Below are 53364 nucleotides of genomic sequence, written 5' to 3'. Positions count from 1 at the left end.
AGTTCTATTTTTAGACCATTAAACCTATTAATGACTCGAAAAGGTTCTTTTTTTGGTTTATAAAAAGGTCAAAAGTTCTTTTAAATAGTGAATTGAGTGAATATTGAATTACTATCCCTTCGGCATGCTTATGCCCGGGCGGCATGCGAACACTTCGAATTACCGCTACGGGTTTCAGGGGCAGGAGATGGACGATGAGATTAAAGGGGAGGGAAACTCTATCAACTACAAATACAGAATGCATGATCCTCGGGTGGGTAGGTTTTTTGCTGTGGATCCATTAGCTCATGATTATCCTTGGCTTTCGACGTATCAATTTAGTGGAAATCGTGTTATTGATGCTGTTGAATTGGAAGGATTAGAAACATATCTAATTCATGGCACAATTGGTTTTTCATCAGATCCAAATTATGATCCCAGCGGATATTTTAGCACACTTTATTCAGACTTTGGAAGGGAACGAACAGGTCTGCAAGATGTATATACCCAAAATTGGGGTGGAGCCTTTAATCCATATTCCCGAAAACGAGGCGGAAGGGAATTGGCAGAATTAATAATTGGAACTAATAAGTTTGAAGAAGGAGCGAATGTATTTAGCCCATTAAAACCAAAACCTATCTTAATGATTGGACATAGTCATGGCGGCAATGTTGGGATTGAGGCCGCCAATTTATTAGTAGATCATTATATATCTGAACTTGATAAAGGTAATATTAGTGAAATACCTAGAATAGATCTGATTATTATCAATACACCCGTTCAAGAGATCGTCGCTTATGATGAAGAAAGTGGAGGAATGAAAGATTATAGTGTTCATTCGCTATCAGAAAATGCACGAAAATATGTAAATTTCATCCAAGTAGATTCAAAATTTGATATTGTGTCCGGAGCAGACTCTCATCAATTGAACGAATTTTATAATGGTGCTTTTCAAATAGAATATAACGATACCTCAGACGAATTCTGGACTAAGCTTGGTAATCATACAGGTAATATGGATGAAAATGCAAAAAAAATAATTCCGAAACTAAAATCAGCTTTTCAGACCTTGAAAGCTACAAAAGAAATAGAAAATATTAGTAAGGAAAATCAACCACAACCCATAAAAGAAGAAAATGATGGGAAGGGCTAAAATAATATTTATTTGTATTTCTTTAGTTATTTTCGCAAGTACCATTGGATGTTCTGAACAGAGTAATACAGAAATAAATAGTACTTGGGATAAGCTTCCAATAGAAGTTCGGCAAGAATTTTACAGAATGCTTAAAGATACATCTGACGAATTTATACGTTGTAAAAATCTTAACAAAGGAGAATGTGATATAAAATCTGTATGGTATAAAAGAGGATCTTTGAATTTTAAAAATGGTAAAATAGAAATTACAAAAGATGTTACAGAAACGAGCCTTCGATTCTTTATATTTTATGGAGATACGCTATATATGCCTATAAAAAAATCTTCCTACCTTAAAAAGATGGGTAATTCTTTGGAAAAAATAATAAAATTGGATACACTGGAATTTAAAAAAATAATTAACAAGCACAAATAAGGGCATATTTTGGCGGATATTATTAACTAATGATCTCTTCAACCCTTGGAACATTATAAAAGGTTTAAGCACGTGTGCTTTCTTTTTTACAAACCTTCAGTTTATAAGCCTTGACAAGAATATCAAGAAGATAAAATGGAAGGCTCTTGTCTTCTCAAGCAGTTATTCAATATCATAGTAAAACATAAAATTACATTGTCATGGGTAAAGAGTTTTTATTTTAAAGCTTCAAGGTCACAAGATCAATATAAATATGGGAGTGATATAAAAATATAATCAGTTGTGTCAAATTCAAAAATCTTATTTTTAACCCACGTTCTTTCACATAAATATGCTATCCCTTCGGCATGTTACAGCCGGGGCGGCATGCGAACACATCTGGCTATCGTTATGGATTCCAAGGACAGGAGATGGATGACGAGATAAAAGGAGAGGGAAATTCCATTAATTATAAATTTAGAATGCACGACCCAAGGATAGGAAGGTTCTTTGCGGTTGATCCATTAGCCAGTAGGTTCTCATTTAATAGTCCTTATGCTTTTAGTGAAAATGTGGTTATCACAGCAGTCGAACTTGAAGGGCTTGAAGCTGAAATAAAGAAGATGACAGAAGGAGTATATTTAATAAAATTACAAAATGTAGATTGGAAATTTGTTATTAGAAATTCAGATGAAAGTTTAACAGATGCGATGAAATATATAGATACTAAAAAACAAGATTTTGCAATCAACACACAACTTTTTGATAGAAAAGTGTCTCATGCCAATTATCTTGCATCTTGGTTTCCACGCGATAATACCTTATTCCCTGGTCAAGGATATAATATCGAAAATGGTAAAATCTTATCCGGAAGGTCTTCTACAGGTACCTTTTACTTTGCTGGAGATCCGGCTGAAAGTTGTTCTTGGTTTACTGGAATGGGTGACCCTCCTGCTGATAGTCAATTTGCTATTGGAGGTGGTATTCCCTTAATTGTAGATGGTCTCAAATATGGTGAAACAAATATCTATTCAAATGGGGCTCCAAAAGGATTGGCGGCAAAAGGAGAAGTTAGCGAGGAAAATAAACAATATTTACTTCAAAAAAGCAGTAGCGGATTTAGTAACCAAAATAATAAAACTGTTGGAAAAACTATTTTAGGTTATAATTCAAATACAGGAAACTGGGCGATTGTATCTCAACAAGATGGCTCAATAGGATATACATTAGATGAAATTAGAGATGCGATGGCTAGTATGGGATATAACAATGTCCTGAGTTTTGATGGTTCAAATTCTGCAACATTGTTGATTGATTCAGAAGAAGTAACATCTCCTCATACTATTAAAGATAATACCATGCCAGCAGGAGTTAATTTATCAGTTCCAATAGAAGAATAAAAATGATGAAAAAATTTTTATTATTAGTTTGGTTTACGCTTGTTTGTTTTTCGTTTTTAGGATATGGGAAATTGGGCAAGATCTTTTACACTTCTGAAAGTGCCGAATATTTAACAGATGTTTCAAACATAAATTTTATTTACTGTAGTGCAGGGTTGATAGGTTTTATACTAGTCATTCTGTTTGCTAAAAGAAAATTATTGAAATACACTTTACTTCTGTCATTTTTTTCTATTTGGCTGCTGTCAACTAGAAAGATTGCAATAAGTTCATTTTACGATGGAAGATTGGGCATAGGGTGGAATTGTTTTTTAACTGAAGAATTTTTTTTATGTTATGAAAAATCGGATTGTGAAACTACATTAGCTTATAATACAACTATAGAAAAATTAGCTTTATGGCAAATTAAAATTAAAAATAAAGAACTAAGTAAAACCATATTTATAGGTCCCCTAGTATGGGCTGAAGTTATTGATGTTTTAGAAAAAAATATAGGTAATGGAACATATACAAAGTAAAATTAATCTACTTTAACGAGTAGCATTTTAGTCGTTTAGACCGGTACATTTTATCTAAAAACTGTTTAAACTTCGTTTAGGTAAGAATGGTTTCCATAACTTTAAGGATTAAAAATTTATCTTCCTTGTTCTTAGTAAATATTTCTGCTTAAAAAAATCTATCTTTAGCATAAGTTCTTTCACATAAAAATCCTATCCCTTCGGCATGTTGCAGCCGGGGCGGCATGCGAACACTTCTGATTACCGTTATGGGTTTCAAGGACAGGAGATGGATGATGAGATTAAAGGAGAGGGGAATAGTTTGAATTATACATACAGGATGCACGACCCGAGGGTGGGGAGATTCTTTGCGGTTGATCCGTTAGAGCGGAAATTCCCATTTTATTCACCCTACCAATTCAGTTCGAATAGTCCTATTTTTGATATTGAACTTGAAGGATTAGAATCTCGAACTTTATTAAACGATTCTGAAAAAGCAGAGTTTATAAAGGAAAATGGACCAGTTAAAGTTTGGCTTGTGGATAGAATGATAGATTTTCTTGATCTTACATTTAATGCAAATGAGATGTTAAATGGTCGTCCTCCACAGAAATATCCTGCCCTTAATAAGGATTATATTGAGAGAGCTTGGGAAGGAGAGAAATCTGTCATGTTGCTTACCTTGGAGGTCTACGGTATTAATTCAATGACACGAGGTAATATTAATTCCTCTCGAAGTTATAATTCAAAACCTCAGTTTTATGTTCCCACCAAAGCTGAAGTTGAAGCTTTAGCAATACGTCAGAATTCTACAACAAAAGTTTTCGTTAGACAAGTAATGGAAGGAGCGGATGATTGGGGTATGTTGATTACAAGTGATGGTCAATCATTAGGAACTGCTCAGGTATATCAAGGTGTTTTAGAATTGCATGTAGAAGTTCCAGCGGCTATGCGAAGACAGGGTTTATTGACTAAGTCAATTAAAGAAGCTATTACGAAATGGGATCCTATTGAAATTAAAGGTGTTTGGCAGAGGAACTTCAATAATACAAATGAATCTTCTACTAATTATATAAAATATAAGGAAGCATTAAAAAGCATGTCTCCAAGTAAAGCAGTTTTTGAAACTCCAACAGGTAAGGCTGCTAAAGAGGCAGGTTTTGGTGGAGAACCTATAATTCAAGAGGTGGGAGAAGATATTCATGTAATATTTACTAAAAAATCAGGGGGATAATGTACTATTTTTATTCAAATTTTTCGCAGAAATATTGTTCGTTTAGTGACAATAATGCCTCACTTTTAACCATTTTCGCAGTACTAGAAGAGTTGAATATTGATTATTCAACTCTTAAGAACAAGAAAAAAATTTTAATTTCTAACCCCAGGCAATTAAATGACATTAGAAAAAAATTTAAGGGATTATTGCTTCAAAATTTCCCCAAAAGATATATAAGTAAAGGAGTTATTTTTGATTTTAAGGAAATTGAAGTTGAGAGTCTGAAAATAATATTGAATATTCGAAATAATGTCGATAATTTAATTTATATTTTTTATTGTTTAATAGAAATTATTAAAAACTGCATAGAAATGAATGATCAATTAAAAATTGAATATGTGAGCAAAAATGATTTAGTTCCAGAAGATATTTTAAAAAAAATGTAAAATCATTTCGCTAATTGACAAAATAATTTTCTTAATCTAAGTTCTTTCACATAAATAAGCCATCCCTTCGGAATGCTTATGCCCGGGCGCCACGCCAACACCGCGGACTACCGTTATGGCTTCCAGGGGCAGGAGATGGATGATGAGATCAAGGGAGAAGGAAATTCCCTAAACTATACCTTTAGGATGCACGACCCGAGGGTGGGGAGGTTTTTTGCGGTGGATCCCTTAACAAAAAAATATCCTGATTATTCTCCATATAGTTTTGGTGGCAACAAGGTCATAGCCTATACTGAACTAGAAGGGGAAGAGGAAGTGTCTTATGTAGAAAAACTTGATTACAATGGTGATGCTTTTGATTATTTAATTGCTGTTCCAAATGCGGCTATAACAATAAATAATTCTGTGAATGTTATTTGGAACAGTGGGGTCGCAACAGTCAAGAAGATTTACCACGATGGGATTTTTGGTTATGGGAAAGCTGTTGCACAAGAAGCTGTAGCTACTGGAGAGGGTATTACTGATTCTACAAAAAAACTGTACGACTATACCGTAAACACACCTGCCAAACAACAATTGAAGAATTTAGGAGATAAAGTTTCCAGTCCTGAATTTTTTGAAGGCAGTTTAGCCTTTATAGCAGAAGCTTATGTGGGATCCAAATTTATCGGCCCAGAATTGCCAGTTAAGAACAAATCACCTAAGATTTCTTCAGTTGATGACATCCCTCAGATTATTAAAAATAAGTCTTCTGGTGATGTAGCCCGAGATAACATCGCTAAGAGATTTCCTGGAGCTAGAAAGGAGGTAACTGCAAATACTACAGATGGAATAAGATATATTGATGTTTTAACGTCAGAAGGTATTGCTATTGAATCTAAAGTTGGGAGAACAAGTTTAACCAAATCTATTAGAAGGCAACTTGACAAAGATGTAGAATTACTCAATGATCCTACTTCTGGTGTCAATTCTGTAAGATGGGAATTTAGCAGAAGCAGTACTACTGGAGAAATAGGTCCAACAGCCCCATTAAAAGCAGAATTAGAGAAAAATGGAATTGAAATTATCATTAATGAATAAGAAAAATTATATAATATTTGACCCTCAGGTAAATTCTCCGCTACATCTATTAGATAAAAAAGAGGCGAAAGAACATTTTCAACTTTTCATTTCTAATATTGATGAAAGAATAAAAATCTTGCAAGATTTGGTAAGTTTTTCAAATATCGAACTAGATTTAAGTTTAATATCCATTGAAAAATTGGATAATTGGTTTGTGCAATGTGTTAAGGAAAATGTTGTAAATGGAAAACCTGATTCCTTTATATTTTCCATTTGCAATGACTTGGCAATGTATTTTGGTAGAGTTGTCATAAGTAAATGTGAAAATGTATTTTGGAAATTAAATACTATTAGACCTTCTGATATTTCTTATAACAGACCTGTACTATCTGGATTTAATGTAAAAAATAAAAATTATTATGTTGACTTTGATCTTGTACTAGGCCAATATGCTCATCGTATAGCTAGGGAGAAAATAGAAGAAAACTTGTTAGTTAAAATGGTTGATTCTGCTATAAATAAATGTCATACTGGCTAAATATAATAAAGAAACAAAAGTGAAGGCTGATGGTATACTAATAATTGGATTAGGCTTTAGTCTAAAAAAGATATTTTGATAAGAATGTTGGATTTTCGGTATTTTGTCATCCTTTAGCGCGGGGGTAAGAACAAAATGCCTTAAACCACATCCTTAGATTATTATGGATAAAATAATTAAAAAAATTAAAAAGAGAGGATGTAACATAAAAAGGATGTGAAACTTTCCAAATAGAGGAAATCGAAAAGATTTATAGTGTTCAATTGTCAGAGAATTATAAGGTTTTTTAGGATAGATAATGGAAGTTTTATAAGAGGAGAAGATTATTTTTACAATAGAATTTTTGAATGAAAGGGATATGCTTCAGAACTGTTAAAAGAGGACAAAAGAGAATTTAAATTATAAGATAGTCATTTTGTTTTCTATAGCCATCAAGGGTATATTTTTGTATATTATGATACTTCGAAAAACAATAGTGATTCTTCAATTGATCATTATTTTGAATAAGTTATGATTCCGAGTAAAAAAATATGACAGCCTAAAATCTTTTTTTAAGGTAAGATTAGAAAAATAAATTCTTCATCAATTTTGATGTTAGAAAAAAACAAAGACGATTCTTCGGGAGGGTTTTTTTACCCCCTAAAGTGAAGCCACATTTTTATTGAAAGAGTCCTTAAACTTCTTTTTGGTCAGCATCGTATCGATGATTTTAAGGATGGTGGATTTATCTTCCTCCCTAAAACATTTTTTCTTTGTAAAATCTTATCTTTAGCCGAAGTTCTTTTACATAAAAATCCTATCCCTTCGGCATGCTGCTGCCCGGGCGGCATGCGAACACTTCTGATTACCGATACGGATTTCAGGGGCAGGAGATGGACGATGAAATTAAAGGAGAGGGAAATTCTCTGAACTATACCTTTAGGATGCACGACCCAAGGGTGGGTAGGTTCTTTGCTGTTGACCCTTTGACCAAAAAATACCCGCAATATTCACCATATAGTTTTTCAGGAAATAAAGTTATTGCATTTAGTGAACTTGAAGGGTTAGAAGAGACCCTTTCTACTATGGCACAATATGGTGATCAGAAAAGTTTCTTACAAGGAAAGATTACTGCTGAGGAATTAAAGGAAAGAGATAATGCACGTGCTTTCGGAACTATTATCGGGCTTGTAGGATTAATAGATGTTCATGTGACTAAAGGTTGGATGACAAGAGTAATAATGGGATCTGGGCTTCTTGAATCTCTAAATGAAAGTGAAAGAGGATATGAGGAACAAAGAAATGGTAATCAATTCGAAGCGCAAAAGCGATTCAAAAATGCCGGAGAAGCAAATAAAATTGTGGTTTTAGGATTACTGGGAGATGGCATAATTTATACCATTGGAAAAGTATCAAGAACTTTATCAGTTATAAAAAATCTTGAAGGTGCAAAATTTGCTCAAAAAACAATAAGGTCTGATGAAATTTTTTCTGTGGAAGGTCAACAAATATATTCTGCTAAAGCTAGTGCTGAGATAAAAGAAGTAAATGATCTCGTAGAAGCTTTAACAGGTCAAAAAATTTCTCCAAAAGATATACCATTGGATTATGTTATGAAAAATGGAGAAAAGGTAATTTTAAACAGTAGAACTTCTGTTGCTTTAGAAAGAGCTGGAATACCAATGAAAGATTGGTATGGAGTTAATAGAACAAATCAAACGGCCTATACAACAGCAGAAGAGGGAGCGGTAACATTTGATGAATTAGCAAAAAGACAGCTCAAGGGAGAAGCACCTTCTTCAACAACTCCTATTAATACTAAATCAAAAGAATAATAAAATGAAATGTAGTTCTCCTATTATAATTTTTAACACGGATCTTTTTTTTCCTTCGCATGGTGAGAATAAAATAGATTTATCGTATAATGATGGTAATTTGAATGTTAATATATATTATGATTCGAAAGAAAGTAATGAGGAATGCACTATAAATTTTTTATTTAAACATACATGTTTCCATAGACTTACAAATTTTCCAGGTGTGAGTGATTCATTAATTAATTTCGAAAAATATGAAAAAATAGATTCTTTAATTGAATTTAAGAATTCTGATTATAAACTTCAATGGGAAAAGCATTTTAATAATCTTTTTAAGTTTCGACATTTTAGAATTTTTTTTATCAATGCAAACCACTACCTTGAGGTAATTAGTGCGGATTTGATAATTAAGAAATAAAGCCTGCAGGAACAAAGTCAGTAAGCCAGACACCATTTTTCGAAAGATAAAATAGGTATCCTTCTTGATACATATTTAGAGTATTTACTTTAAGAATTATTGGCTTTCCATAACGTATACCAACATTTCTAGCGGTTTCTATATCATCACTTAAATGAACATAGTTTCTGCCTTGCTTAAGCAATCCTTTTACAAGAATTGAATCTATGTTTTTTTCTGCTGTACCGTGAAACAAAAACTTAGGTGGAATTACTGGATCAAGCTTTAAATCAACGTCGATAGAATGTCCTTGATTCGCTCTTATCTTCTTGAAATCATCAGAGAATGCGAAACGTTTTTTTTCATTGGTTTTAACGACCTCTTTTAAATCTTCAAAGCCAATAACCATTTTCTGTAATAGCTCATCTACATTAGCCCAACCATCATTATCTAAAACTAAATCTATTTCTTCGGGCTTATGCCTTAAAATCAAGCTCAAAAACTTACTGGTTTTGTTTTTTTCTTTAGGAGTCATTCTATCTTAGATTTTACACAAAGAAATAAAAATTCCGAGTAAAGAAAAGTTATTTACTAAGTTATTCTGTCCAAAACTATTCTACTCATTTTATCAACCTTGATTTACCTAAAAATCCCTACTATCGAGTTTATTTTGAAAAATAAGTCTTGTCAATTAAGAATTTTTATTTCAAAATTCTATCTTTAACCTTCGTTCTTTCACATAAAAATGCTATCCCTTCGGCATGCTTATGCCCGGACGCCATGCGAACACCGGAGATTATAGGTATGGCTTCCAGGGACAGGAGATGGATGATGTGATAAAGGGAGAAGGGAACTCACTGAATTACAAGTTTAGAATGCACGACCCAAGAGTGGGTAGATTTTTTACAACAGACCCATTAGAACCACGTTATCCGATGTTGACTCCTTATCAATTTGGTGCCAACACACCGATAATGGCGGTGGAATTAGAAGGACTTGAATCGAGTGATGACCCAAATTTAACTCAACAACCTTTAGATGGAAGTCAATCTGTGGAATTTGTTTCAATACCAGAGGGAGGTATTCCTCTAGAAGAGGTGACAATTTTTGCTGTAAAACGTGTTATATCTAATTATGATACTAGACAAGAAGATCAAAAACATTGGACATCAGAAGTAAATCAGAACGATGTTTCTATGACTTTTGAGCAATGGAAAGTAGTTTATGGAAGTCCAGGAGAAGATTATCAAACTGCTAAAAGTAGATACCAAAATGAAAATGGGTCATTTTGGAAATCAAAGAATAATGAATGGGATAAAAAAGCAAAGGAGGAAGTCTTAACACAAAAACTATGGTTTTTTACAGGCGCATTTAGCAGTATTGGACAAGTAGTTGCTCCAAGTGGGTTTGGAGGCCCAATAAATGGAATAAACTACAAAGGACCTACTCCCAGACAGTTTAGTCTTCAAAATGCTGTAATAAGAAATCTTTCGAATAGTTCTGATGAAATTACCTTGTTCAGAAATTTTGGCCCGAATGAGTATGCCTCTTTTAGAGCAAATGGCAATAAATTTTCTTTAAAATCAGAAGGATTTGGAAGAAAGCAATTTTGGCTTGAACAGGAAGGATTAGATTTTTGGAGAAGTAACCCTACATTTTCAAAAGAATTTACTATAAAAATTAGAGTGCCAAAATCTTTATTAAAATACGAAAGGACACTTGACGGCTACAGGGCAATAGATGTAGGCAAAACAGAATTACCATTGTTGAATCAAAATTTTAAAATAGATTGGATTGAAATTAGACCTGGAGGTTAACTTCTTATTATATAAATTAAATGATGGAAAAAACAAAAATTACAAAATATCCCTTTGAATTTTATTTCTATAACAAATATGCCTTTAACTTTGAAAAATATTTCGATAATAAAGACAGGATAACTATTTGGAGCGAAACAAATGAAAAATTTGCCTTTCCTGCTGAATTTTCTAATTATAAAGTTTTAGATGATAAAATATTGGGAACTTTAATTTTACTAACTAAAGAGGATAGAAATTTATATGATATTGAAAATAGAAAATATTTTATGAATCATCCTGATAATTTAGTTGGACATTTAATTCTTTTAGATAAAAATAGAGAAATATAATTTAATTTTTTATTTGTTCCTAAATCTAAGTTCTTTCACATAAAATCCTATCCCTTCGGAATGCTCCAGCCCGGGCGGCATGCGAACACTTCCGATTACCGCTATGGCTTCCAGGGACAGGAGATGGATGATGAAATAAAAGGCGAGGGCAATTCCCTAAATTACACTTTTAGAATGCATGACCCAAGAGTGGGTAGGTTCTTTGCGGTTGATCCCCTAACAATGCAATATGCTCACTATTCTCCTTACAGTTTTGGTGGAAATAAAGTTATTGAAAATAAAGAGCTTGAAGGACTGGAAGAATATCATTACACAGTAGAATTTGACGATAATGATGAACCAATCTTAAATCTTATAAGTGTTAATGATTTTGTCGATGTTAATAGCTTAACTAGCTTTCTTCATACTTTGACATTTGGTTTAACAGATGCTCCACCAGTAAATCCTTACGAAAGGCACATAGTCCATTCAGGAGAATCCATAAATTATTTTTTCGATGGTGGGCAGTATGGTGCTGGATTTCATGAAGAAGAAATAAACATACAATATTCTAGTAAAGCCGATTTAATTTCTGGATTAAGTACAATAAAAGAGGATTTAGCCAGTAGAAAGAATCTGATTGAAAAATCAATTACCATCGGTCAGGCATTGAGTACTGTTGCCTCGGAACAACAACATTATGGAACTGGTGCTAGAGTCAAATCAAATAAGTCAAATACATCCAGAAAAATAAATTCTCAAGGTAATAGCTTAAAGAACAGTCTTGTTCCCAAGGTCGGAGGTGGAGCGAAACTTGAGAATTTAGCTCAAGGGTATATAAATCGAATTCAAAAGGTTTCTAACAAATATGATTTAGAAATAACAGTTGTCGGGAGTAGAGCAAAAGGTACTGCTGATGATTATTCAGATTGGGATTATATTATTAAAGGAGGTAATTCTAAAACGAGAAGTTCAGCATTATATGCTTTGCCAAAGAATCCTAAAGCTGTAAAAGGAGGTGACACTAGAAAGGGTTCCGAAGAATTAAAAGGCGTGGAAGTTGATAGTAATGAACCTCATATCACATTTACACCAGAAGAAAATCCGAATTAATATGAAAGATAGTTTAATTGAGATCGACATTGAAAAATATTCAGAAATTAAAAGTCTTATTTTTTTAGATTCTGATCAGAAGTTTTTTGTGGGTAGTTTTACAGGGGGCTATAAATACGGCAGTCTAGGGAATAATGACGGTCTATATATATATTCAAAATTAGTTGCTGTTTATTTCCTTTATGACACTTTATCCGCATTGGTCCTGGATTTTAGAAATTTGGATTATTCTTTTGGGAATACATTACTAAAATCTTTGAACTTTTTTTATGAAACTTGCAGCGATGATGATGAAAAATTAAAAAAAATAGCTGTAATAGTTTCTCAAAAGAACAAAATTGCGATTGAAGAATTATTAAGACTTGTTAAAGAAAATAATTGTGTGATTTTTAATGATTATGACAAAGCATTGGCATTTGCATCATTAGAGGCTACAAAATACTTAACTAATGAGTAAATTAAATAACGAATATAGGTTTTATAATAAGAGATTTTTACCTCTGCTAACGCTCGTTCGTGACGAGTTCCTTTACGCGTAAGAAACCAAAAGTTAAAATAGTATTGATTGCAGCTTTTTGTAATTTTATATCCCGTTCTTTCACATAAAATGTTCATTCCTTCGGAATGCTCCAGCCCGGGCGGCATGCGAACACATCTGATTACCGTTACGGCTTCCAAGGGCAGGAGATGGATGATGAAATCAAGGGAGAGGGCAACAGTCTAAACTATACTTTTCGGATGCACGATCCGCGGGTTGGGCGGTTTTTTGCGAGAGATCAACTTGAAGCTAAGTACCCATATTTGACACCTTATCAGTTTAGCTCCAATCAACCGATTCATGCTTCTGAATTAGAAGGTCTTGAATCTAAGATGGAACTAAATGCAATGCAGGGCAGACCTATTTTAGAAGGAGTTCCTTTTATGAATGAGGAACAAAAAGAAGAATATAAAGCTGGAATTAAAGGAACAGCATTAGGTCTTTTAGATTTACTCAATCCAGTTAATTGGTGGGAAGCAGGGGAATACATGTTTAGGGATATGTGGGACTATGGCACTGGAAATGGTGATGTTTTTGATAGATCGGTTGCAGAAATGGATGCATTAATTAATGTTTTCAATAATTATGGACAACTTACTATAGAAGAAAGATCTAGGTTTGAAGCAAATTTTATGGCTTCTATCATTTTCTATAAAAAGATGCCTAAACTAAGAGTAAGTTTTATAAACTCTTCGGGATTAGCAAAAACGAGAGCTTATAGCTATGCAAAGTTATTACAGCAAACTCGCTCTATTAAGAAAACTCCTCGTTCTGTTACCGCGGTATATGATAAGTCTACTGGAAGGGTTTATCTAGGAGAAAGTGGAAAATTAAAATCAGGAGATAATATACATCCAGATTTAAAGAAAATTCTTCCAGAAAAGAGTAGTGAAAAATGGGATGTGGAGAACTGCTCTGAATGTGATGCATTAAATCAAGCTTTTAGTGACGGAGTTAAAGTTCAAAATATAGAAATACATACTGTAAAAATCGACAATAGAACTAAAGGAGGCGATATTATAGATTTTCCTGCCTGTGAGAATTGCAACACTACAACAAAAGACATGATAAATACTAGCAACGATGGAGGTTAATGATTTAGAAACAGAATTAAAGAAAATATCCATTAGAGGACGGGTAGCATATGGATTAAAATGTATTTACAATTATATTGAAGAAGATAACGTAACTCTTTTTAAGCCAGAAATAGAAAATATTCTAGCACAGATAAAGGAATTTTTAGTACTTGATAAGTTTAATGTATGGGAAAAAAAAATAAGGGAATATACGCCCTCTTCAATACTTGACACGCATCCGGACAATGATTTTAGGGATTATGAATACGTAAATGTTGAAGAGCTTAGACGAATTGAAAATGCTTATAGAAATCTGCCTAATTCATTGATTAGCATAATTGAGAATACAATAGCTATTGAAACAAACAACTTATATGGAGGAGTCATTGGATATAGTTCCGTTACATTAGACCCTTTAATGGAAATTATTTCTATTATGCTTGAAAAAAATATAAAGCTTCCTAATATTAATTTATTTAAACAATATAGCTTTTTGCAAGATAATGGATGGGGGGAGAAAATAGAAAATTTCAATGAAATTATAAGATAAAGTTCCTACCTTATCCGCTATAATATCTACGATAATTTACGATGCAATGTCACATTTATGGGATTATGCTGGAAGGGTAATGTTCCACACTAGGACATAGCCAATTACTAAGATGTAAATAATTTTAGATGGAGTTAGTGTATGAGTAGTTGAAATAGGAAATTAAACAAAACATCTATCATTAGTTTGATAGACTTTTCTATTTTTACACTACGTTCTTTTATATAAACAGTGAAAACTATATAGACTGTTAAGTCTTCGGAATGCTTATGCCGGGATGGCATGCAAACACTTGCGATTACCGCTATAGCTTCCAGGGGCAGGAGATGGATGATGAGATTAAAGGTGAGGGAAATTCTCTAAACTACACCTTCAGGATGCACGACCCTAGGGTGGGAAGGTTTTTTGCGGTGGATCCCCTTGCACACGAATCCTTGGTATAGCCCATATCAATTTAGCGGTAACAGACCAATTGATATGAAAGAGCTTGAAGGACTTGAGCCTACATCAGCAGGCAAAGAAGAAGGGCAACGACTAGTTGCAGGAGAGGATGGGTCTTTTGCCCAAAAACAAGAGGCGAAATCCCAAAACCTTGGATTTGGCACGATGGAGGGGTTAATCAACCCGATGGCACTACAACTTGTGCGAGTTGGTATGCAGAGGAAGGTTATGCCAATATGATACAGCCAATGGCAGTTCAATTTGCTGAAACTATGGGTTGGCAAAGAGGAACTACTTGGAACGAAGCAAAAGAACTGATAAGTAACCCAGGAAAACCAGATTTAAATAATATGTCTCAAGAAGAAATGGACTTCTTTTCTTCTAGAGAGTTTGCTTCTGGTTATGAAACATTCTTATATCAATATGGAGCAAGTACAATAAATTCAGAGAATAAAGCTAGGTATTATAGTGCTACAGGCCATATAGTTTCTGACGAATTTACTTCCCCATTCTTCATATTTGGAGGTGCTCTTAACAATTTATAACCCCTAAAAACTATATTTTCAGAGTTGTTAGACCAGATGAAAGTGTTAAGCTAGGTTTATTTGCTAAAAACCCAAGTGCTACTTATACAATAGAGGGGCACGTATTAAATGATTCTAGAACGAATTTTAGAAGTCAATTTATATCAACAACCAAAGATTTAAAAGTCGCTAAAATTTGGGCAGAAAAAACTTTTAATAGAATAGTAAAAATAAATATGAAATATATCAAAGGTAAAGTCTACGATATATCTCAAAGCAAGGTCAAAAAGTATATCTGAAGGGTAATACGGCAAAAAACTTTGCTGATAAATCGAAAGAAGTACTGATTGAAGGTTCAGTTCCAGCAAAAGGAGTTAAAACAGTTAAAAATTAGAAATTATGACAAAGTCAATTTATAAAGATATTGAAGAGTTATTGATTGGAAAACATTGGATTTTAATGGACTTAAGGTATGGAGATGGGTTGAAGAAAGATAAAGCTGATATGCTTCTCATTAAAGTCGAATTGTTGGAAAATACTGAGACTATTCCTAAATCTTTTTTTGACCTGATAATTGATTCTATTGTTGTAATAACATCATCTTTTGATACAAATGAAGATAAAACAGAATATTAAAATTTTTAGACACTTTTACTGATAAACTTAAAAGTAATCCAGGATAAAAATTATATTATTATTGACGGGGAAGCTACTGTGAAAAATAGCTTTTTAGTTGAGAAGCCTTCTCAGAATTTTAAATTCGAAAAAAGAAGAAAAAACACTAAATTATTTTATAAATTAGTTTAAAATGTTAAAAAGTCACCTATTCGGTGCGCATAAAAATTTGTCCTTTTGAAACCCCCTATATATAAGCGTTTCAACGATTAAGTTCTGTTCCCTCCGGCTCCACCTACGCCCTCCGTAGCTTTGCGTTTTTTAGCAAAGCGAAGGAGGGCTTTTTACATTTAGTACACTTAACATTGTTCCCGTTTGAGGGCTTCGGTGGATGCCGATCCACTTTTATTTAAAAAATAATGATCTATTAAACTTCAAACCTTTGCGTTTTTCCCTCGCTCTCCGAAGCTTCAGCGAAAGAGAACCCTCGCTCTCCGAAGCTTTACGCATTTCAGCAAAGCGAAGGGGGACGCTCTCCGAAGCTTAGCATAAAAAAATATTTTCCTTATATTTTATTATAAATTTCAAAAGTTATTTCTTAATTTTAAATAACTCCCCATAATTTTAAATCTACAAATTATGGAATTACCCTACGCAGTGTATATTCTTAAATGCGCCAATGGGAAATATTATACAGGATATACCACAAATATTAATAACCGACTTGTTGCCCATAATAAAGGTGAAGTTTCCTTTACTAAAGACAAACTTCCCGTAACACTTGCGCACCTCGCTCTTTTTATCAACAAACAAAAAGCTTACGATTTTGAGCGGTATTTAAAATCTGGTTCGGGCATTGCCTTCAAAAACAAAAGATTACTCTAAAATACCCCCGCCCTCCGTAGCTTTGCGTTTTCAGCAAAGTAAAGGAGGGCTTTTATATTAAAAAAACCCGTAAAACTGAATTTACGGGTTTTTACTTTACTAAGTATCTAGTTAATATTAAGGTTCCAGCGCAAAAGCCACTGTCCTACCATAGTCTTTGGCAACGCGCCATATACCGTCCGTAGCCGTAGAAATTATGTGCAATGTTTCAGCAAAGGCCGCTTTTCCAGCTCCATTCTCATAACATTCGCCCAGTAATTCCGAAGGATCAAAACTCTTGCTGTATATACCAGTTATGGTATCTAAAGTATAGCCAGAGGCACTGTCTATAACCATTCCTCTTGCATTGGCTATAGGTACTCCTCCACAGCTTCCTTTTACCACTCCAAAACTGAACTCAGCAAAATTGGTGGGATGGACTGCCTTAAAGGACAGCTCAAGTTTTGCCTCTACCTCATCTATTGTGTATTTTACAAATCCGCAACAGTTAGAGGATGCAGGCTCGCCATTTACTTTTACAGTGTAAATATCGCCTACGCACTGGCCATTGTCAATCCTTATGAGCATATTGAAGGCATCGGCATTCGTAGCTGTAGGATTTTCCAAAAGAACGTTGGGCGCATTCTCGCTATACCTGGCATCATCATGCCTTGGGGTTTTAAAGTTAGCTTTTGGAATGTTTTGTAGTAGATTTCCCGCTTGGTCAAACAGTTCCAGTTTCAACTCGTATAAACCATTTTCGAAATTCTCAACAGCAGTAGTGTCATACTGAATGGTATCCATATAATAGGTCTGTTGGTGCCAATGTGGATGGGAGGTCGCAGGCACATTAAAGGGTGCCATTGTTGGCTCTTCCGGTGGAATGATGTACAGGTTATCATTGGGACCTACGGTAAATGGTCCAAGTTTCTTACTCTCCGGTGCCCATTGCCAGTCGTCGTTGCTATCCTTATAGCGATAATCATATCCCTTTCTTACCTCACCTCCTTTAGGCGGCAAGGCCTTATAAGTATCGCCCACAGAGACCAAATCAGCATTCGCACGCTGTCTATAGCTCCAACGATAATAATAAACATTTGAGTTCGGCAGGGCTGGTCCAAAGCCCATTCTTAGGATCGGGCTTCCCCCAAAGGGTCTTTTGTAGTCATCTATCGTCGTAATTAGGAAACTGTCCCCAGCGGCGTCTGCATCAGTAAGCCCAATGCGGTCATAGGCTACACCCTGGCCTGGAGGCGCCAACAATTGATGCCCCTGTTTTATATGGGAAACGCTGGTATGGCCCACAGTGCGTATCCATACATCTTCGCCAATAAGCTCACAATCGCAGCAACAATCGCCAGCTACCCTAGGATGGGTTAAATGAATATTGATATCGGAACCACACACGTAGTTCCAACGGGTATTACATGGGATGGGTGGCTTGTAAACCGTAGTCCACACTCCGTCTATCATATATTCAACCCAAATATAAATATCAGGTTTATCGCCAAAGCAATTGTAGTAAATATTCTTTTCAAACCTACCAGCTGCATTGGTTTCTACTACTGCCAATTCCTGGCAACGGTAAAAATAGGGCCACCACCAAGGCCAAAAGCAGAACCATGGATGCAACAAAGCATAGTTTTTCACTATGGTATCTCTGATAACATTTAAGTTACCAGAGGCAAATTGTTGTTTTATTTCAGGACCCAATTCAGGTAATTTGGAAAAGGTTTCCTTCCGCATTTCCGGAAGCGATTGCGTCTTGAAAATATTCTCTTCACTTGGCCCAGCAATCATTGCAAAGCGCTCGATTCGCTGATAAGGGCCAGGGTCTGGAATGGGAATGGGCACTTTGAATTTAGGATTTAATATGGCATCCGGCACCTTGGCGATAATGTGATCCGGTATTTTATTAATCCAAAACAAAATAGGGTCAATTTCACATATATGAACACGCGCCCGGCATACAGGAAGGTCTTCCCAACCATTGCCAAAGTGGAACCATTTTGACACCTTTCCGCTTACGCGACATTTACACTTGATCCAGAAGATGGATAGTCTCTCTGGAATTGGTAAGATATTTATACCTTGGTTAGCGTCCAGCCTTAATATAGGCTCATAAGCTTTATAGTTTTGTAACTCTTGCGTAGTGCTTATGTGAGTTATTTTTTTATCGGAAGCTGGGGCAATAAATAGCCTAAGCTGCTCTGGGTCTATCTTCAATTCTCTGGTTCCTTGAGATATTTTCTCTAAGTTGAACTCCAAGATATTGTCTTTCACATATTGCCATTGCAGCAATATTCCTCTGCAATTAAATAGAAAGCCAATAAGGGGTAGTTCTACTTGAGGAGGTTGTTCAAAATCTACACGGATTTTGAAATTTCTGTTTTGGTATTCAGGATTCTTTGCCATGGTTATTACTTTTAGGTTAGCGCCTACTCTATTTCAATTTGGATTTTGGGCATACTCCATTAATTAATATTGCTCTTTGACAAAATCAATAAGCGTTAGAATCATTAATTGGGAAGTCTCTTTTCGTATACATCCAATAGCACAAACAAAATGATTCGTTTAGAGGAGAGAAAGTCTATTGGCTTTAATACCTTGATTTGAGCCCATTAAATTACTAAGTGTTCTTTATTTGTAATAGTACAAAAGCGACAGTTTATTTTAAGAAAAGGGCCTAACAAAGAAACAAGGTTCATTACTGGTTTATGAATAGCCAATTTTAGCTGAAGGGTAGCATCTACCTAATTCATCCTGTTCAAATTTTCAATATGAAGTGCAGGCAGGGAGATGTTTTCAAAAAGATTCGTCGGACTGGTACCCGCAAATTTTATAAAGTCATGAACCATGTGCATTTGGTCGTAGTAGTCACAATCTAACGCAATGCTGGTCCAACATTTGTCAGGAGCCATTAACTTTAACTCTATGGCGCGATTGAAGCGTACCAAACGGCAAAACATTTTTGGGGAAGTGCCCACCTGTTGTGCAAATTTCCGCTCAAAATTGCGCAAACTCATATTTGCCAAAGAGGCGTATTGTTCTATGGAGATAGCACAATTGGAACGCAATATGGCATCAGCTACCAAGGCCAGTCCCTTTTTGGCAGCTCGTTCTTTGCTCTTGATTATATAAGCCTCTAGAAATTCATCGGTCAGCGCTGCCATTTTATTAATAGTTTGTGCTTGTCGCAATTGTTCACAATGCACGGAGATTTCTTTGCCAAAGACAGTCTGTGCATCCAAAATATTGTTTGTGAATTCCTTTAATGGCAGCCTTAAAAGGCTATGGAATCCATGGGGGGTGAAGTGTATCCTAAAAATTAAATACGCGCCTTTATATCTCCAAGTTCCATTAAAACGGGTGGAGAGCCCTTTTAGTAAAGTGCGTTTCGATTCATATTCAGGGGACTCATTATGTGTTATGACCATACTTTTCGGTAGCGCATTGAGAAAGAATAGCAAGCACATCTCGGGTCCAGAGTAACGGGGGCCGCAACGCTCCAATTGATGAGTGTTGAATTTTAAAAGGCTATAATTCCGCACAAAGGGCGACAAGGAAACACAGGGTGGTATGTTTACTATTTTGGGCATTATATATATTAATATTATTGATTGACCAGCCTTTTTTATTCCTAGGTTTTCTAAGAAGTGTTTTATTTATAGTTATAGTAGCTTATGAAACAAATTCACACATAGAGTTTACCAAGCCAATAAAAAGAAATGGCAGGCTATTGTTGCAACTATAGTTTAGACCTCACATCCATAGAGAGCAAAATATTGCCTGCCTTTCTTTTAGGACTACTATTTTGACCAAATACCTTCGTAATGTGCCTTGTTGCCATCCTCATAGCCCACTACACTGCGGGTAAGATAGCCTTTGGAAAGCATATCGGTATATTCGGTTTGGTATTGCGAGCCGGAGAGATGGTGCTTTTCCCACCACGAATTATAATCGGGTGCATTTTTGTACCATATTCCGCTCAATAGCGGCTTGCCGCCTTTCAAGTAAGCGTCCAAATAAACAAGTTTGAACTTTTTCTTATCTGTATAATCCTTAAAGGCATCTTTAAAGGCTTGCAGGGTCATATCTGGACGCAGGTAAAAACCACCTGTGTTTTTCTTTTCCCAAAGAGCTGTAACATAGGTTTTAGAACCTTTGGAAACACAGGAAACGTTTGCAGGCACCCAGCCAGCCTTATGGTGTTTTTCAAAATTGGCTTCGTGCCAAGCAAGGGTACTGCCGTGGTAGGCCATCCACTTCACTGAACTGTCCTTTTTCCAAACCGCTGCGTAGCGTACTTTACCGCTTAAGAGATAGGAATTTATATTAATGAGCCTATATCCAGCATTGGCCCATTTATCAAATTCGGTTTGATATTTCTTTCCGTCCATATGATGGCGGGCTACCCACGCCACATTTTTTGAAGGACGGAAAATAACATTGAAATAAGTTTTTCCGTTCACATCAAAACCGTCCACCCAAACAGGGTAATAGCCACAGGTCCATATCTTGTCGAATTCCTCCTGATAGTTTGCCTGATCTATGCCGTGTTTGGCAACCTCGCCCCAATTTGTTGGGTACTCACAATAGGGATGATCCATTGACACAAAACAGGCCTTGCTTTTTTGTCCAGGGATGCCTTGAGTGTTAAGCTTGGACCAATTGATATTGGACTTAGGAGTTTTGTAGAATTCCTTCCCTATTGTATAACCAGTATTGAACAGTAGCGGCCTAAAGGCTCCGCTGTCTGGTTCGCTATCGTTTTTATAAGCTTTTATATGTATATGGAGGTGCGGCCCACTGGAATTGCCCGCATTTCCTGCTTTCCCCAGAACGGCACCTTTTTTAACGGTTGCACCGTTTTTCAACAATGAACTGGTAAGTGAGCCTTTCTGCATATGAGCGTATAGGGCGACCACATTGCCATGTCGAATGTAGAAATGGTTTCCAGAGCCGCCATAATCAAAAGAGCCCCAAAGTTCGGCTTTTTGTTTTGCCATTCCCTCATCGGAACCGTCGGGTTTCCAATTGTTGGGAATGTTGTTTTCAAAATGCAATACGGTACCGTCTGCCATCGCTCTAATTGGTTTTCCCCAGATGCGATAGTCTTCATTTTTACTCCCGTCTTTGTTTGGCAATAAGCCACGCCAAGCTTTGTCCTTATAGGCTTCCACACCCAGATCGTAAGCAAACACTTGGCTTCCGCCGCCGTGCATAGAATAGCCAGATACATATTCCTCATCGCCAAAGTCAGCCTTATCAAAAGGAAGGGCGAGGGCATGGGAATAGGGTTTTAGGTTTTTGGTAACAGAGAGGGCTCCACTGTAATTTTTAAAGTGAAAGCTCAATTTTACCTTGGTCGGAAACGGCACTTCCAAGAAAACCACATCGCCATTTTCGTGATATTCGCGGCTATTCTGCCAGTTTGCGGAATGGTTGGGTTCTATAAGCAGTTTGTCGGCGGGTAGATACACGTCCTTTTTTACAGTGGTGTTGCCTTTTTTATATTCTAGCACCACTTTGTCCAGATCTACTGTTTCGGTTCCTTTATTATAGACTTTAACCCAAATGGAAAGTTGCGCCAGAGGCGTCTTTTGACTTGTAAAACCTGGCGTGGGGTGGAAAAGAACAACATCGTTTTCTGTTGGTTCCATTGCAAATTCAATGTTTGCAGGGGCATTGGCGCCTCTTTTAAAAACCTCAGCATTAATCTTTCTGGGGTCAAAGCGAATTGGCTTATCCTCCGTAAATTTAAAGTGCCTCACTTGGGCAATAGTCCCTACCTTTTTAATAGTGGCAGCGGAAAGCTTTCCTGGTTTTACAATTGGGGTTTGTGTAACTCGGGTTTTTAATCCCGGTTTGGTCGTTCTCTTTGCAGCCGTTTCTTTGACAGCGGCTGATTTTGTAACGGGTGCCTTTTTTACTGGTACCTTTGTCTTAATGATCTTTTTTGCGGTCATTTTACTAAAATTTAGAAGTTGAACAATACGTAAGAAACTAATGGGGTATTAATGCCAAATAAAAAGCGAACTGCTTAAAAGAGGAGTTATTCAGCTACTATCTAAAAATTGATGATTATTGACGTAAATTTAATAAATTATTGAATATCAGATACTTTTATAACTATTTTTCTTTAAAAAAATTGTTTAAGCTATAGCAAACTTGATCAGAACCAATTCGATGCGCTATAATATAATTGTATTCCCTTAATTCCAATGAAAAAAAAGTTGCCCGCTACCCCCACCCAAATTCAAGAGGTTACGAGTTTTCAAGACCTAGTAGCTACGCCATTTCAAGGAGCTGTAAATGCGTTATGCTGGAACCGCACCTTGAAAGGGGATTTCTCTGAGATTGCAAATAAACTAGTCTGCAACGGAACTATGGCGACCATTAGTTCAGCCGAACTGCTCGAACTTCAGTTAAGCGAACAAGGCCAGCTTGCTCGTGAAACACTGTTAAACGACTTGAAACTATTGGAAGGCTATGGCGCAGCTCCCATTCTAAATGTAATTGAGCATTATGAGCGCGATGAAGACTTTCCCTGGTTTCCAACGGATGTTTATTCCTTTCATGTAGATCGGTCTCCCGTACCAACCGATACATTTTTATGCACCTATTACGGCGCGGCAAGTGATTTTTTGCCAAATGAACAAGCCATCCAAAAAATCCTTATTCCCGAAATACGGGCCGAACTCAAAAAACTCTATCAAGGAGAGGAAGGTGCAGGTTTTGAGGATTTTTTAAGTGAATATTTCTTTGATCTACACTACCAAGCAACCCCAAATGCACAGCCCATCAATTTAGGGATTGGCAACTTATGGCGCTTGGCAGTGGATCACCCTGAAAGCAAAGTACTCCCCTGCGTGCACCGAGCCCCTGAGGAAAAAGATGGGGAGCGGCGTTTGTTGTTGATTTGCTAGGTTGGATTGCTAGATGGTTGGATGGTTAGATTGTTGGACGGTTGATGGTTGTACTTCCAACTTCTATTCACCCCTCTAAAGCTTACCTTTCAGTATGACCTTAGATAGAACTTAATAAAAAACCCAGCCTTTAGCGCTGGGTCTTATATTTTAAACTAGGGCGATTTACTTACCTCCAGCTTCAAGGTTTTTCATTTCCTTTTCAATCATATCATAAAATTGATCGATTTTTGGAAGTATCAAAATACGCGTACGTCTATTGGTTGCTCTATTTTCTGCAGTATCATTTGGCACTAATGGCACGTAATCGGCACGACCGGTAGCAATTAATCTAGAGGGCTCCACACCCAAGTTTTGAAGTTCCCTCACAATGGCGGTGGCTCTTTTCACACTTAAATCCCAATTGTCTAACAACAAGCCATTGCTATAAGGCACATTATCTGTATGTCCTTCTACCATGGCCTCAAAGTTAGGTTTACCGTTGATTACTTTAGTAACTTTACCTAAGATTTCAGTTGCTCTGTTTGAAATTTGATAGCTTCCACTTTTAAACAGTACTTTGTCTGAAAGTGAAATATACACTACACCTTTTTCAACATTTATTTCAATATCGGGATCGTTTATACCCACTTCACGCTTAAGGCTGGTAACAAGGGCAAGGGTAACACTGTCCTTTTTGTTAACAGCATCTTGCAAACGAGTAATTTTGAGGTCTTTTTCTTTTAAGCTTTCCAATGATTTTTCTAAATTGGTAGCTCCCTTAGAAGTTAACATGGTAAGCTCTTTGGAGCTTTGTATGAGATCGGAATTTGTTTGTTTCATATCGGCTAAACGACCCTCAAGCTCCTTGGCACGAGCCATAGAGGCAGCCCGCTCTGTTATACAGTCATTGAGCTTAACCGTTGCAGTGTTCAATAAATTTTGAGTGTTCTTTTGTTTTGCTTCAAGTTCTACATACTTCTTTTTTGACACACAGGAAGTAAGAACAAAACTTGAACAAAGCATTAGAATTAAGAATTTTTTCATAATTTTTAGGTGTTACTTTAGATAATTTATTCTTTCCCTAATATACTCAAAATAAGCTTCATAAAACTGGTATTTACTAGTAATTTATCTATTCGAAGTGAAAAAATTTTCCCCTCTAGCACACTTTTACCCGAAAAGCGAAAAGCGAATAGCCAAGAGCGAAGAGACCTCGCTCGTAGCTCGCTTCTAATTTCCCTCGTACTTCGTCGTTCGTACTTCGTACTTCTCTCACAACCTGAAACCAGAAACCAGAAACCAGAAACCAGAAACCAGAAACTAACTAAATAAAAAAAGGCCAGTGTTAGCCACCAGCCTTTTCATTAGAAATATAACATCAGCATTAGTATCCTGATAGTTAAAAAGTGTTTCAATAGAAGTAAAAAAATAGATTTACTACTATTATTTTTTTGATTCCTCGATAGAAACTTTTCTGAATTGTTTTAATAATTTTTCCAATTCAAGCGTAGATTTTCTCGCTCTTGCCCCTGCAGCTTTAACTCCTTTTTCTGTAAGCGAATTGGCCTCTGTTGTAAAGGCTTCAAACTCAGCATTGATTTTCTCGATTAAGTCTTTCATAGTATAGTTTTTAAAATTAAAACACGAAAATACAGTTTGACATGCATAACTAAAAGAATATTAACCAATATTCTTTGTGGGGAGGTGAAAGTAGCGACTAGCGAAGAGCGACGAAGTACGAAGTGGGAAGTGGGAAGTGGGAAGTGGGAAGTGGGAAGTGGGAAGTGCGAAGTGCGAAGTGCGAAGTGGGAAGTGGGAAGTACGAGGTACGAAGTGGGAAGTACGAATTTAAAAATGGGAAGTACGAAGTACGAGGTACGAAGTGGGAAGTACGAATTTAAAAATGGGAAGTAGTTTTTGAAATTTGGAACTTCCCACTGTTAACTTTTAACTCTCCAACACTCGTCTTCCAAAGCGCTTTAACAATGCGAACCGACTTGGAAATGCTATTTTTATTTTACTTTTATCAATTGTTTTAGCTTGTTTAAATTTTTCTGCTTTCCTTTTTCCAAGACTTCGCTGCCATATGAGGTTTTGAATTGGTGCTCTTCCAAAAATTTTATATTGAATCGCCGCCATTCGTTGTCGGTCATAACAATGCCATAGATCAATTCCCATTCCTTTCGCAAGCGTTTATTCCTATACAAGAAATTGGGTTTTCCCAAGTGGAACAAATCGGCATCACAGAGTACTTCCGCATACATGTTATGGGGGTTCTGCGGCATTTTTGTAGCGTCTATGCAAGAGAGGACCACTTCAATTTCTTCCTTGCTACTATTTGTTTTCGTCAGATATTGCTCGGCAAGCCTTTTGCTTACTTCCTCGTGGCCTTCATAGGTTTCCGAGAAGCCAGTATCGTGAAAGCAAGCCGCAATAGCAATAAAGTCTGCTTCTTCTGATTGTATTCCCATGGCATCTGAAATCAGAAAGACATTGTCAATTACCTCTTGAGTATGTGCAAAGTTGTGAAAAGGCAGGGCCTTGCATTTACTACTTTTAAGTATGTTTGAGCAATAGCTCGTAACACTTTTAATCGTCATCATCGTTATTATGCGAATCCAGTTGAATTAAATTATTGGCATCGCTTCTAATTTCAGCATGTACAATTTCACCCCCACTTGTACCCACAAATTTTGACATAACAATACTGCTTATAGACAGGAGCAGCACCACAGTAAAACCATATTTAGCAAAAGCGGATTTTTTGTAGTGAATAAGCATGGTCACTAGGGAAACACCCCCCAGAATCAACATCATCGTATAAAAAATTTCTGCTTGTTCTTCATGTGCATGGATAAGGGTTTCACTGACTCCCGGTAGATTCTCTACAATTTCCTCTGCTCCTTCCCCTGTAAAAAAAGCAGCAATAGCCGCTAGGGCACTAAAAATGAAAATACCCAATGCCATTGTCTTTACTTGGGAGCTCTTTGAGAAATAGCCTGTGAGCAAGACCAAAAACCCAATCAATACTCCCACTATGGGAAGGTGGGTTACTACTAAATGAAGATGTGCGTCGTTCATGATTTTTATATTTAGATTGTTAAATTGTGTACATGCATTGATTTGTACTACCTCAAAAGTATATTGAGTATCTAAGAGATTTCTAAGCGGTTTCTTAAGATTGGCTTAAGAATAGTATTCTGGAAAACCACAAATAACAAAAACCCCGAACATCGTCCGAGGCCTTTGCCAACTAATCAACACTATAAAAAACCAAAATCTTAAACTATAGTGAATCTATTTTTATAAATAATTTGGAATTTGTCATTGATATTTCACATCTTGCTGGAGCAGTTGTTGCGTATGTGTTTCCACAAGTTGGACATAGATAATATAGCGAAGGCAAGGATTTTACATTTCCATCTTCCAAAGCTTTTAAGGCATTTATATAGAAATCCCTATGCTTTTGCTCCACTTTATACGCATAAGTCAAACTTATTTGTGCCATATAATTTCCTGCAGCATGGGCATCTTTTATAAAATTAGGATACATGGTATTAAACTCATAACTCTCGCCTTCAATGGCATCTTTTAAGTTTTCTTTGGTTGAATTTACAGTAAATTCCGGTGTAACGTCTGGGGTTTTCTCACCCATTCTATCCAACACAACCTTATGATTATTGGCGTGTATCAATTCTGCTTCAGATGCCGCTTTGAAAAGCATCGCAATTTCAGGATAGCCTTCTTCCACCGCTTTTTTACTAAAAGCTGCATACTTAGCATGTGCTGTAGTTTCACCCTTAAACGCATCCTTCATGTTCTGAATAGTTGCTATTTGAGGGTCTTTATTTTCCGTTGTATCGTTCATAACCTCTTGACCTATTTCTTCAGTGGATTTCACTTCAATTTTGTCAACATTGTCTTTACAAGATTGAAAAAGCATACTTGAGAATACCATTCCAATTGCTAATACTACTACTGATTTTTTCATTTTATTTATTTTTAAATTATATTAATTATTGAGTAAATGTATGGCCACATAGCTGTGGGTTTTCTTTATTATTTCTTAAGAATTGATTAAAAAATTGATGTTAGTCGGTGGATTGATCTCCAAAATCTGGCAGTGTCAATTCAATACCTGCTCCATGTTGAAAAACCAATTGCCCGCCTAAATAACCTGTTCTGGCAACCGAACCTACTAAAGCAGCAAATAGAAAAATGCCAACCCATTTTGTCCATGTTCTTTCATATTTGAAGTAGTATATTGCCACACGAAATAATGCGGTAATAATAGCAAGCCATAACGTTATGACAGCAGCTTCTTCGTGAAGTTCCATGGGTTCTTGTAGTATGCCATCTGTCATTCCGCTTCCTGCATAACTTCCGCTAACGTAGGCTACTATAGCACCTACAGCACCTAGAAGCAAGAGATAAAATGCAGCATTCTTGAAAAATGGCTTTTTACTGATAAGCGCTATGATTTCTGAGAGAAAACCAACTAAGATTAAGGCTATCGGAAAGTGGATAACCATTGCGTGAATGTGGGGTGCTGTTAACATTTTTATGTGTTTTTGAATTATACATCAAATGTAGCAGCGCAAACTAAGGCTGGGCTAAAGGAATTCTTAAGATCTGCTTAAAATTCAATCGTGAAAGTGGTTCCTACACCAAATTCACTTTCTACGTGAATTTCGGCACTTATGGCATCGGCAGCCTTTTTGGCTATGGAAAGACCCAAACCGTTTCCTGAAATGCTTTTATGATTTAGGGCATCCGACCTGAAAAAGTGGTTGAACAAGTTGTTCAAATCCTCTTTTTTGATACCTATCCCTTCATCTTGAACCTTGCAAACAATTTTAGAATCAGTTTCCACAATCGCAATGTGTAGCATCTTATTCTCCTTGGAATATTTTATGGCATTGCCGATAATGTTGTCTAATATTAGGTTAGAATAATACTTTGGCACAACACTTACTAGGGCAGCACCCTTATGAAAATCTATTACAAGTTTTTTTTCTGATATACTTTTCTTACGCCTTGAAAGAATTTCGTCTATTAAAGTGGGTAAAGGAACTATGGATTGGTCCACTGTTTTTGAGTTAGCATCTAACCTTGCCAGAAGTAAAAGTTGTTCCAAGGTGTCAGTTATTCGGTCTATTTCCTTAAGACTACATTTGATTTTCTCCTCATATTCCGCCCGCTCCCTTGGTTTTCGAATCAATACCTCAAGCGTGCCTTTTAATGTTGATAAGGGGGTGCGCAATTCATGGGAAGCGTCTGAGGTAAATTGCCGTTCGCGTTCTAGGGTGTTTTCAATACGCTGTAATAATTGGTTGATGCCCGAGGACAATTCATAGAGTTCGTCTTTGTTTTGCGGCAATACCACTCTTTCATTCAAATTATTCTGTGTAATCCGCTTTGTTGTTTCGGTTATAACTTTTACTGGTATGATGCCTCGCCCCGCCAAGTATCTTGAGATAAAATACAATCCCACTAAAAGAAGTAAATAAGAAACAATCAAAACATTCCGTAGGTTGAGTAATACCATCTTAGATGATTCCAATGACATTGCAGCAAGTATAAAACCTCTTATTCTGCCATTTTCCTCGATAGGCACTTGTACTTGCCTGATGGCTTTACCATTCAGTGTTGCGTTAAAATGACCCCCGTAGTTTTGTTGTGGGTTAAAGATGAGGACATCATTTTTAAGGTTAGGCGATTTGTCGATAAAGTTGCCTTCTTTATTCAGTATTTGAATAAAGACAGGGTTTACTTGAACTTCCCGATGCTCTCTTTGTTCCCATCCCTTTTTATTTTTTATTTTTATGCTATCTCCTACAATTTTAATTTCTCCAGTATGCTTCTCAGCTTCAAAAGATAGGTCGTTATCCAGATTTTGAAAAACCGTTTCCTGCACTACAAAATAAACAGCTGTAAAAGCCACGGCCATAATCACGGCAGTGGCTATCATATAATATAATGCAATTCTATTTTGAAAACTTAAGTTCATATTTCTTTTGCTACATAGCCAACTCCACGAACGGTTTGAATATAGTTTTCATCTTCCCCTAGTTTTAATTTTTTGCGAAGGGCATTAATATATACGTCAATAACCCCAGTGTTGTATTCAAAGTGAATATCCCAAACACTTTCAATGATTCGGGATCTTCGGCATACTATACCTTTGTTGCGCATGAGGTATTCCAGAAGCGCAAATTCTTTTTGCGTTAGACTGATTACTTCCTCTGCTTTAAGGACTTGATGTGTTGTAGTATTCAGGGTTATGTTTCCAAGTTTAAAAATGGAATGCTCCCCAGATTTAGGGCGTAGTTGCACTTTGATTCGTTCTAAAAGCTCTTCAAAATGAAAAGGTTTCTTTATATAATCGTTAGCACCGGCTTGGAGCCCAAAGATGGTTTCATCAACAGTGTCCTTTGCTGTTAAAAAAATGACAGGGGTATCTTTAAATTCCTTTCTGAATTGCCTACAAATTTCGATTCCGCTCATTCCTGGTACCATCCAATCCAATAGCAACAAATCATATTCCCCCGAAAGGGCCAATTGAAGGCCTTTCTTCCCTTCCTCGGCAATATCTACCGCATATGACTCCTCCTCTAACCCTTGTTTGAGGAAGTTGTATATACCGGGTTCATCTTCTACGATTAAAATTCTCATCGAGCAAAAGTTACAATTTTTAATTAAGCTAAGATTTGGTATTTCTTAAGATTGGCTTAAAATTTATCAAATACTATTCGACCGTATTTATGTCTTAGTGTTGCTTCTATTTTATGATTTTTAAAATTGCTGCTAACACATTGATATCCAATCAGATTATAAATTTCAAAATATTTATCTTCAATGCTTTACGAATCATACCGAAAGCTATCGGATGGCTCTTGGTTCTAGCAGCGAAGCGGTCTTGTTTCTTTTTTCGGACAATACTGGTTATAATATTAAATTGAATATAAATCCTGAAATGATGATCGCGAGAGTAACAATGCCAAAAAAGATGGCCATTAACTTTAAGGACATTACTTTTTTAAGCAAGGTAGCTTCGGGAATGGATAAGCCTACTGTTGCCATCATAAAGGCAATGGCCGTTCCAAGTGGCACTCCCTTTGCAACAAAAACTTGAATAACAGGAACGATTCCCGCGGCATTGGCATACATTGGTACGGCAACAATTACTGCAAGGGGAACCGTCCACCACTCACCACCGCCTAAATACTGATTAAAAAAGTTTTCGGGAACATAGCCGTGCATAGTTGCACCAATAGCAATACCAATGATCACATAAATAATAACGCCTTTAACAATATCCCAAGCTCCTCGTGTAATTTCAGGCAACCGTTGCTTGAAAGTTCGTTTTTCCTCCTTGTATTCAGCTTGTTGCATTTTGTTTTCAAGAATCTCTTTCACCCAATCTGAGAGTAAAGGTTCGAGATTGAATTTGCTAAGCAACCAACCACCAAGGGTACCTAATAGAATACCTGAAACAGCATAAATTAAAGTAACTTTTACGCCAAACATTCCAAGAAACATCGCCACAGCAACTTCATTAACTAAAGGCGAAGTAATTAAAAAAGAAAAGGTTACGCCCAGCGGAATTCCACCTTGCACAAAGCCAATAAATAACGGAACCGAAGAGCAGGAACAAAAAGGCGTAATGGCTCCAAAAACAGACGAAAAGAAATATTCTAAACCGTAAAGTTTCTTTTTGTTGAGGTAATTTTTAAGTTTTTCAATAGGAAAATAGGCATTTACAATTCCCATTAAAAAAACAATAAAAAACAGCAGAATGAGAATCTTAATTGTGTCATACACAAAGAAATTCAGGGCTGTGCCTAATTGTGTATCAGCTCCTATCTCAAAAACAGAATAAATCAACCAATCTGCTATGTGTTGTAACCAATCAAACATGTTTGCTTACTTATCTGATTAACTTAATAAGGTCAAAACCTCGCCTTTTGATGGCACTCTACCTTTTATTGTAATCACGTCATCTATTACCAATGCAGGGGTGGTCATTACATTGAACTTCATGATTTCCATTATGTCCTCCACTTTTTCGATAGTAGCATCAATATTGTTTTCAGTCACGACATCCTGAACTACCCCTGTCATTGATTTGCATTTTGGACAACCTGTTCCTAATATTTTAACAACTTTAGTCATATTATTTGTATTAGTTTATCGCCAATAGGCGATATGATTATTAAAAAAATATCAATCAAAAAATTGCTGAAATAAGGTTTTTGCAATGTTCCAGTTTTCTTGATTGATACAGTATTTTATTTTTGGCGGTTTTAATTCTCCCTGAATAAGACCAGCGCTTTTTAGTTCTTTAAGATGCTGAGAAACTGTAGATTGAGCCAAAGGCAGTACATCTACCAAATCGCCTGTAAAACAACACGATTGGTTTTCCAGATGTTTTAGAATGACAATACGCGTTGGATGCCCTAAAGCTTTGGCAAAATTTGCCAAAGCTTCGGTATCTTCTGTGTATTCAATTTGTTTTGAGCTTCTTTTCATATTTCTTTTCCTTACTGTGCTTTTGGAGTTTTAATTTCCTTTTATAGATCGCCTACTATTCTTGAAATTATTCCTTTTTCATTTTTAAAGGCTGCTCGTAACCAATTACTTTGGTGCATGTAATGATTGTCTAAATAGTCATCTTCAAATTTTGACATTTTTTATCTCCTATTTTACCATCGTAAATTTACGATAGGGTCTTAAATTGAAATATGACTTTAGTCACATTTGCTTATTTTTTTCAATACTATTTTTTCATTAAATAAAAAGAAATCCGAACCTATAAGCTTCCCATAAAACCCATTGCAGAACTGACAAATATTTATACTTTTAAAGAAAATCAGACTGTTTATGAATACTCTTGAAATATACCGCCGCGTGGCCCAAGCCATAGCGGAGCGGGACTTTGATATTTTAGATCAATTAAAGCCCATTAAACCCACTCATTTTAACTGGGTTACCGATGTTTTTGAGCCGCTTAATGTGCAACAACATCCCAATGATTTGGCCTTGATATGGAAATATAACGACCAACAGCAAACCTATACTTTTGCCGAACTCGCTGCGCGTAGTAATCAGTTTTTAAATTTTATTCGGAAACATGACGTGCAATATGGAGATAATATATTTATCCAATTGCCATTGGTGCCACCCAATTGGTATAGCTATTTAGCTTGTATAAAAGGAGGAATAGTAATCATTCCCGCTGCCACGAGTTTGGATGTGCGCGATTTGGAATTCCGTTTTAAATCTGTATTTCCCCAAGTTGCTTTAGCCGATCAAGCGAATGCCGAAAAAATTGATAAGGCAGAAAAAACGACTGGTAAAAAGATAAAAGTAAAAATAATTACAGAAGGCACTCGCGAAGGGTGGGAATCTATAGATAACATTCTTTCTGAATCCATTGAGGCGGAGGGTGCTAAAACCCAAAGTGATGATGATCTGTTCTATTTTTTCACTTCTGGTACTACGGGCATGCCTAAAATAGTAGTACATACCCACTATGGTTATCCAATGGGACACCTTACAACCACCACATGGGTGGGTATGAAACGAGGAGATTTGCACTACAATATTTCACAACCTGGATGGGCGAAGTTTTCATGGAGTAGCTTTTTTGCCCCATGGAATGTAGGTGCTACTATACTTGGTTATCACATAGATCGGTTTGATCCGAAAGAACAATTACAAACACTACAAGATTTAAAAGTTAATACCTTTTGTTCGCCACCCACATCGCTTAGAATGTTGATACAGGAAGATTTGAGTGCTTATACATTTTCGCTTAGGGAATGTGTGGCTGCTGGCGAACCTCTTAATCCTGAAATTATAGAGGTTTGGAAAAAAGGCACAGGGGTGCTTATCAGGGATGGTTATGGGCAGACGGAGGCTACGGCTTTGGTGGTCAACTTACCCAATAGCAATGTTAAATTTGGATCTATGGGTAAGCCTACTTTTCTTTATGATATTGTAATAGCCGATGACGATGGCCAGCAATTAGAAACCCTAGAAGAAGGAAATATTTGTCTGACCCACAATAAAGAAAACGTCAATGGACTGTTTAAAACATATTTAAATGATACGGGCAGGCATCAGTTGGTTTTTAAACACGGCCTCTATTATACTGGAGACAAAGCGTATAAAGATGAAGAAGGCTATTTATGGTTTGTGGGCAGAGATGATGATGTTATTAAAGCTTCCGATTTTCGGATTGGCCCTTTTGAAGTGGAGAGCGTACTCTTAGAGCACCCAAAAGTATTAGAAGCAGCGGTAATTGCCAGCCCCCACGCCTTGCGTAGCAATGCCGTTAAAGCCTTTATAATCTTGGCACCAGAAGTTAAACTTACGGCTGAAGTAGCACAAGAGCTGTTTGATTATTGCGAGAATCAACTGGCACGCTACAAAATTCCTAGAATTATTGAATTTACCCACGAATTGCCCAAAACGATTTCTGGTAAAATAAGAAGAATTGAACTCCGCGCCGAAGAAGCACTCAGCAAACACAAAAAGGAAAAACGCCCTAATGAGTTTTATCATGATAAGTATTAATTATCTTGGGTAGCGGTGAGTAGTTGGGGAAGGGTAATTGTATAAAATTAATCTCAAAGGTGACCGAGTGAATTTGAAAAAGCGACAGCGATTTCAAATTTGCCTGTGCTGAGCTAAGTTTACCCTGAGCAGCTTGTCCTGAGCGGAGTCGAAGGGCAGTCTAAGGGTCGAAGTGTATCGAGGCCCCGACATCAAAAGATTAGTCTATTTCACCGGTAACACTTCCGCAGTCTAGCATTTCGGCTCCAAAATATGGATTGCGTATTTCCTTATCCTTACTCAACCAATACGCGCCCAGATTGTTGTTTGCCATGGGGCAAAATTCCACATAGACTTTTTGGTTGATGCCAAAGGTTTTTACGGCATTTATTAAATGAGCTGAAAGATGCACAAAGTGTTCCCTTTGTTTTTTAATGTCTGATGTTTTGGATATTGAAGTAGCTGCTTCTTTTAGTTCTTTATCCAATTGCATCCAGTGATTATGTGCATTTTGATCTTTTAAGAGCTTCATATCAACCTCTGAAATTCTCTTAAGCAAATCGTTTGCGCCTTCCTTGGCAGATTCAGCATTGTCCTTTACCAAGGCATCTTCTAAGACGATGTAAGCGCCAAAAATACCTTTGAGCTGTGTTTGGAATTTTGCAGCGGTTTCCAATCTTTGGTTATGCGCAATGTGGTCTGACGTTTCTATCTTGGTTGTATTTCCCATACCTACATGTCCTTCATGGCCGGTCGTTGTTTTGCCTCCTTCGGTATTCATCATGCTTTTTTTACCTTGTAACTGGGCAGCGGCATCAACCGTAAAGGTGCCATTGGTTACCACTTCTTCTCCATTTCTTAGTCCATCAACAATGTTATAAACATCGCCATTTTTAGTGCCCAAGGTTACTTTACGCATTTCAAAAACAGGCTCGTTGGGATTTGTTTTTACATACACCAAGGACCTGCTTCCTGTCCATAAAACCGCAGTGGCGGGAACGGTTATCTTTGCTTGGGCTGCATTGCCTTTGGACATCTGTACTTTTGCGGTAACGAACATTCCCGGTTTCAATATATCTTCTTTATTGTTCAAGGTTGTCCTCACTGAAACGGTTCTGGATTTGGTATTCAAGACTGGGTCTATAAAAGATACCGTCGCTTCAAATTCTTTGTTGGGATAGGCATTGGTGGTAACTGTTATTTTTTGGCCTTCCTTTAGCTGTGAAATTTGATTTTCATAAGCGTCAAACATTGCCCATACGGTACTCAGATTGCTCACTTTTACAATGGGTTGTCCTTGTTTAACATAATCGCCTTCCTCTGCCATTTTTTGGGAAACCGTACCTGAAACCGTTGCGTAAATGGGGAAATTCTCACGTACTTTTCCCGATGTCTCTATTTGATTGATTTGACTTTCTGATAGTTTCCAAAGTTTTAACTTGTTGCGAACAGCATTATAAAGAGCGGGTTGCGAAGCTTTCATAGAAGTTGCGGTTATAAGTTCTTGTTGTGCAGCAACAAGGTTGGGGGCATAAATAGTGGCTAATAATTGCCCTTTTCGGACTTCTTCGCCCGTAAAATTGACGTTCAGTTTTTCAATACGGCCTTCAAAATAACTTGCCTGAACGGCGTTGGCTTCTTCATTGGCCATTATCTTTCCAGAAAGTAACATTGTGTTTTCATCCGTTCCCGACGCATTTCCCACAATAGTAGTTTGGATGTTTGCCAATGCCATGGCGTTTTCTGTCATTTTAATCTCGTTCACTGCAAGGCCATCCGCACCTGATTCCGCAGGAATTAAATCCATCCCACAAATGGGACAATCGCCTGGTTCGGGTTGCATAATTTGTGGGTGCATAGAGCAGGTCCACATTTGGGTCTTGGCTTCAGCTTTTTCTGTTTTGTTGCTGTCTGAACTTTCTGAAGAAGTCCCAAAAAAGACATAGCCCATGACTAATCCTACGGCTAAAATTGCGATATAAATGATGTATTTTTTCATCTGTATAAAATATTTGTTTTTTAAAGGAAGACGTAATGACCTGTTATACACCTTCGGTTGATTTACCCTTAGTTAATGGGCATTCCATAATTATATTCTTAAATTTATTTTCCCAATTTCAAAATATTAATAGCTCCTTTTGTTACTATTATAAACACGATCGCTCCAACAATTAGATCAGGAATTCTAGAATTTGTCCATAGTACCAAAAACCCTGCGATGATTACTCCAAAATTTATTATTATATCATTGGATGTAAAAATCATACTAGCTTGCATATGTGCTTCATTGCTTTTGGATTTTTGCAATAAATAAAGACAGGCTGCATTTGCCAACAATGCTAGTATTGATACGATTATCATTGTTAAAAAATCTGGCGTTTCCGTTTTTGAAAAAAAACGCCTTACTATTTCCATAAATCCAATAATGGCTAATAAAATTTGGAAGCCTCCAGCCATGGTAGCGATATTCTTTTTTCGGGACAATGAACCGCCTACTGCAATCAGGCTCAAACCATATACAAATGAATCTGCAAGCATATCAAGACTGTCTGCCACCAAACCCATTGATTTTGAAAGCCATCCAGTTGTTATTTCAATTATAAAAAAGAGGAAATTGATAGCCAATACGGCCCAAAGCAATTTGCGTTGATTTGAAGGTTCATCAAAAATCACCTCATCAGTAGTAATTGTTGTTATCAATTGCTCATTAAATTTTAAATCGCGTATAGCACCCTCTATTTTCTGAAGATTCCCATTGTGATAGACCACTAATGTCCTATTGGTAATATCAAAATCCAGTTGTTTTATTTGATGAAACCTTTCCAACTTCATCCGAATAATTGATTCTTCAGAAGGGCAATCCATCTTTTGTATTTTGAAAATTGATTTGTCCATTACCCACTAATTTTAGTTTTCTGCTTCCAGACGCTTGATGTATTGTTTCATTTCGGCTATTTCCTTTTCTTGTGCCTTAATGATACCATCAGCCAATTTACGCACTTCTGGGTCTTTGAGGTCTGCCCTTTTGCTCGTTAAAATTGCGATGGAGTGATGGGGAATCATTGCTTTCATCCAGAGTATATCGCCAACAATAGGGCTTTGTGCTCTTACCAAGCCAAGTGCACTAACAAACAAAATCAAGCTTCCCAATAAAATGGCGATATTCTTTTTCTTGTTTTGGTACATTTTGCGCATAAAGAACCACATTATTACTGCCATAGCTGCTATGCCCAAACAACTCATATAGAATCTGGTTACACTGAAATAAACGTGGTCTAACGCATAAGTGTTAAGATACATCGTGATATACATTGCTACAAATGAGGCAGTGAGCATCAATATAAACTTTGTGTAATTGCCTTTGCTGTTGTGTTGGTTTGAATTCTCCATGGTTTTAATATTTAGTGTTTATAGTTGGATTTTTTTTAATCGTAATGAATTCAGAATTACAGATACTGAACTGAAACTCATAGCCAAGGCTGCTATCATTGGCGATAATAGGTACTGGTGCCGTTGGTTTGTTGACTTTCCTTTTTCGCTTTTTTCTCAGCTTGGTGCTTATGTTCCGCTCCAGGATCAGCCGGAAGTGTAATAGAATAGCTCCCTCCATCGTCTTTCAATGCTTTTTGAAAAGCTTCCAAAGGGATATGCTCTTCCATTTCTATAACCGCTTCTGCCTTTTCTAGATCTACAGATGCCTTTGTAACTCCATTGACTTCACTTAAGGTTTTCTCAACGTGGCTGCGGCAACCATTGCAGGTCATTCCGTGAATGTGATAGGTGTGTTTCATTTTATCTTAATTTTTTACATTTTCGTCATTTCATCTTCACTCATTTCTATTCCCATATTCATGTTTCCGTCCTTATCTGTATGTGATTTCATAAATAGAAATTGAGACAAAAAAATGAGAGCAATCCCTATTGCTGCGACAATAAGCACAAAGGGGTCGGTCAAAAATTTTAAAAAGATAAATGCTGCCAAAACAACAATATCCATTAGCAAGGCAATTATGGGAATTACTGGATTGAATTTTACTTTCTTTTTAAGGTGTTTAAATAGTCCCCAATGAATGGCAATATCCATTATCAAGTAGAAAATTGCTCCAATGGAAGCTATTCGAGTTAAGTCGAACAAAATAGTTAACAGTATTGCTAATGAAACGGTAAGAATCAAGGAAGGATTTTTAAGTTTCTTGATTCTATTCAAATTAGGAACTTGTTTCATACTACTTAACATTCCTAACATTCTTGAAGCAGAATACACGCTGGCAATTACACCGGAAACAGTTGCAACAATGGCAAGTAAAATTGTTAAAGTAGAACCCCATTCGCCAAATAGGGGTTTTGCGGCTGCGGCCAAAGCATAATCTTTTGCCACTATAATTTCTTCAACACTCAATCCGCCAGCAACCGATAATGCCAAGGTAACATAGATGATTGTACAAACGACAATTGAAATAATTATGGAACGCCCTACATTTTTATGAGGATTTTTTATATCGCCTCCTTGATTTGTGATTGTTGTAAATCCTTTATAAGCAAGAATCGATAAGGCTAATGCAGCAACAAATCCAAAACCTTCAGGTAGGGATTGGCTATTTGCAGGACTATAATTACCTGTAATAGTAGGTAAACCAGAAATAACCAATCCCGAAATGGCCAATACCACAATACCAACTACTTTTATAATTGCAGTAATGGTGGCGGTACGTTCAATAATTTTATTGCCAGAAATATTGACAATATATGCAATAGCAATAAGGATTACTCCCAACACAGATGCGTACCCGGCATACTCCTGCGGAAACAGCCGTAAAGCATACGCCCCAAAAGTTCCTGCCACTAAACTTTCGGCAACAACCATAGACACGTACATTAACAAGGAAAATGAACCTGCAAGTGTACCTGGCGAATAGGCCTTTGTTAAAAATTTTACAACCCCACCAGAAGATGGATAAGCATTGGAAAATTTTACATACGAATAAGAACTAAATCCTACCACTACAGCTCCTACTATAAAAACAACAGGAAATAAATCGCCAACCAATTCGGCTATCTGCCCCATTAACACAAAAATACCTGCACCTATCATCACGCCTGTTCCTAATGATACAGAGCCTAATAATGACAATTTTTGGGTGTTTATTTTTAAGGGGTTCATTTGGCAACTATTTATCTTAATTTTTTTCGCATTGCATCAGAAATATTTTCGGCGTAAACTCCGTATGCATCCACCAATAATCCTTTAATTCCGTTTTTGGATGAAATGGCATACAGCACACTATTGTCGTCTGTACTGCTCATTCCTTCAAAACGATGCATCTCATCCACATCAAAATCTTCTGGGTGTAATTTCAACTTTAATGCATTGCATTCAATATGTCCCGAACATAAATTAAAATCATAGGTGTATCCGTTTGCTTGTAAATCTTTCATTGCTTCTGAAAGGGTATCATAACTTTTCATCTGTTGTTCTTTTATATATTGTTCAAAATAAAATCAACCATTTCCGAAGGCGGCAAAACGGGTACGTGGATTACCGGAAACGGTAAGGATACATTCACATTGGCAATAAGCGTCCCTAAATTCCTACTGGTTTATACTATTTTTCTTTTCTAAAATACCAAAGTGCCAATAGGACAATTAGAAATGGAATAATCCATAAATACATCATAATTTCTTGATTTTATTACTCAAGGTTATTGCTGTGATTGTCTGCCATACCGCCCATATTCATACCTTTATCGCTCATCATCTTCATACCGGATTTCATACAATCTTCGCTCATCATCCCTTCATTATGCATCATTTGCATCATTTGATTCATCATTTTTCCATCTTTCATCATTGATTGCATCATATTCATTGACGTTACACTGTCATTCATCATATTCATACCTTCGCCCTTCATCATCATATTCATCATTTTGTGATTTCCCTGCATCATTTGCATTGCTTGATTATTGCCTTGCATATTCTCCATAAATTCATTCATAAAATTGGGATTATTTGCAATTGTTTGCATAATCTCATTTCTTGTTTCTGTATTTTCAAGCATTGCCTGAACATCTGGTTCTTGCTTACAACTATTTAATGTCATTAAGCCTACTACTGATAAAATCATTACTAATGTTCTCATAATATTTAATTTTTAGATTACTATTTATTTATTCTGTTTTCGTTGACGTGATTATGTTTATTATTGAATTTTCTTCCACAGTATCAGAAGTGTTATTTGCAGAATGGAATATATTATTGGTTTCCTTTTCTTTTTGTGAAATTGAAAAATAACACTATCAATACTATTACAATTAGGAGTATGAAAAACCACCAGCCCACATGCATTCCCCAGTAATGGTAACCTCCATTATGGTTCATCATTGTGTTTCCATCTGTATCTTGTTTACAGCATGTTAATGTAAAAAGACCAATTACCGTTAAAAGTGTTACTAATGTTCTCATAATATTTAATTTTTAGATTACTATTTATTCTGTTTTCGTTGACGTGATCATGTTTATTGTTGGATTTTTGATTTTTCTTCAATTTTATGCGAAGTGCTGTATGCAGAATGGAATATGTTTTTGGTTTCCTTTTCCGAAAGAAGATACTTTTCAGGAAGAACATTTTGAAGGGTTTGGGCAGAGATATGGCCGCTCATTGTAACTTCGGCCCCTCCTTTTTCAACATTTGCGACCACCTTAGTTACATTATCTAACTGACCCAAATATTTTTCTACAGATGCTTTACAGCCTCCGCAGGTCATTCCGTGTATTTTATATGTGTGTTTCATTATTCGTGATTTTTCTTTAAAATCCTTAAATACGCTACAAGAGTTTGTCTTTCATCTTTTGAAATCTCAGCATCCCTATGCATTAAAACATACGAATAGAGAGGCATTTCTTCGTCTTCAATTTGATGGATCATCGCGTTGAGCTTGCTATTTTTTCTTCTCTCGGAATACGTATCCCATTCGTTGAAATTCAATTCGTCCTTTCCTTCTTTTATATGATGCTCCAAAAACCAAGCTATCGGTTGCATCTTATTGTACCAAGGATAGTCCGTATTGTTGCTGTGGCAATCATAGCAGGATTCTTGCAATATAGTATTAACGTTCTTTGATGGATTGTTGACCACCAAAAAATCGGTTTTTGGCACTATATTACTTTGGTTACGCCTTGTGGGCACAAACTGCATGCCCACAAACGCAATCAATAAAATAATCAATATGATTCTTAGAATCTTCATAATAAGATTGATTTAATGCATCAAATGGTTCAACATCCCAAAATCAGCCTAAAGCATACAGCTTACAGCCCTTAATTTATTTCTTTCTCCACTTTTCCGCAATTCAGCATTTTGCTACCATAATATGGATTCTTTATGTCCTTGCTCCTACTTAACCACGCACTGCCACCATCGTACATTGGGCAAAATTGTTGGTATAAAGTAGTTTCCGTGCCGGTAATGGCAACCATATCGGTTATATCCTTGCTCAATATTTTGAAATGTTCACGTTGGTGGTCCATTTCACTTTTGCCAATATGTTCTGCATGCTCCATTGCGTCTTCAATAATATCTTTCAGTTCCTTTTGCTGTTCAGCAGAGTAACTGCTTACATTAAAACCCTTCAATGTGCTTTCAAGTTTCTTTCCAGCCTTTGCAGCATCCTCTTTATTGGTTGCCACCAAAGCATCTTTCAGTGCCATATAATCTGCCACCACTTGTTTTGCATCGGAATTCTGCATTTTGGAATCCATTACAGTATTGGACCTATCCGTATTGTTGTGGTCCATCATTGAAGTATCGTGATTCATTATTGAATCATTTTCATCCATCATTGAATTTTCGTGATTCATCATAGAATCATCATGATTACCTTCTTCTGGCATTTCAGAATGCATTCCATCGTCGTGCAAATCTTCCTTTTTGGTGTCTCTACATGACATTGTTGTTAGGCTTACGAAAGCCATTGCCACAATTGCTGTTGCTACTTTTAAATTCTTCATTTTGTTTTACATTTAAATTAATATTATTATTTATTAAAATCTCACTGAAAGTCCACCACCCGCTCCAAAACGGTTGTCGTAGCTCGCCATCAATGAAAAGTTTCGTGATAAAAAATATTTTACTCCTGCCTTCCAAGTAACTTCGTTTGTGAAATTATCTCCAAAAGAAAGGTCATCAACCCAACCGAAATTAGCTTGGTATTCATACATTCCAAAAATGGCTGTTCTTGGAAAAATCAGTATTTCACGACTTAAACTTATTTGAGGTCGCAACTTACTATCGATTCGCACATCCAGATTAAAGAGGTAAGGTGTGAGATAGCGAACTCCCGCTATGGCAGTAGTTGTAATTTCATCCAAACTGCCTTCCATTTCATTTTCAATATTCACTCCACCGAAAACCCGTAAATAATCGTGTAGATAGCGTTCATAAGTTACTTCGGCTTCCAGATTTTGGTTCCAACCGTATTCTGCGCTTACATTGAATTGGTTGCGAATGTTTGAGGTTACAAAGTTTAATTCCGTCATATGTGATGTCGCATCTACCGTTGCCCATGTATAATATTTATCGGCCTCGGAAATCAAACCGCTTATAGGATAACCATTCAAACGGTTGTCTCTCGTCGTGTCATAACTCATAACCCTTGCCATCCCACTCATCATATGGTACAGAATATGGCAATGAAAAAACCAATCGCCATACTCGTTACCGTAGAACTCTATGGTCACCTCCCCCATTGGCGGCACATTAACCGTATGTTTTAAGGGCGAGTACTCTCCATTCTCATTGATGACCCTAAAAAAGTGACCGTGAAGGTGCATTGGGTGGTGCATCATCGTTAGGTTATTAAGTGTAATTCGGGTAACTTCCTTGTGGTTTATTTTAATCTGGTCGGTTTCCGAAAGTGGTACCCCGTTCATACTCCAGATATAGCGGTTCATATTTCCGGTAAGGTTCAAGAGGATTTCCTTTACCGGAACATCCTTGGGATAGGTTGTTTTTTTAGGTGATTTTAGGTAATCGTAATTATATTCTGAAAACATTTGCATTCCATCCATATCACCCATTTGCACATTGTCCATTTTACCTTTCATCATTGAATCTGTAGACATTTCCATATCCATTTTTTCATCTTTCATTTCCATTTTGGAATGGTCCATTTTTGAATGATCCATTTGCATTCCGTATTCCTCTTTCATCTCATAGCGTTCGTCTTTCTTTGGCTGGAATTTTAAGGCGTGGGCTCCCATTTTCATATCCATTTTTGCCATTTGCTGCATCATCTTAATTTTATCGGGTCTTGGAACTACTTCCGCAGGTATCACTTTACCATTTCCAATAAAGGCGGTTGCAGTGCCCGAGCCATCCTGTGCCATTGCCCGGAACTCAATTTTGCCATTTTCGGGGATCGTTACTATAAAATCATAGGTTTCGGCGATGGCTATAAAGGTTTTGTTTTTTTGGACGGGTACTACATCCAGTCCATCAGCAGCAACTAATGTGGGCATTTCGCCACCAAAAGTCATCCAAAATTGAGTAGAGGCCGAACCGTTGATTATCCGTAGCCTCACTTTTTCGCCTGCCTTATAATCGGGGTATTCTGGATTTTGTTGACCGTTTACCAAAAAAGCGGGATAATAGATGTCGGCTATATCTGCACCTTCCATCCGTTGTCGCCAAAAATCGAGCTGTGCGCCAAATGCACTGCGTGCAATCACTTGGTTCAATGGTGTGGACGTACCTTTTTTTATTCCGTACCATTCGTTGCCACGCTTTAGGTTGCGCAGTACATTCATCGGTTTTTCGTTTGTCCAATCGGAAAGCATCAAGACCAAATCTGTATCATAATCCAAGGTTTTTTCTTTTGGATTTATAACAATAGAGCCAAAAACACCGCTTTGTTCCTGCAACATTGTATGCGAATGGTACCAATAGGTCCCAGCCTGTGTTATGGGAAATTCATATTTGAATGTTTCGCCGGGACGAATTGGTGGTGTGGTCAAATAGGGAACACCATCGTAAAAATTTGGGATAATTATTCCATGCCAATGGACGGAAGTCTCTTCCTTCATTTCGTTTTTCACATAAATGACAGCGTATTCGCCTTCGGTAAATTCCAAAGTTGGTCCTGGGATTGTACCGTTTACGGTCATTCCCTTTACATCCTTGCCTGCCTTGTTTACCATTTCTTCCTTTATGGTCAGGGTATATTCGCGAACAGGACGGTTTTCGGTATTTCCTTCTTTGGATTGTTCATAAATATTTTGACTGAATAGCGTTTGGCATCCCATCAACATTAGAAGCAGCATATATTTTAAGTGGTTCATTTTCAATTTTTTATATAATTATTTTAAATGTTTATTTGGTTAAGTAATTGATGATAGTGGATTGTACATGATAATTTTTAACCGATTCAATTTGGCTCATTTGAAACTTTAATTGCAGTTCTTGAATATCCAACACATCGTTAAAATCAATCGTTCCAGTTTCGTAATTTTTGATAAGGATGTCCTCTGCATTTTGGGCCTGTACTAGGTTTTTCTGTTGGGTATTGAACTTTATACGGGCTTGGTTCCGCTGGGAAATGGCCTTCGACAAATCGGCCTTCAGTACATTCAGCCTTTCGTCCTTTTGGGATTGAATCTCCTGTTTGCGTAGTTCGTTTTGCTTGGAAACGGACTTGTAGCGTTTGTTGAAAATGGGAATCGATATTGATACCATAGGCATCACTATGTCCTTTCCATTGTCAACCATATTCATATCGGTACGTTCGGCAACCGGTATGTAATCCAGTCCTAAACCGAACATTGGCAAAGCATCCCGTTGGTTCAACAGCTCCGATTGGGTTACAGACTCATAAAGCTTATCGTATTTGAGTAGTTCTGGATTTACCGAAAGTGACTCATAACTATAAAGATTGTCCTCTTCTGGAATTTCCAGTGAAGACACCACCAATACATCGGTATCATAATCACGGTTCACCAAACTGTTCAACGCCGCCTGTATTCCTTTGTTTTGTTGTAGCAAAACGTCTTTTTCCTGTTGCAGCTCATTCTGCCGCATTTGTAATCGCAAAACGTCCACAGCAGATGCCTTACCTACTTCCACTGAAGTGAGTGCTAGCTGTTCATAAGTCTTTAGGAGCCCTATGTTTTTATCAAGGACTTCTTGTTTGGCCCTTATTTCATAAAGTTGATAATAGTATTGTGAAACGGAAAGCGCGAGCTTTCGTTTTGCGATGGTCACTTCCACATATTGGGCTTCGGCCATTGACGACGCGTAGTTTTCCCTCGCTGTAATCGTTCCAAACCAAGGGAGCATCTGCTTCACGGAAAAACGCGCCTTTTGCGCACCTACTCGAGTTTCTGGCTCACTTACAAAATATCCTGCGCTAACTTCAGTATTCGGTAGCCAATTGGCTTCATTTACTTTTTCATCAGCAATATCAGATTGGAACAGAACCTTTTGGATTTCGGGACTATTGGTGATAGCTTCGTCTATGTAGGTCTGTAAATCTTGCCCATAACTATTGAGAACCAAGAGCCAAGAGCCAAGAAACAGCATGGCTTTTTGTTTTATAAAATAATTTGATCGTTGCATTTTCATTTTTTTTAGTCTTGATTCTTGGATCTTATTTCTTGAATCCTTTTTTTCGCTATCCGTTCCTTCCTCCAGCTATAAAGTACTGGCACTAGGAAATAGGATGTGGTGTCTAAAAGCATTCCGCCGAAAATTGGAATAGACATTGGTAGCATTATATCGCTACCTTTTCCAGTAGAAGTTAGTACTGGCAACAATGCCAAAATGGTGGTAACAGTGGTCATTAAACAAGGACGGATTCTTTTTGAAGCGGCTTCCAAAGTTGATCTTCGAATTTCTGCAATATCTGTGGGGTCATTTTTATCAAAAGTCTGCGTGAGATAGGTTGCCATTACTACCCCATCGTCTGTTGCAATGCCGAAAAGCGCAATAAAGCCAACCCAAACCGCCACGCTCAAATTGATAGTTTTTATATTGAAGAGGTCCCGCATGTTTTCGCCAAAAAAGTTGAAGTTCAAAAACCAATCCTGCCCATAAAACCAAATCATAACGAAACCACCTGCAAAGGCCACCGCAATCCCTGTAAACACCATAAAAGTCGTAGAAACCGAACGGAACTGGAAATACAATATCAAAAATATGACTGCCAGCGCCAAAGGCACGATGACGGACAAGGTTTTTTCGGCACGCAACTGGTTTTCATAAGTTCCAGTGAATTTATAACTTATGCCTTTCGGCATTACCAATTCGCCATTGTCTATTTTTTGTTGAATAAGCGCCTGTGCATTTTCCACGACATTCACTTCGGCAAAACCATCCAGTTTGTCAAAAAGTACATAGCCCACCAAAAAAGTATCTTCGCTTTTTATCACTTGTGGACCTTGTTCGTATTTAATGGTTGCCACCTCGCTCAAAGGAACAGGATTGCCATTTTCAACGGGTATATAAATGCTTTTCAAATCTGATGGATCTCCACGTAATTCACGAGGATAACGAACCCTAACCCCATAACGCTCCCTGCCTTCCACGGTTTGGGTTAACACCATTCCGCCAACGGCTACTTTCAGCACATTTTGAACATCCTCGATAGTAATTCCGTAACGGGATAATTTTGTTCTATCAATGTCAATTAGCAAATAAGGTTTGCCCACAATCCGATCTGCAAAAACGGCTTCCTCTTTCACGCCTTCGGCCTGTTTTAGGATACCTTCCAATTGAATCCCAAAGGCTTCAATTTGTTTTAAATCCTGACCTTTCACTTTTATGCCCATGGGGGCGCGCATGCCGGTCTGCAACATGACCAAACGGGTTTCAATGGGTTGCAGTTTGGGTGCTGAAGTAACACCTGGAAACTTTGTAACTCTTACAATTTCATTCCAAATATCGTCTGGGGAATTGATTTCCGGTCGCCAGTTTCGGAAGAATTCGCCATCGTCATCTTCTATCAAATCTTTTGCTGTCACATCGAGCGCAGTCGAGATGCTTTTTCCAGCTTTTCGAGCGTTCTCGACTGCGCTCGAACTGACATTATTATTTGGATTGACAATAAAACTGCTATCCTTCCGAATAAAGAAACCTTCTTCATCAACTTTAAAACGTTGCCGTTCACCCTCTTTCAGCATATATTCAGGTTTGTACTGAATCATATTTTCATACATTGATAAAGGTGCCGGATCGAGTGCAGATTCCGTACGTCCGGATTTACCGACAACTGTTTCAATTTCGGGTATACTTGCCACCGCCATGTCCAATTGTTGAAGCACCCGTTTATTTTCTTCCACGCCAGCATGTGGCATTGAAGTTGGCATCAATAGGAAGGAACCTTCATTGAGCGAAGGCATAAATTCCTTGCCGGTATTTTTGAATATAATGAACCCGAGGATCAAGAGCGTTGTGGGAATAGACAAGAACAGCAATCTGTTTTCCAATGCCCATTTAAGGATTCGGGAATAATAGTTTTTAAAAAGTAAAAAACTTGCCAACAGGCCAAAGCAAATAATTGCGACAAAAATGAGATTTACAAACACACTTTTATCCACTCCCAAAGGCCGCCAATATTCCGCCAAAAGAAAAACTATGGCTGCGGCAGATAAATAGATGCTATATTTATTGGAACGCTCTTTTGACCAACTGCCGCGAATTTTAGCAAATGCAACAAAACTGAAGCCAATAAGGATAATACCAACCCAATGCCCAAAAATAACCGCAATAAACCCTGCCAACAATAGCAATCCGTTGATGCCATAATTGGTGCTTCTTCTTATTTTTCTACTTTTAAATAAGAAGGCTGCAAATGGAGGAATCAAAAACAAAGCAATGATAATAGAAGCCGTTAAGGCAAACGTTTTTGTAAATGCAAGCGGACGGAAGAGCTTACCCTCTGCCCCAATCATCGTAAATACGGGAATAAAACTAATAATGGTTGTTAATACCGCAGTAACAATAGCCCCTGAAACTTCGGCAGTTGCGTTATACACGATTGTATTGATAGGTAATCGTTGGAATTTAGAGGCAGTGGGCTGTATGTTGGATTCAGGATCTGCCAACTTCTGACTTCCAGCTTCCATTTTTTCATTTTCCTCATCCAAATGCCGAATAATATTTTCTGCCAAGATAATTCCCACATCGACCATGGTGCCTATTGCAATTGCAATACCTGAAAGGGCTACAATATTGGCGTCAACCCCAAAAAATTTCATGGCAATGAAAACCATCAACACTGCTACTGGCAAGAGACCCGATATAAGAATCGATGCCCGAAGATTGAAAACCATCACGACAATTACCAAAATAGTGATAAGGATTTCCAACGTAAGTGCTTCATTGAGCGTGCCCAATGTTTCCTGTATGAGTTCGGTCCGATCATAAAAAGGAACAATAGTTACTTGTGAAGTTCTGCCATCGGCCAGCACTTTTGTAGGCAATCCTTTGCTTAACTCCTCAATTTTTTCCTTTACGTTCGTGATGACTTCCATTGGGTTTGCCCCATATCGGGCCACCACAACAGCCCCCACAACCTCGGCACCTTCCTTGTCCAAAATGCCCCTTCTTGCCGCAGGACCAAGTGAAACATTGGCAATATCACTAATCTTAATAGACGTATAATTTTCTGATGTAACAACAGCATTTTCAATATCTGCCACAGATTTCACATAACCCAAACCACGAACGAGGTATTCTGCCTGATTAATTTCCAAGGTTTGTGCGCCAATGTCCTTATTGCTTTCCTTTACCGCTTTTACAACTTCGGCCAAGCTAATGTTGTACTGGCGCATCAGTTCAGGATTCACGTCTATCTGATATTCTTTTACGTAGCCGCCAATGGATGCTACTTCAGAAACACCGCTGGCTGAGGCAAGTGCATACTTAACGTAGTAATCCTGAATACTTCGCAGTTCCTGCAAATCCCAGCCTCCTGTTACATTGCCATCTTTATCGCGTCCTTCGAGTGTGTACCAAAATATTTGTCCTAATCCTGTGGCATCAGGACCCAAAGCTGGGTTAACACCTTCTGGCAAAAGACCACTGGGTAGGGAATTGAGTTTTTCAAGGATGCGGCTACGGCTCCAATAAAATTCGATATCCTCATCAAAAATGATATAGATACTTGAAAACCCAAACATGGAAGAACTACGAATAGTTTTCACACCGGGAATACCCAAAAGCGTAGTGGTCAACGGATAGGTTATTTGGTCTTCAATATCCTGAGGCGACCTACCGTCCCATTTAGTAAAAACAATCTGTTGGTTTTCGCCAATATCAGGAATGGCATCAACAGCCACAGGGTCTGATGGCAAAAAACCAGTATTCCAATTAAAGGGTGCGTAAACCGTTCCAAAGCCCACAAAAGCAATGAGCATTAGAACAGCAACGAGTTTGTTTTCTATGAGAAATTTGATGCTTTTATTTAGCATAAACTTTGATAATTAAACAGTTAATAGATTAATTGTTTTTCTGGTTTCAATAAATTGAACACAACAAAACGTGCCCAAAACGGAAATACCGCAGGGCAAAAAAATTACTGTCTAAAAATCAAATTAAGAAAGTCTGGTGCAGCACTTGCACATCCCGTTCAATGAAAGGAGGTGGATAGGCAACAAAAGGAACAACGTTAGATTCTGTTCCTTCAAAAATACTGATATAAGAATATGAAAGGGAAGCGACAAAAATTTGTTGCTGCAATGATAATTGTTCAAAGGAAATTTTTAAGTCGTCTTTTCCTTGCTTAATCAACTGCTGATCTTTACAACAAGATTTTTCAGTTATTGAAGAATTTTCACAATTTGCAACAGTGGGCATTTCCTCCATACCACATGAGCCTACCTGCTGAATAAAAGAAAAATCAACCAATGTATCACCACAATAATGCATATCTACAGCAAAGGACATGGTAGTAAAAAGAACTACCCCCGCCATAAAAACAGCTATTGTTTTGTGAATTAATGATTTCATGTAGCGCTAAATTATGAAAAAACCTTCAAACCACAGACGATAGAAGTAAATCTTTAACAATTGCAACTAGTTATCACTGCTTCGTTATCCTGTTTTGAAAGATATGCCAATGAGCCGAGGCAAAGAACCAGTGGGCTCTGTGGATATAAGCGACATGACTGTAAGAACCCAGCGTGATCCTATTAAGGGAGGGCAGTAGCAGCTATGAATTTGGAAGTATGAAGTTAGAAGTTCGAGCGACGAGTTATTAAGGGAAGAGGTTTTTTATTGAAAGAATTTCAAAAGGGGGCGAATAGACAATAGGCCGGCCCTTTGATAAATTTTGTCTAGCGGCAAAACACTCAGGGACCTATAATAGTACTTTTAAAAAAACAAAATCAAAGGCGGCCAAGTGAATTTGAATGAGCGACAGCGACTTCAAATTTGCCTGTGCTGAGCTAAGTTTGCCCTGAGCGGAGTCGAAGGGCAATCGAAGGGTCGAAGTGTAACGAGGCCACCCCTTTCAACCAACAACACCCAAAACTTAATATTTATAAAGCTGCTAATTAGTGCGAAGTGCACTACGCCTTATCTACGTAGTACTACTTATGTTATACGAGTTTAATTGACCGTAGCTTGTCACCCGAACCTAAACCGCTTTCATCTTTAAAAAAGAAAAGCCAAACCTTAGGCTTTAAAACAAACCAACCAACTTAGAATGAAACTATTATGAAGAAAATTACCCAAGTATTAATAGCCATTGTAGTAGTTTGCTGCACATGGCAAAGTAGTGCACAATTTGCTGAAAGTAGTCAGCGCTACCTTTCCCCTTCAGAGGTTCAGAAAGGTGTACAAGCTAATCCAACCCAGATGCCTGGCGATATTACCTCTGTTATACCAACTCAGGGAAATGAATTTTGTGGAGTTTCTCACTTTCCATATATAACTGAAATGGAACAGCCAAACGGCAAAACCTTTAAAGGAAGGATTTTAACCGTTGGCAGAATGACTTATTTGGAGACTGTAGACGGATATACAGTTATGCAAGACCCTACGGATAAATATTTTAAATACGTAGCCCAAGGCGTTGACGGCGATTTGTACATAACTAATGTAAACGTGTCTGAAACCACTGAAAGGAATTCACAGGATAGACAAACATTAAATTCCTTAAATAAAAATGCACGTTATGTTGGAGAGCCTCTAAGAAATAGGGTTTCTATTATTAATGCAGCTCAAGTTCCTTCAGGAATTTCCCTCCAGAACGTTTTTCCATCCTTTGGTATTCGGAAAGCATTGCTTTTATTAATACAATACCCCGATCAACTTGCAACCTATTCAAATACCGAATTTAATAATCTTAGCAATCAGGTTGGATATAATGTTAATGGACAAACGGGAAGTTTTCGCGACTTTTATCTAGCCGCTTCTTATGGAAACCTGACAATTAATACCGACGTTGCTGGTTGGTTTACATCAATTAATAATCGCGCGACCTACGGAGTTGATAATATAAACAATAGAAATTTTCAAAATGCAGTTCCACTTATTCGTGAAGCAATTGACAGAGCTGAAGCAGCTGGTGTTAATTTTGCAAATTATGACGGTGATAATGATGGAGCCGTTGATGTGGTAATGGTAATTCACTCCGGCCGTGGCGCGGAAGAATCCGGAAACGCAAGTGACATCTGGTCACATAGATGGTCCTTGGCTGCTGGTGGCTTACAAGTAACTTACGATGGAAAGTCAATTAACGACTATATTATTCAAGCCGAGAAATTTGGGACCACAAATATTACAAACATAGGTGTAATGTGCCATGAATTAGGTCATGCGCTAGGGCTTCCTGATTTATACGATACCGATGGAGGTTCTCGTGGATTAGGTAATTGGTGTTTAATGGCTGGAGGTACTTGGAACAACTCCGGAAAAACACCTGCGCATCCTTCTATTTATTGTAAAGATGAAATGGCCTGGATGGTACCAACATTACTTAGTGGCTCAGGTACTATCAGTAATATGGATTATTCTCAAAACTCTCCCGATTCCTATCGTTTGAACACCACGGTTGCGACTGAATACTTCTTATTAGAAAATAGGCAGCAAATTGGGTGGGATGCTTTTTTACCGGGATCAGGACTGTGTATATATCATATTGACAAATCCATAGGAAACAATACGAACCCAGCTAGATATCGTGTTAATCTTGAACAAGCAGATGGAGACAACGATCTGAATAATAATTACAATAGTGGTGATGAAGGTGATACATTTCCGGGTTATTTTAATAATACTATTTTTGATTGTGGTTCTACTCCAAACTCCTATAGCTATAACAATGTTTCATCTAAAGCCAGTATTAGCGGTATTGTAACACAAGCCTCTAATACAATAGGATTTGCCTATTACACATCTGCTGATTATACAGCATTAGCAGATCTACTTGTAAATGCCGGGGTCCAAACTGGTCTTGGCAGCGGTACTCCAATAGGAGGAGTTTATAGTGGAGCCGGTGTTACAGACGACGGTAACGGAACAACTTATAGCTTTGATCCTGCCGCAGCTGGTGTTGGTATTCATACCCTAACCTATAATTTTACAGATCCTTGTGGATCTTCTTTAAACGCTTCAGACGATGTTGAAGTATTTTCAGCAGTTGCTGCTACTTTTACAGCATTAGCTAATCTATGTATAGATGCTGGTGTTCAAACTGGTCTTGGCGGCGGTACGCCAACAGGGGGAATTTATAGTGGAGCTGGCGTTACCGATGATGGCAATGGAACCACTTATAGCTTTGACCCTGCTAGCGCAGGAGTGGGTACTCATATTTTAACATATACTCAAGGAGGTTCATCTGCAACTGATGATGTTGAAGTATTTGCGCTTCCTGTAGTGTCATTTACAGCTCCAGTTAGTCCTCTTTGTCCTAATGCAATACTCACAGCTCAAGGTGGCGGAACACCAGTAGGTGGTGTTTATAGCGGTGCAGGAGTTACTGATGATGGAAATGGTATGACATACACATTCGATGCAGGGGCTGCGGGTAATGGAACACATATATTGACATATACCTTTAGCGATGCTAATGGATGTACAAATAGTGCTTCAGATTCTGTGACTGTAGAGGATACCGAACCTCCAGTTGCAAACTGTGCGGCACCATTTACGATCCAACTGGATGTTA

General features: G+C 37.3%; 53 protein-coding genes and 1 pseudogene. 24 read left to right on the top strand and 30 right to left on the bottom strand.

Annotated elements, in window-relative coordinates; genetic code table 11:
• Positions 1-103: 103 nt before the first annotated feature.
• The 9 genes from ESU54_RS16340 to ESU54_RS16300 all read left to right on the top strand — a co-directional run bounded on the left by ESU54_RS16340 (position 104) and on the right by ESU54_RS16300 (position 8502).
• Positions 104-1132, top strand: coding sequence for an RHS repeat domain-containing protein (locus ESU54_RS16340; protein ID WP_146744006.1), 1029 nt, complete (start codon positions 104-106; stop codon positions 1130-1132).
• Positions 1116-1550: a hypothetical protein gene (locus tag ESU54_RS16335; RefSeq protein ID WP_111844869.1), complete on the top strand. Its 435-nt coding sequence runs from the start codon at positions 1116-1118 to the stop codon at positions 1548-1550. Before ESU54_RS16340 ends, ESU54_RS16335 begins: the two co-directional genes overlap by 17 nt.
• A 347-nt stretch (positions 1551-1897) precedes the next feature.
• The gene (locus tag ESU54_RS16330) at positions 1898-2929 is read left to right on the top strand and encodes a phosphodiester glycosidase family protein (RefSeq protein ID WP_111844870.1); all 1032 of its coding nucleotides are present in this window, start codon (positions 1898-1900) and stop codon (positions 2927-2929) included.
• A 2-nt stretch (positions 2930-2931) separates the two neighbouring features.
• On the top strand, positions 2932-3447 hold the full coding sequence (locus tag ESU54_RS16325) for a hypothetical protein (protein WP_111844871.1): 516 nt from the start codon (positions 2932-2934) through the stop codon (positions 3445-3447).
• 205 nt (positions 3448-3652) lie between these two features.
• Positions 3653-4660 (top strand): RHS repeat domain-containing protein, encoded by a 1008-nt coding sequence (locus ESU54_RS16320; RefSeq protein ID WP_111844872.1) that lies wholly within the window; start codon positions 3653-3655, stop codon positions 4658-4660.
• Positions 4660-5088, top strand: coding sequence for a hypothetical protein (locus ESU54_RS16315; RefSeq protein ID WP_111844873.1), 429 nt, complete (start codon positions 4660-4662; stop codon positions 5086-5088). The genes ESU54_RS16320 and ESU54_RS16315 overlap by 1 nt, the downstream gene beginning before the upstream one ends.
• Before the next feature lie 72 nt (positions 5089-5160).
• Complete coding sequence (locus ESU54_RS16310; protein ID WP_111844874.1) at positions 5161-6168, top strand: RHS repeat-associated core domain-containing protein; 1008 nt, start codon at positions 5161-5163, stop codon at positions 6166-6168.
• Positions 6161-6688, top strand: coding sequence for a hypothetical protein (locus ESU54_RS16305; protein ID WP_146744007.1), 528 nt, complete (start codon positions 6161-6163; stop codon positions 6686-6688). Before ESU54_RS16310 ends, ESU54_RS16305 begins: the two co-directional genes overlap by 8 nt.
• 809 nt (positions 6689-7497) lie before the next feature.
• Complete coding sequence (locus ESU54_RS16300; RefSeq protein WP_111844876.1) at positions 7498-8502, top strand: RHS repeat-associated core domain-containing protein; 1005 nt, start codon at positions 7498-7500, stop codon at positions 8500-8502.
• A 389-nt stretch (positions 8503-8891) separates the two neighbouring features.
• Here ESU54_RS16300 and ESU54_RS16295 read toward each other — a convergent pair whose 3' ends face one another.
• A complete protein-coding gene (locus ESU54_RS16295) occupies positions 8892-9416 on the bottom strand; it encodes an RNA 2'-phosphotransferase (protein WP_111844878.1) in 525 nt (174 codons plus the stop codon).
• Between the two features lie 226 nt (positions 9417-9642).
• Here ESU54_RS16295 and ESU54_RS16290 point away from each other — a divergent pair, with 226 nt between their 5' ends.
• From ESU54_RS16290 to ESU54_RS16245, 11 genes are all read left to right on the top strand, one after another.
• Positions 9643-10698, top strand: coding sequence for an RHS repeat domain-containing protein (locus ESU54_RS16290; protein ID WP_111844879.1), 1056 nt, complete (start codon positions 9643-9645; stop codon positions 10696-10698).
• Between the two features lie 20 nt (positions 10699-10718).
• A complete protein-coding gene (locus ESU54_RS16285) occupies positions 10719-11030 on the top strand; it encodes a hypothetical protein (protein ID WP_111844880.1) in 312 nt (103 codons plus the stop codon).
• Between the two features lie 60 nt (positions 11031-11090).
• Complete coding sequence (locus ESU54_RS16280) at positions 11091-12122, top strand: RHS repeat-associated core domain-containing protein (RefSeq protein ID WP_111844881.1); 1032 nt, start codon at positions 11091-11093, stop codon at positions 12120-12122.
• Between the two features lies 1 nt (position 12123).
• Positions 12124-12579 carry a hypothetical protein gene (locus ESU54_RS16275; protein ID WP_111844882.1) on the top strand — a complete coding sequence of 152 codons (456 nt, stop codon included), beginning with the start codon at positions 12124-12126 and terminating at the stop codon, positions 12577-12579.
• Between the two features lie 167 nt (positions 12580-12746).
• On the top strand, positions 12747-13754 hold the full coding sequence (locus ESU54_RS16270; RefSeq protein WP_111844883.1) for an RHS repeat-associated core domain-containing protein: 1008 nt from the start codon (positions 12747-12749) through the stop codon (positions 13752-13754).
• Complete coding sequence (locus ESU54_RS16265; RefSeq protein WP_111844884.1) at positions 13744-14286, top strand: hypothetical protein; 543 nt, start codon at positions 13744-13746, stop codon at positions 14284-14286. The genes ESU54_RS16270 and ESU54_RS16265 overlap by 11 nt, the downstream gene beginning before the upstream one ends.
• Positions 14287-14555: 269 nt before the next feature.
• Positions 14556-14729, top strand: a complete 174-nt coding sequence (locus ESU54_RS17890) for a hypothetical protein (RefSeq protein WP_160113286.1) — start codon at positions 14556-14558, stop codon at positions 14727-14729.
• A gap of 34 nt (positions 14730-14763) precedes the next feature.
• On the top strand, positions 14764-14967 hold the full coding sequence (locus tag ESU54_RS16260; RefSeq protein ID WP_111844886.1) for a hypothetical protein: 204 nt from the start codon (positions 14764-14766) through the stop codon (positions 14965-14967).
• Complete coding sequence (locus ESU54_RS16255; RefSeq protein ID WP_111844887.1) at positions 14964-15272, top strand: hypothetical protein; 309 nt, start codon at positions 14964-14966, stop codon at positions 15270-15272. Before ESU54_RS16260 ends, ESU54_RS16255 begins: the two co-directional genes overlap by 4 nt.
• Before the next feature lie 378 nt (positions 15273-15650).
• Positions 15651-15887 carry a hypothetical protein gene (locus tag ESU54_RS16250; RefSeq protein WP_111844888.1) on the top strand — a complete coding sequence of 79 codons (237 nt, stop codon included), beginning with the start codon at positions 15651-15653 and terminating at the stop codon, positions 15885-15887.
• A 618-nt stretch (positions 15888-16505) separates the two neighbouring features.
• Positions 16506-16751, top strand: coding sequence for a GIY-YIG nuclease family protein (locus tag ESU54_RS16245; RefSeq protein WP_111844889.1), 246 nt, complete (start codon positions 16506-16508; stop codon positions 16749-16751).
• A gap of 117 nt (positions 16752-16868) precedes the next feature.
• On the opposite strand, the gene ESU54_RS16240 is transcribed toward ESU54_RS16245, so the two are convergent.
• From ESU54_RS16240 to ESU54_RS16230, 3 genes are all read right to left on the bottom strand, one after another.
• The gene (locus tag ESU54_RS16240) at positions 16869-19145 is read right to left on the bottom strand and encodes a hypothetical protein (protein WP_111844890.1); all 2277 of its coding nucleotides are present in this window, start codon (positions 19143-19145) and stop codon (positions 16869-16871) included.
• Positions 19146-19483: 338 nt separating this feature from the next.
• Entirely contained in the window at positions 19484-20329 is an 846-nt protein-coding gene (locus ESU54_RS16235; RefSeq protein WP_111844891.1) for a helix-turn-helix domain-containing protein, read from the bottom strand.
• 210 nt (positions 20330-20539) lie between these two features.
• Positions 20540-22699 carry a peptidoglycan DD-metalloendopeptidase family protein gene (locus tag ESU54_RS16230; RefSeq protein WP_111844892.1) on the bottom strand — a complete coding sequence of 720 codons (2160 nt, stop codon included), beginning with the start codon at positions 22697-22699 and terminating at the stop codon, positions 20540-20542.
• A 255-nt stretch (positions 22700-22954) separates the two neighbouring features.
• On the opposite strand from ESU54_RS16230, the gene ESU54_RS16225 reads away from it, so the two are divergent.
• Complete coding sequence (locus ESU54_RS16225; protein WP_111844893.1) at positions 22955-23659, top strand: DUF1826 domain-containing protein; 705 nt, start codon at positions 22955-22957, stop codon at positions 23657-23659.
• Positions 23660-23824: 165 nt separating this feature from the next.
• Here ESU54_RS16225 and ESU54_RS16220 read toward each other — a convergent pair whose 3' ends face one another.
• Together ESU54_RS16220 and ESU54_RS16215 are read right to left on the bottom strand one after the other, a co-directional pair.
• The gene (locus tag ESU54_RS16220; RefSeq protein ID WP_111844894.1) at positions 23825-24685 is read right to left on the bottom strand and encodes an OmpA/MotB family protein; all 861 of its coding nucleotides are present in this window, start codon (positions 24683-24685) and stop codon (positions 23825-23827) included.
• 399 nt (positions 24686-25084) lie between these two features.
• On the bottom strand, positions 25085-25261 hold the full coding sequence (locus ESU54_RS16215; RefSeq protein WP_111844895.1) for a histone H1: 177 nt from the start codon (positions 25259-25261) through the stop codon (positions 25085-25087).
• 84 nt (positions 25262-25345) lie between these two features.
• On the opposite strand from ESU54_RS16215, the gene ESU54_RS16210 reads away from it, so the two are divergent.
• Complete coding sequence (locus ESU54_RS16210; protein ID WP_146744008.1) at positions 25346-25555, top strand: hypothetical protein; 210 nt, start codon at positions 25346-25348, stop codon at positions 25553-25555.
• A gap of 98 nt (positions 25556-25653) precedes the next feature.
• Here ESU54_RS16210 and ESU54_RS16205 read toward each other — a convergent pair whose 3' ends face one another.
• From ESU54_RS16205 to ESU54_RS16165, 9 genes are all read right to left on the bottom strand, one after another.
• Positions 25654-26244, bottom strand: coding sequence for an HD domain-containing protein (locus tag ESU54_RS16205; RefSeq protein WP_146744009.1), 591 nt, complete (start codon positions 26242-26244; stop codon positions 25654-25656).
• Positions 26231-26722 (bottom strand): DUF2231 domain-containing protein, encoded by a 492-nt coding sequence (locus ESU54_RS16200; protein WP_111844898.1) that lies wholly within the window; start codon positions 26720-26722, stop codon positions 26231-26233. The genes ESU54_RS16205 and ESU54_RS16200 overlap by 14 nt, the downstream gene beginning before the upstream one ends.
• 205 nt (positions 26723-26927) lie before the next feature.
• Positions 26928-27632, bottom strand: coding sequence for a rubrerythrin family protein (locus ESU54_RS16195; RefSeq protein ID WP_200830112.1), 705 nt, complete (start codon positions 27630-27632; stop codon positions 26928-26930).
• A 100-nt stretch (positions 27633-27732) separates the two neighbouring features.
• Entirely contained in the window at positions 27733-28200 is a 468-nt protein-coding gene (locus ESU54_RS16190; protein ID WP_111844899.1) for a DUF2231 domain-containing protein, read from the bottom strand.
• Between the two features lie 77 nt (positions 28201-28277).
• Positions 28278-29651 carry a sensor histidine kinase gene (locus ESU54_RS16185; protein WP_111844900.1) on the bottom strand — a complete coding sequence of 458 codons (1374 nt, stop codon included), beginning with the start codon at positions 29649-29651 and terminating at the stop codon, positions 28278-28280.
• Positions 29648-30316 carry a response regulator transcription factor gene (locus tag ESU54_RS16180; RefSeq protein ID WP_111844901.1) on the bottom strand — a complete coding sequence of 223 codons (669 nt, stop codon included), beginning with the start codon at positions 30314-30316 and terminating at the stop codon, positions 29648-29650. The genes ESU54_RS16185 and ESU54_RS16180 overlap by 4 nt, the downstream gene beginning before the upstream one ends.
• A 270-nt stretch (positions 30317-30586) precedes the next feature.
• Positions 30587-31561 (bottom strand): permease, encoded by a 975-nt coding sequence (locus ESU54_RS16175; RefSeq protein ID WP_111844902.1) that lies wholly within the window; start codon positions 31559-31561, stop codon positions 30587-30589.
• A gap of 18 nt (positions 31562-31579) precedes the next feature.
• Positions 31580-31816, bottom strand: a complete 237-nt coding sequence (locus ESU54_RS16170) for a thioredoxin family protein (protein WP_111844903.1) — start codon at positions 31814-31816, stop codon at positions 31580-31582.
• Between the two features lie 51 nt (positions 31817-31867).
• Complete coding sequence (locus ESU54_RS16165) at positions 31868-32173, bottom strand: ArsR/SmtB family transcription factor (RefSeq protein ID WP_111844904.1); 306 nt, start codon at positions 32171-32173, stop codon at positions 31868-31870.
• 351 nt (positions 32174-32524) lie between these two features.
• Between ESU54_RS16165 and ESU54_RS16160 the strand changes: the two genes are divergently transcribed.
• Positions 32525-34222: an AMP-binding protein gene (locus tag ESU54_RS16160; protein WP_111844905.1), complete on the top strand. Its 1698-nt coding sequence runs from the start codon at positions 32525-32527 to the stop codon at positions 34220-34222.
• Between the two features lie 199 nt (positions 34223-34421).
• Here ESU54_RS16160 and ESU54_RS16155 read toward each other — a convergent pair whose 3' ends face one another.
• From ESU54_RS16155 to ESU54_RS16085, 15 genes and pseudogenes are all read right to left on the bottom strand, one after another.
• Positions 34422-36200: an efflux RND transporter periplasmic adaptor subunit gene (locus tag ESU54_RS16155; protein ID WP_111844906.1), complete on the bottom strand. Its 1779-nt coding sequence runs from the start codon at positions 36198-36200 to the stop codon at positions 34422-34424.
• 104 nt (positions 36201-36304) lie between these two features.
• Positions 36305-37096, bottom strand: coding sequence for a cation transporter (locus tag ESU54_RS16150; protein WP_111844907.1), 792 nt, complete (start codon positions 37094-37096; stop codon positions 36305-36307).
• Between the two features lie 12 nt (positions 37097-37108).
• Complete coding sequence (locus ESU54_RS16145) at positions 37109-37591, bottom strand: DUF305 domain-containing protein (protein WP_111844908.1); 483 nt, start codon at positions 37589-37591, stop codon at positions 37109-37111.
• 104 nt (positions 37592-37695) lie between these two features.
• Positions 37696-37992, bottom strand: a pseudogene (locus ESU54_RS16140) (heavy-metal-associated domain-containing protein); the annotation flags it as partial.
• Between the two features lie 14 nt (positions 37993-38006).
• Positions 38007-39362 (bottom strand): APC family permease, encoded by a 1356-nt coding sequence (locus tag ESU54_RS16135; protein WP_111844910.1) that lies wholly within the window; start codon positions 39360-39362, stop codon positions 38007-38009.
• An 11-nt stretch (positions 39363-39373) separates the two neighbouring features.
• Positions 39374-39667 carry a phosphoribosylpyrophosphate synthetase gene (locus tag ESU54_RS16130; RefSeq protein ID WP_111844911.1) on the bottom strand — a complete coding sequence of 98 codons (294 nt, stop codon included), beginning with the start codon at positions 39665-39667 and terminating at the stop codon, positions 39374-39376.
• Positions 39668-39890: 223 nt separating this feature from the next.
• Positions 39891-40340, bottom strand: coding sequence for a hypothetical protein (locus ESU54_RS16125; RefSeq protein WP_111844912.1), 450 nt, complete (start codon positions 40338-40340; stop codon positions 39891-39893).
• A gap of 113 nt (positions 40341-40453) precedes the next feature.
• Entirely contained in the window at positions 40454-40663 is a 210-nt protein-coding gene (locus tag ESU54_RS16120; RefSeq protein WP_146743735.1) for a hypothetical protein, read from the bottom strand.
• A gap of 53 nt (positions 40664-40716) precedes the next feature.
• Positions 40717-40992: a heavy-metal-associated domain-containing protein gene (locus tag ESU54_RS16115; RefSeq protein WP_111844913.1), complete on the bottom strand. Its 276-nt coding sequence runs from the start codon at positions 40990-40992 to the stop codon at positions 40717-40719.
• Positions 40992-41447 (bottom strand): heme-binding domain-containing protein, encoded by a 456-nt coding sequence (locus ESU54_RS16110; protein ID WP_111844914.1) that lies wholly within the window; start codon positions 41445-41447, stop codon positions 40992-40994. Before ESU54_RS16110 ends, ESU54_RS16115 begins: the two co-directional genes overlap by 1 nt.
• Before the next feature lie 71 nt (positions 41448-41518).
• Positions 41519-42208, bottom strand: coding sequence for a DUF3347 domain-containing protein (locus ESU54_RS16105; RefSeq protein WP_111844915.1), 690 nt, complete (start codon positions 42206-42208; stop codon positions 41519-41521).
• Between the two features lie 33 nt (positions 42209-42241).
• Entirely contained in the window at positions 42242-44536 is a 2295-nt protein-coding gene (locus ESU54_RS16100; RefSeq protein ID WP_111844916.1) for a multicopper oxidase domain-containing protein, read from the bottom strand.
• 31 nt (positions 44537-44567) lie between these two features.
• The gene (locus ESU54_RS16095) at positions 44568-45773 is read right to left on the bottom strand and encodes a TolC family protein (protein WP_235004593.1); all 1206 of its coding nucleotides are present in this window, start codon (positions 45771-45773) and stop codon (positions 44568-44570) included.
• A 47-nt stretch (positions 45774-45820) separates the two neighbouring features.
• Entirely contained in the window at positions 45821-49663 is a 3843-nt protein-coding gene (locus ESU54_RS16090) for an efflux RND transporter permease subunit (RefSeq protein ID WP_111844918.1), read from the bottom strand.
• Between the two features lie 118 nt (positions 49664-49781).
• Positions 49782-50201, bottom strand: coding sequence for an HYC_CC_PP family protein (locus ESU54_RS16085; RefSeq protein WP_111844919.1), 420 nt, complete (start codon positions 50199-50201; stop codon positions 49782-49784).
• 708 nt (positions 50202-50909) lie between these two features.
• Here ESU54_RS16085 and ESU54_RS16080 point away from each other — a divergent pair.
• On the top strand, positions 50910-53364 hold a 2455-nt coding region (locus ESU54_RS16080; protein WP_146848149.1), incomplete at its 3' end, for a M6 family metalloprotease domain-containing protein.

The sequence above is a fragment of the Aequorivita antarctica genome (genome assembly GCF_007997155.1).
GTDB classification, from domain to species: domain Bacteria; phylum Bacteroidota; class Bacteroidia; order Flavobacteriales; family Flavobacteriaceae; genus Aequorivita; species Aequorivita antarctica.
Note: the sequence above shows the minus strand (reverse complement) of the source record. Positions and strands in the feature narration are given on the sequence as shown.

Bases quoted from the DNA above. Each gene is read 5' to 3' on its own strand.
- ESU54_RS16335 (WP_111844869.1), top strand. From the start codon at position 1,116: ATGATGGGAAGGGCTAAAATAATATTTATTTGTATTTCTTTAGTTATT.
- ESU54_RS16330 (WP_111844870.1), top strand. From the start codon at position 1,898: ATGTTACAGCCGGGGCGGCATGCGAACACATCTGGCTATCGTTATGGA.
- ESU54_RS16325 (WP_111844871.1), top strand. From the start codon at position 2,932: ATGATGAAAAAATTTTTATTATTAGTTTGGTTTACGCTTGTTTGTTTT.
- ESU54_RS16320 (WP_111844872.1), top strand. From the start codon at position 3,653: ATGTTGCAGCCGGGGCGGCATGCGAACACTTCTGATTACCGTTATGGG.
- ESU54_RS16315 (WP_111844873.1), top strand. From the start codon at position 4,660: ATGTACTATTTTTATTCAAATTTTTCGCAGAAATATTGTTCGTTTAGT.
- ESU54_RS16310 (WP_111844874.1), top strand. From the start codon at position 5,161: ATGCTTATGCCCGGGCGCCACGCCAACACCGCGGACTACCGTTATGGC.
- ESU54_RS16305 (WP_146744007.1), top strand. From the start codon at position 6,161: ATGAATAAGAAAAATTATATAATATTTGACCCTCAGGTAAATTCTCCG.
- ESU54_RS16300 (WP_111844876.1), top strand. From the start codon at position 7,498: ATGCTGCTGCCCGGGCGGCATGCGAACACTTCTGATTACCGATACGGA.
- ESU54_RS16295 (WP_111844878.1), bottom strand. From the start codon at position 9,416: ATGACTCCTAAAGAAAAAAACAAAACCAGTAAGTTTTTGAGCTTGATT.
- ESU54_RS16290 (WP_111844879.1), top strand. From the start codon at position 9,643: ATGCTTATGCCCGGACGCCATGCGAACACCGGAGATTATAGGTATGGC.
- ESU54_RS16285 (WP_111844880.1), top strand. From the start codon at position 10,719: ATGATGGAAAAAACAAAAATTACAAAATATCCCTTTGAATTTTATTTC.
- ESU54_RS16280 (WP_111844881.1), top strand. From the start codon at position 11,091: ATGCTCCAGCCCGGGCGGCATGCGAACACTTCCGATTACCGCTATGGC.
- ESU54_RS16275 (WP_111844882.1), top strand. From the start codon at position 12,124: ATGAAAGATAGTTTAATTGAGATCGACATTGAAAAATATTCAGAAATT.
- ESU54_RS16270 (WP_111844883.1), top strand. From the start codon at position 12,747: ATGCTCCAGCCCGGGCGGCATGCGAACACATCTGATTACCGTTACGGC.
- ESU54_RS16265 (WP_111844884.1), top strand. From the start codon at position 13,744: ATGGAGGTTAATGATTTAGAAACAGAATTAAAGAAAATATCCATTAGA.
- ESU54_RS17890 (WP_160113286.1), top strand. From the start codon at position 14,556: ATGCCGGGATGGCATGCAAACACTTGCGATTACCGCTATAGCTTCCAG.
- ESU54_RS16260 (WP_111844886.1), top strand. From the start codon at position 14,764: ATGAAAGAGCTTGAAGGACTTGAGCCTACATCAGCAGGCAAAGAAGAA.
- ESU54_RS16255 (WP_111844887.1), top strand. From the start codon at position 14,964: ATGATACAGCCAATGGCAGTTCAATTTGCTGAAACTATGGGTTGGCAA.
- ESU54_RS16250 (WP_111844888.1), top strand. From the start codon at position 15,651: ATGACAAAGTCAATTTATAAAGATATTGAAGAGTTATTGATTGGAAAA.
- ESU54_RS16245 (WP_111844889.1), top strand. From the start codon at position 16,506: ATGGAATTACCCTACGCAGTGTATATTCTTAAATGCGCCAATGGGAAA.
- ESU54_RS16240 (WP_111844890.1), bottom strand. From the start codon at position 19,145: ATGGCAAAGAATCCTGAATACCAAAACAGAAATTTCAAAATCCGTGTA.
- ESU54_RS16235 (WP_111844891.1), bottom strand. From the start codon at position 20,329: ATGCCCAAAATAGTAAACATACCACCCTGTGTTTCCTTGTCGCCCTTT.
- ESU54_RS16230 (WP_111844892.1), bottom strand. From the start codon at position 22,699: ATGACCGCAAAAAAGATCATTAAGACAAAGGTACCAGTAAAAAAGGCA.
- ESU54_RS16225 (WP_111844893.1), top strand. From the start codon at position 22,955: ATGAAAAAAAAGTTGCCCGCTACCCCCACCCAAATTCAAGAGGTTACG.
- ESU54_RS16220 (WP_111844894.1), bottom strand. From the start codon at position 24,685: ATGAAAAAATTCTTAATTCTAATGCTTTGTTCAAGTTTTGTTCTTACT.
- ESU54_RS16215 (WP_111844895.1), bottom strand. From the start codon at position 25,261: ATGAAAGACTTAATCGAGAAAATCAATGCTGAGTTTGAAGCCTTTACA.
- ESU54_RS16205 (WP_146744009.1), bottom strand. From the start codon at position 26,244: ATGATGACGATTAAAAGTGTTACGAGCTATTGCTCAAACATACTTAAA.
- ESU54_RS16200 (WP_111844898.1), bottom strand. From the start codon at position 26,722: ATGAACGACGCACATCTTCATTTAGTAGTAACCCACCTTCCCATAGTG.
- ESU54_RS16195 (WP_200830112.1), bottom strand. From the start codon at position 27,632: ATGAAAAAATCAGTAGTAGTATTAGCAATTGGAATGGTATTCTCAAGT.
- ESU54_RS16190 (WP_111844899.1), bottom strand. From the start codon at position 28,200: ATGTTAACAGCACCCCACATTCACGCAATGGTTATCCACTTTCCGATA.
- ESU54_RS16185 (WP_111844900.1), bottom strand. From the start codon at position 29,651: ATGAACTTAAGTTTTCAAAATAGAATTGCATTATATTATATGATAGCC.
- ESU54_RS16180 (WP_111844901.1), bottom strand. From the start codon at position 30,316: ATGAGAATTTTAATCGTAGAAGATGAACCCGGTATATACAACTTCCTC.
- ESU54_RS16175 (WP_111844902.1), bottom strand. From the start codon at position 31,561: ATGTTTGATTGGTTACAACACATAGCAGATTGGTTGATTTATTCTGTT.
- ESU54_RS16170 (WP_111844903.1), bottom strand. From the start codon at position 31,816: ATGACTAAAGTTGTTAAAATATTAGGAACAGGTTGTCCAAAATGCAAA.
- ESU54_RS16165 (WP_111844904.1), bottom strand. From the start codon at position 32,173: ATGAAAAGAAGCTCAAAACAAATTGAATACACAGAAGATACCGAAGCT.
- ESU54_RS16160 (WP_111844905.1), top strand. From the start codon at position 32,525: ATGAATACTCTTGAAATATACCGCCGCGTGGCCCAAGCCATAGCGGAG.
- ESU54_RS16155 (WP_111844906.1), bottom strand. From the start codon at position 36,200: ATGAAAAAATACATCATTTATATCGCAATTTTAGCCGTAGGATTAGTC.
- ESU54_RS16150 (WP_111844907.1), bottom strand. From the start codon at position 37,096: ATGGACAAATCAATTTTCAAAATACAAAAGATGGATTGCCCTTCTGAA.
- ESU54_RS16145 (WP_111844908.1), bottom strand. From the start codon at position 37,591: ATGGAGAATTCAAACCAACACAACAGCAAAGGCAATTACACAAAGTTT.
- ESU54_RS16135 (WP_111844910.1), bottom strand. From the start codon at position 39,362: ATGAACCCCTTAAAAATAAACACCCAAAAATTGTCATTATTAGGCTCT.
- ESU54_RS16130 (WP_111844911.1), bottom strand. From the start codon at position 39,667: ATGAAAAGTTATGATACCCTTTCAGAAGCAATGAAAGATTTACAAGCA.
- ESU54_RS16125 (WP_111844912.1), bottom strand. From the start codon at position 40,340: ATGAGAACATTAGTAATGATTTTATCAGTAGTAGGCTTAATGACATTA.
- ESU54_RS16120 (WP_146743735.1), bottom strand. From the start codon at position 40,663: ATGAGAACATTAGTAACACTTTTAACGGTAATTGGTCTTTTTACATTA.
- ESU54_RS16115 (WP_111844913.1), bottom strand. From the start codon at position 40,992: ATGAAACACACATATAAAATACACGGAATGACCTGCGGAGGCTGTAAA.
- ESU54_RS16110 (WP_111844914.1), bottom strand. From the start codon at position 41,447: ATGAAGATTCTAAGAATCATATTGATTATTTTATTGATTGCGTTTGTG.
- ESU54_RS16105 (WP_111844915.1), bottom strand. From the start codon at position 42,208: ATGAAGAATTTAAAAGTAGCAACAGCAATTGTGGCAATGGCTTTCGTA.
- ESU54_RS16100 (WP_111844916.1), bottom strand. From the start codon at position 44,536: ATGAACCACTTAAAATATATGCTGCTTCTAATGTTGATGGGATGCCAA.
- ESU54_RS16095 (WP_235004593.1), bottom strand. From the start codon at position 45,773: ATGCTGTTTCTTGGCTCTTGGCTCTTGGTTCTCAATAGTTATGGGCAA.
- ESU54_RS16090 (WP_111844918.1), bottom strand. From the start codon at position 49,663: ATGCTAAATAAAAGCATCAAATTTCTCATAGAAAACAAACTCGTTGCT.
- ESU54_RS16085 (WP_111844919.1), bottom strand. From the start codon at position 50,201: ATGAAATCATTAATTCACAAAACAATAGCTGTTTTTATGGCGGGGGTA.